Here is a 57,671-nt window from a genome sequence, read left to right as displayed (position 1 = left end):
AGGTGTTGTTTCTGCAAAAAATGATACGGTGCAAATTAAAGTTCGTGCAATTAGTGCAGATGGTAATTTTGTTGCCAATAAGATGGTGACACTTGGTCTTGCTTCTACGGTAACTGAAAATGGAGTAACGATTGGTGGTGATAAAGCCATTAGTCAAAAAACTAATGACAGTGGTTATGCAACATTTACGCTAAATGTGGATGCTTATAATCAGCAATCAATTGATAATCTTGTGAAATCAGGAATCACTATTGCTGTTGGTACAACATTAGCAGATGGTTCTTCTGTTAAACAGAATATGCAAATTATGGTTGAGGCTGCTCCATTACAAGCAGTTGATGTGAGCTACTTAAGTATTACTCCCGACTCAATGATTAATACCAATAAGGGGCAAACCACTGTCACTGTTCGTGCTGTTGATCGGAATGGTGGGGTGTTAGCGAATCAAGATATCACCTTAAATATTGATAAAGCCCAAGAATATGGTTTAACGATTACTACAGGTTCAAAAGCTAAAACGAATGCTCAAGGTGAAGCGACTTTCGTAATTCAATATGATGGTCGAGTAACAAATGCAACCATTTTGACTTTATTAAAAACTCAAGGTGTATTATTAACGGCGACATATCAACCGACTACTGGTGCAGCGATTACTCAAACCTCATATATTCGTTATTACGATCAAACCAGTGATGTCGATGTTAAACAGCTTGCGATATCTTTGGGCAAAGGTGTCGCTATTGCTTCAAATGATTCTTTTGAAGTTGCTGTTAAGGCTGTAGATGAAAATGGTCAGCCAATTAATGGTCGTAAAATTAATCTCGCCTTATCAGATATTGCTAAAGACAATGGAGTACAAATTGTCACTGCACCAGCAAAAGTCACAGAGAATGGTGAGGCGAAATTTACTATCCAACTAAAAGCCCCTAATACGGATGCAGTCAATGCATTAGTTGCTGCTGGATTGTTGATCACTGCAACAGCTCAGCAAAATAGCAGTGCAAGTATTTCTCAAACAGCAAAAGTGATGGTTGTTGCTTCAGCTCAAGGTACAGTTGATGTTGCTTATCTTGCGATTGAGCAACTTGATGCAATTAATGTCGCTAATAATGCCGAAAGAGTAATCACTGTTAGAGCTTATAACAGTAGTGGTATGCCGCTTGCGAATAAAGACATTACTTTGAATTTGCCACAAGTTGCTGGAATTCGTATTAAAGAAAACAAGATACTTACCACTAATGCTACTGGCGAAGTCAAGTTTACGGTCGTTTATAATCCTGCAAACCTTTCCGCGGCAGATAGGACTAAGCTTTTACAAGATGGTTTGGCAATTAATGCAACTTACGGTACTGTTTCACAAACAGTTAAGCTAGCTTATTTTGAAGCAGCTGCCAATATTCAATATATGGACTTGGTGGTTGATAATCCTGTATTGGTGGTCAATGCTGGTACGACTCAAAATATTAAAGTTACAGGCACATTAAAAGATGATGCTGGTCAGGCAATTGCAAACCGTGCAGTAACGCTCGCCATTAATCCAGAAGCATTGCAAAATGGGGTGAGCATTAATGGGGCAACAGGTGGCTCAATGGCTGTTGTGACCGATGCGAATGGTCAATATACAGTTGATTTAACTGTTAAACCGAAAGATAGCAATGCTGTGACTGCGTTGATTGCAGCAGGCTTGGGTATTGGTGCATCTGCAAAACAGGCTGATGGTAGTAGTATCGTACAAAGCACTAAAGTCAGTATTCTGTCGCAAGTGGCTTTAAACGATGTGAGCTATTTAACGACTGAAAGTACGAATACGATTTCGACAACAGGCGGTTCAACCAAGATTACAGTTAAAGCATTCAGTGCGAATGGAATAGCTTTAAGTGGTAAAGCAGTTAAACTGAACCTGAATAATGTGCCAGCAGGTTTGAAAATTCAGGCTGATGCAGCCACTAAAACCACAGGTGCAGATGGTACAGCACAGTTTATCGTGACTTATATTGCGCCAACAAGTTTAACGGCTGATCAGATCAAAGGTTTATTGGCAGGTGTTCAAGCAGCTGCTACTTATACATCTAATGCAGGTACAAATATTACTCAAAGTACCATGTTACAGTTTGCTGTTGATCAGATGAATATCCAGCGTATGGATTTGGTGATTGATAAAGCCGTATTGATGGTGAATAGCACAACTGTACAAACGGTTAAAACAACCGTGACTTTAAAAGATCGCGATGGTCAGGCAATCAAGAATCGCCAAGTCACATTGGCGTTGAATGCCGAAGCTCTCCAAAATGGCGTGAGCTTTGTGGGTGCTGTTGGTGGTTTAGTTGTAGTTTCAACTGACGCCAATGGTCAGGCAATTTTGACTTTAAATGTTAATCCAACCACACAAACCGCAGTGGATGCTTTGGTTGCTTCTGGTATTGGGATTGGTGCATCTGCAATTCAAGCCGATGGTAGTGGTACAATCACACAAAATACCAAAGTCAATATTTTGTCTGAAGCCTCTCAAGCTGAAGTTGCCTATTTAACTAGCGATAGTAGCAGCACCATTGCAACGACTGGCGGTACATCAACCATTACGGTAAAAGCTTTTAACACTGATGGTAAAGCTTTAAGTGGTAAAGCAGTTAAGTTGAACCTGAATAATGTGCCAGCAGGTTTAAATGTACAGGTTGATGCAGCCACAAAAACCACAGGTGCAGATGGTACAGCACAGTTTATCGTGACTTATATTGCGCCAACAAGTTTAACGACTGATCAGATCAAAGGTTTATTGGCAGGTGTTCAAGCAGCTGCTACTTATACATCTGATGCAGGTATAAATATTACACAGAGCACCATGTTGCAGTTCTATGTTGATCAGGCAAATATTCAACGTATGGACTTGGTAGTTGATAAAGCTGCTTTAGTGGTGAATACCACAGCGGCACAAACCGTTAAAACCACAGTCACCTTGAAAGATCTCGATGGTCAGGCCATCAAAAACCGTCAAGTGACCTTGGCATTGAATGCCGAAGCTGTCCAAAATGGTGTAAGCTTTGCAGGTGCAACAGGTGGTTTAGTTGTAGTTTCAACAGATGCCAATGGTCAGGCAATTTTGACTTTAAATGTTAATCCAACCACACAAACCGCAGTGGATGCTTTGGTTGCTTCTGGTATTGGGATTGGTGCATCTGCAATTCAGGCCGATGGTAGTGGTACAATCACACAAAATACCAAAGTCAATATTTTGTCTGAAGCCTCTCAAGCTGAAGTTGCCTATTTAACCAGCGATAGTAGCAGCACCATTGCAACGACTGGCGGTACATCAACCATTACGGTAAAAGCTTTTAACACTGATGGTAAAGCTTTAAGTGGTAAAGCAGTTAAATTGAACCTGAGTAATGTTCCAGCAGGTTTAAATGTACAGGTTGATGCAGCCACAAAAACCACAGGTGCAGATGGTACAGCACAGTTTACCGTCACTTATACAGCACCAACAGTTTTAACCCCTGAACAGATCAAGGGATTATTAAGTGGCATTCAAACTGTTGCCACCTATACCAATAGCGCAGGTAAAAATACTACTCAGAGTACCATGTTACAGTTCTATGCTGATCAAGTGAACATTCAGCGTATGGACTTTGTGGTTGAGAAAGGTCTGGCTTTAGTTGTGAATACCACGACACCACAAACCTTGCTTACAACAGTCACCTTAAAAGACAAAGATGGTAATTTGATTAAAAACCGTCAAGTGACTGTATCACTGGATGATTTAGGTGCTGATAATAATATTTTATTTACAAGTGTGAATTTTCAAGGTGTGATTGGTGGTTCGACAGTTGTTTCGACTGATGCTAATGGTCAGGCAGTGGTTGTACTCGAAGTCCATCCAAGTACTCAAAAAGCGGTGGATGCACTTGTTGCCTCAGGGATTAGTATTCGTGCTTCAGCAGTACAGGGAGATGGTAGTGGTACAGTGACACAAAGCCTAAAAATCAATGTGTTATCTGAGGTATCTCAAAATGAAGTGGCTTATTTAACCTCTGAAAGTGATAACACGATCGCAACAACAGGTGGTTCATCGATTGTTACTGTGAAAGCCTTTAGTGCAGATAATAAAGCACTAAGCGGTAAAGATGTAAAATTAAACCTGAATAATGTGCCAGCAGGTGTCAAGATTCAGGTTGATCAGACCAGTCAAACCACAGATGCGACAGGTACGGCTAAATTTAAGGTGACTTATACCGCGGCAACCAGTTTAACCCCTGAACAGATCAAGGCGTTATTAGCTGGTATTCAGGCAAGTGCGACCTATACTACTACTGCAAATAAAGCAATTACACAAAATACAGTAATTCAGTTCTATGCTGATCAAGTCAACATTCAGCGTATGGACTTGGTAGTTGATAAATCGTCATTAGTCGTGAATACGGCAACTGCTCAAACAGTCAAAACTGTAGTGACCTTAAAGGATCGCGATGGTCAGGTAATTAAAAACCGTCAGGTGACTCTGGCATTGAATAATGAGGCAATACAGAATGGTGTAAGCTTCGCTGCTGCTGCTGGTGGTTTAATTGCTGTTTCAACAGATGCCAATGGTCAGGCGATTGTTGATTTAAATGTCAAACCGACAACTCAAGAAGCAGTGAATGCCTTGGTTACATCCGGTGTGGGCATTGGTGCATCTGCAATTCAGGCAGATGGCAGTGGTATCATTACCCAAAATGTTAAAGTAAATATTTTATCCGAAGCATCTCAAAATGAAGTAGCGTCGCTAATTACTGAAAGTAACAATGCGATTGGTACCGCAGGTGGTACATCAACCATTACGGTTAAGGCATTAAACAGTGATGGTAAGGCACTAAGTGGTAAAGCAGTTAAGTTAAGTCTGAATAACGTGCCAGTTGGTTTGGATGTTAAAGTTGATACTGCAACTCAAACAACTGCTCTGGATGGTACAGCACAGTTTATCGTGACTTATACTGCACCAACCAATTTAACCCCTGAACAAATCAAGGCATTATTGGCTGGTATTCAGGTAAATGCTGTTTATACCACAAGTAGCAATAAAAATATTACACAGAGCACCATGTTGCAGTTCTATGTTGATCAAGCAAATATTCAACGTATGGACGTGGTGGTTGATAAAGCTGCTTTAGTGGTGAATACCACAGCGGCACAAACTGTTAAAACCACGGTTACATTAAAAGACCAAAATGGTCAAGCCATCAAAAACCGTCAAGTGACCTTGGTCTTGAATGCCGAAGCTGTCCAAAATGGTGTGAGCTTTGCAGGTGCTATCGGTGGTTTAGTTGTAGTTTCAACAGATGCCAACGGTCAGGCGATTATTGATTTAAATGTCAATCCAACAACTGAAAATGCGGTTAATACTTTAATGGTATCGGGAATTGGCATCACTGCTTCTGCGGTACAGGGTGATGGCAGCGGTTCTGTGACACAAAATACCAAAGTAAGCATTAGCTCAGAAGCTGTTGGTTATATGACGGTGAATAGTTCTGGACTGATTGCGACAACTGGTGGTACTTCAACCATTACGGTAAAAGCTTTTAACACTGATGGTAAAGCTTTAAGTGGTAAAGCAGTTAAATTGAACCTGAGTAATGTTCCAGCAGGTTTAAATGTACAGGTTGATGCAGCCACAAAAACCACAGGTGCAGATGGTACAGCACAGTTTACCGTCACTTATACAGCACCAACAGTTTTAACCCCTGAACAGATCAAGGGATTATTAAGTGGCATTCAAACTGTTGCCACCTATACCAATAGCGCAGGTAAAAATACTACTCAGAGTACCATGTTACAGTTCTATGCTGATCAAGTGAACATTCAGCGTATGGACTTTGTGGTTGAGAAAGGTCTGGCTTTAGTTGTGAATACCACGACACCACAAACCTTGCTTACAACAGTCACCTTAAAAGACAAAGATGGTAATTTGATTAAAAACCGTCAAGTGACTGTATCACTGGATGATTTAGGTGCTGATAATAATATTTTATTTACAAGTGTGAATTTTCAAGGTGTGATTGGTGGTTCGACAGTTGTTTCGACTGATGCTAATGGTCAGGCAGTGGTTGTACTCGAAGTCCATCCAAGTACTCAAAAAGCGGTGGATGCACTTGTTGCCTCAGGGATTAGTATTCGTGCTTCAGCAGTACAGGGAGATGGTAGTGGTACAGTGACACAAAGCCTAAAAATCAATGTGTTATCTGAGGTATCTCAAAATGAAGTGGCTTATTTAACCTCTGAAAGTGATAACACGATCGCAACAACAGGTGGTTCATCGATTGTTACTGTGAAAGCCTTTAGTGCAGATAATAAAGCACTAAGCGGTAAAGATGTAAAATTAAACCTGAATAATGTGCCAGCAGGTGTCAAGATTCAGGTTGATCAGACCAGTCAAACCACAGATGCGACAGGTACGGCTAAATTTAAGGTGACTTATACCGCGGCAACCAGTTTAACCCCTGAACAGATCAAGGCGTTATTAGCTGGTATTCAGGCAAGTGCGACCTATACTACTACTGCAAATAAAGCAATTACACAAAATACAGTAATTCAGTTCTATGCTGATCAAGTCAACATTCAGCGTATGGACTTGGTAGTTGATAAATCGTCATTAGTCGTGAATACGGCAACTGCTCAAACAGTCAAAACTGTAGTGACCTTAAAGGATCGCGATGGTCAGGCCATCAAAAACCGCCAAGTGACCTTGGCCTTAAATGCCGAAGCACTCCAAAATGGCGTGAGCTTTTTGAATGATGTCGGCGGACTAATTGCCATTTCAACAGATGCCAATGGTCAGGCGATTGTTGATTTAAATGTCAAACCGACAACTCAAGAAGCAGTGAATGCCTTGGTTACATCCGGTGTGGGCATTGGTGCATCTGCAATTCAGGCAGATGGCAGTGGTATCATTACCCAAAATGTTAAAGTAAATATTTTATCCGAAGCATCTCAAAATGAAGTAGCGTCGCTAATTACTGAAAGTAACAATGCGATTGGTACCGCAGGTGGCACATCAACCATTACGGTTAAGGCATTAAACAGTGATGGTAAGGCACTAAGTGGTAAAGCAGTTAAGTTAAGTCTGAATAACGTGCCAGTTGGTTTGGATGTTAAAGTTGATACAACAACGAAAACAACAGATGCGTATGGCACAGCCCAGTTTACCGTGACTTATACTGCACCAACCAATTTAACCCCTGAACAAATCAAGGCATTATTGGCTGGTATTCAGGTAAATGCTGTTTATACCACAAGTAGCAATAAAAATATTACACAGAGCACCATGTTGCAGTTCTATGTTGATCAGGCAAATATTCAACGTATGGACGTGGTGGTTGATAAATCAGCTTTAATCGTGAATACCACAGCGGCACAAACTGTTAAAACCACGGTTACATTAAAAGACCAAAATGGTCAAGCCATCAAAAACCGTCAAGTGACCTTGGTCTTGAATGCCGAAGCTGTCCAAAATGGTGTGAGCTTTGCAGGTGCTATCGGTGGTTTAGTTGTAGTTTCAACAGATGCCAACGGTCAGGCGATTATTGATTTAAATGTCAATCCAACAACTGAAAATGCGGTTAATACTTTAATGGTATCGGGAATTGGTATCACTGCTTCTGCGGTACAGGGTGATGGCAGCGGTTCTGTGACACAAAATACCAAAGTAAGCATTAGCTCAGAAGCAGTTGGTTATATGACGGTGAATAGTTCTGGACTGATTGCGACAACTGGTGGTACTTCAACTATTACTGTTAAGGCCTTTAATAGTACAGGCAGTGCTTTAAGTGGTAAAACGATTCAGTTAGGGCTTAATAATGTCCCAACAGGTTTGGATATTAAACTTGATACGGCTAGTCAGGCAACGAATGGCAATGGTGAAGCAACATTTACGGTGACTTATACTGCGCCAAAAGTTTTAACGCCAAAAGAGATTCAGGGCTTATTGGCAGGGGTTCAGGTTGTTGCAACATATACCAATTATATGGGTATTAATACAACGCAAAACACGACGCAACAATTTGCGATTGATCAAGTCAATATTCAGCGTATGGACTTGGTGGTTGAAAAACCTAGCTTGGTAATGGATACCAGCACACCTCAAACAGTTTTGACCACAGTCACCTTAAAAGACAAAAATGGTAATTTGATTAAAGGTCGCCAAGTAACTTTAGCGATTGATAACTGGGGTGTTGATAATAACATCATTAAAAATAGCGTTAATTTTAAAGATGTTATTGGTGGATCAACTGTTGTTGAAACAGATGCAAATGGTCAGGCTGTTGTTGTCTTAGAAGTTAAAACTACGACAAAAGAAGCTGTTGATGCTTTGGCTACATCAGGTATTGGTATTAGTGCGTCAGCTACGCAGGGTGATGGTTCTGGTGCAGTTATACAAACAACCCAAATCAATGTAAGCTCTGCTGCTACATTATCAGAACTCAGTTATTTAACACTGGATAATGTAAATGGTGCAATTAAGACAACAGGTGGCACAACAACTCTTATAGTAAAAGCCTTTAATAACAAGGGCAAGGCGCTTGCAGGTAAGTTAATTAAACTTGCTTTAAATAATGTTCCAGCAGGTTTGACGATTAACGTCACCCCAACAAATCAAACAACAGGAGCTGATGGTTCAGTAAACTTTACTGTAACTTATACTGCTCCAGCAAACTTAAGTGCTGAACAAATTAAAGGTTTATTGGCAGGTGTGCAGGCAACGGCAACTTATACTTCTGATGCAGGTACAAATGTGACACAAAATACGGTGTTACAGTTTGTAGCAGATGAAGCAGAGATTGCGAAAGATGCACAACATATTGAGTTACTCACATCAAAAGGGCTTGTTTTTGCGGATAATGATACCTTTACCTTTACCACGAAAGTATTTGATAAAGATGGTAACCCACTCAAGGATAAATTAGTCGGCTTTGGTTTAAATGCTGCAGCGACTGCAAATGGTGTAACCTTTGTGGGCGGTGCAAGTAAAAAGACAGATGTAAATGGCAACGCAACCTTTACAGTAAATGTAAAAGCTGGCAATGATCAAATGATTGAAAATTTGGTTGCTAATGGGATCACACTTGCTGCATCTGTTGTACAAGCTGATGGTTCTGTACTGAGCCAAACCATTCAGGTGATGGTGAAAGCTCCAGTTGCAAAAGATGTTGTAGCATTAACCACAACATTGTCAGAGCCAGTAATTTCAGTTTTAGGTGGTACAGGCATAGTAGCTGTTAAGGCTGAAGATGCGAATGGCAATCCTTTGGCAAATAAAGAAATTAATTTTGGTTTGGCAGGGGGGTTAAGCTCTCGAGTCAAAGTAGATAAAACCACGGCAACAACCAATGCTAATGGTATTGCCTACTTTACAGTTACTGTTGAGAATGGTGATAGCATTGATCAACTGTTAGTTGAAAAAGGTATTACTTATGCTGTATCAACCAAGAATGTGAATAGTACTACTCAGCCTGTTGTTACTCAAGTTGGTAAAGTCAATATTTCTGTTCCGACAGAAGCAATGAATTTAACAATGGATAGAACCAAAGCTGATTTATTGGCAAGTGGCGATACTTCTGAAGTATTTGCCAAATTGATTGATAATACTGCAACAGGAATTAAGAGTTATCCTGTAACATTTACTGTGATTGATTCTGCATTAAATGGTGTGACGATCAATGGGCAAGAAACGGCTGTTATTACAACTGACACAAGTGGTAATGCAAAAGTGAGTTTGAAACTCACTAAAGTTACAGGTAAACAATATACGGACTTATTGGCAAATGGTGTCACTGTTCGTGCTTCAATTACTTTACCAAATGGGGTTGTCCGTACCCAAACAGTTCATTTTAAAGTGAATGAAGCCAGCAGTAATTACCATCTTGTATTTAGTAGTGTCAGTAAGTCAGCCATGGATGTGAATGGTGATCGTTCAATTGTGACGGTGACGTTGTTGGATCGAGCTAATCAACCTGTACGCAATCAGGAAGTCATACTTGCCGCAAATAATGCAGGTGGATTAACTATTGGTAATTCTGGTTCTAGTGGTTCAGTCAATACAAGTGGTGGGCCAGTAACAGTCAAAACGGATTCAAATGGTAATGCATTTTTCTCTGTTGCTATTGATGGTGCAACGGTTGATAAGCAGTTATTATTGGCAAGTGGTATTGAGTTAACAGCAACGAATACGGATGAAATTGGTGGAAAAGCCACTCAGATTTATCGTATTGCAACAGTTGATAATTTAGGTACACCATCTACTCGATATTCTTTACGTATTGCAGCAAAACCAACCATGAATGTACGTGATGACACAGCAGATGTTACTGTGACTTTACTTGATACGAATGGTGCTGGTGTTTCTGGAAAATATATTACGCTAGGTCTTACTGATTTTGCTCGCAATGGTGCTGTTATTGTTGGTGCTTCAGGTTTAACCACTGATGCGAATGGTCAGGCTGTGTTTAAAATCAAGGTAGATGAAAATGCACGCCGAAATTATACAGCTACCGAATTCGTTAATGATGATTTGCGTTTGACAGCACGCTTTAATGAAACAGGCTATGCCGATGTCACACAAATCTCAATGATTGATATCGTACAGGCTGCAGTACAAGCACCTGTTGCTTCAATTGTAATTGGTGTCAATCCAATAGAAGTCGCATCTTCAAGTGATGGAGTTTATTACACCAAGAATATGTCTGTGAGTGTGGTTGATTTTGATGGTAAGCCATTGGCAAATCAAACAGTGACACTGGATGTGACTCCACTGACTTATATCAAAGGTCGCAACTTATGGGCACTTGCTCCAAAACCAGGGTCTGATCCAGCAGAAAAATGGGTGTTTGGTAATCAAGAGTATTATAATTTGTCAGCTCCTAATATTTACCTGGATTCTAATGGTAAACCAATGAATAACAATGGTACACCAAGTGATTTAACGGATGATTATATGGCAAGTACTACAACCAACAGTGTACATGCTTGTGTGGCAAGCCCAGCAGGTACGGCTGTGGGAGCGAATAATACGCCTGTGAAAGTGGTGACGTTTGTGAGCCAGTCTGGTGCTGAGCAAAATACATTTACCACTGATGCCAATGGTAAGTTTGACTTTGCCATGCGTTACCCAAAAATCTATGCACAGTGGTTAACAGTGCAGGTAGGAGCATCAGCAACTGTTGCATCATTACCAAATCGTACGACTTATAGTTTAGGTTTAGCATCTTTATCGAGTGATTATTCAACTGATGGTACTTATTCTCCGAATCAGGTTAGCCCTTACGGAACATCATTCACTTGTCCATAATGCCTGAATGAAAAAAATGGAAGCTTTCGAGCTTCCATTTTTATTTGAAGATTTTTTATTAATCCTCCAACAAATCCATCTGCTTCGCTAATTGGTATAGGTTATTGGAGCGATTACCTGTACGACAAAACATTAAAATAGGTTTTGGCAATTCGTTATAGTGATTAGCAAATGTACGAACATCTAACTCTGTGATTTGACCTGCAACCACTGGTTGGTAAACATAATCTAGACCAGCATTACGAGCTGATTCTTCAATCTGTGCACTTGTAGGTTGTTCAGAACCACCTTCCATGTCTGGACGATTATTAATAATAGATTTGAAGCCTTTTTCGACAACTTGATCTATATGCTCAGGGCCGATTTGACCTGCAAAACCAACATTTTCTGACATCTTGTCACTCCAAAAATAAACAAAACATTTTATGCTCTATCATAGCATTAAGCTTGATCTTGAGTTTAAATGTCTGTAGCAAATAAATGATGATAAGTAATAAGATAAAGCATTGGAGCGCGCATGCACACCTATACAGTTGAGCCGTTGTATGTTCCTAGTGGCGAAGAAACCATAGCAGCAGATTTCTACCTACCGAAGACCAATATTAAACCTGCTGTAATTCTTATGGCACATGGATTTGCTGGATTACGCCAATTTAAGTTAGTTCAGTATGCACAACGTTTCGCTAAAGCTGGCTATGCTGTCATTTTATTTGATTATCGCTATTGGGGGGGGAGCACAGGAAAACCGCGTGAATTGGTTTCACTTGGTGCTCAACTAGATGATTGGAAAACCATTGTTCAATATGCTTCGAATTGCAAATTGATTGATAGTCGACGTATTATTTTATGGGGAACTTCTCTAAGCGGTGGATATGCGCTTAGTTTAGCCACTGACCTTAAAAATATTCAGGCCGTGATGGTACAAGTGCCTTATGTTGATGGTGCTGAAACAGCAAAATTATACCCATTACAGCGTTATCCAGAGGCTTTGAAGCGTTCTAGTCAGGATTACATGGGGTCTAAGATGGGCTTAGTACCTAAGACTTTGCCGGTTGTGGATCAGCATAAACTATGCTTTTTACCGACCTCCGATAGTTATTATGGTTATCATTCGATTGTAAATCCTGACTATTATTGGAGTGGTGAAGTTCCTGCACGTGTATTTTTTAATTTAATGCGCTATCGTCCAATTCAATTTGTACGCAAAATTAATATCCCTGTTTTGTTTATTGCTGCGAAACATGATTCTTTGATTCCAATTGAATCTAGTCGTGAAGCCGCTACAAATATTGCACCATTTGTAAGCTATCATGAGTGGGAAATGAAACATTTTGATATTTATCACGGTTCTTGGTTTGAAAAAGCAGTCACAACCCAATTAGAATTTTTACATCAACATATCGGAGTGATGTAAATGATCATTGTCTGTGCATCCTGTGGTGCAAAAAATCGTGTACCTGAAGAAAAATTAGCAGTTCATCCAAACTGTGGGCAATGCCATCAACCATTATTAACGTTAGCGCCAATTGAATTAAATGAGCAAAATTTTAGCCATTTCATTAGTCATTCAGATTTACCTGTACTCATCGATCTTTGGGCAGAATGGTGTAATCCTTGTAAAATGATGGCACCTCATTTTGCTGAGGTTGCCAAACATAATCCTCACGTCGTGTTTGCTAAAATTGATACTGAAGCAAACCCGCGTTTAAGTGCTGCATTTAATGTCCGCAGTATTCCGACTTTGGTCTTAATGAATAAGACGACTGAATTGGCCAGAATAAGTGGTGCATTACGTACACCAGAGCTACAGCAATGGTTAAATCAGCAATTACAGCAACATCAAGGACATTAACATGACTGAACGTTCAAATCATCCAGAAGGGGTTTTATCCTTACAGAATATTGCTATGCCAGCAGATACAAACTGGAGTGGTGATGTATTTGGAGGATGGATTGTATCTCAGATGGATCTCGCAGGAGCGATTCATGTTGAGCGTTTGAGCAAGGGACGATGTGCAACAATTGCAATTAATGAAATGACCTTCCTTGTGCCTGTTAAGGTTGGAAATGTGATTAGTTGCTATACTAAAATTTTGAAAGTCGGCAATACTTCCGTACAGGTGCAAATCGAGGTATGGAATAGTCACGACAATTCGCGTGATCCGATTCGAGTTACTCAAGGTGTTTTTACATTTGTTGCTGTTGACGTGAATGGTAATAAACGACAAATCTCAGAACAAATTAAGCAAGATTTTTTAGCAAGCTGATAAAACAATAAAGCCCAAATTTTATTGGGCTTTATCTTCAATCTAAGACTATTTTTTACGTTTTGGTAGCCAAGCCCAAAGCATCTGACATTGAATTGGTTCGTTACCAGAATCGTCAATGACGGTCACAGGAATTAATAACTCGCCTTTATCATTATCCGCAATAAACTTTTGTTGATCTGCTGATAATTTTGCAGTTGCTGTTAAACCGCCTTGAGCAACTTTTAAATAGTCAACATGCAATGATTTAATTAACAAGATACGATCATCTGGGATATGTAAGCCCGTTAAAAAGCCCGTTGCAGTTTCTGCTAATAACGCCATTGCTGCTGCGTGAACCCCTTTAATATGATTTTGCATATTACGTTGGTTTTCAATACGCACAGTGACATGGTTTTTATCAACTTCTAAATAACGAATATTTGCTGTTCCAACCATAGGAACAACACGACCAAAAGCTTTACTCCATAGCGTACTACGGATACTTTTTGGAAATTTAGACGTGGTTTTAACCAGCGTATAAAGACGGTTATCTTTTGCCATAATGAACCTAATGCTTAGTCTTTGAAATTATTAAATTGAAGTGGTAGACCAAATTGTTGTTCACGTAAAAAGTTCATGACTTGTTGCAATGTATCGCGCTTTTTATCTGTGACACGGATTTTGTCTCCTTGGATAGAAGATTGCGCTTTGATACCACTTTCTTTAATGGCTTTATTAATTTTTTTTGCGGTATCTGAGTCAAGTCCATCTTTCAGCTTGATCACTTGGACTACATTTTTACCAGAAGCAGTGGCTTTTTGTGGATCTAAAGCTTGTACATCAATCTTACGTTTATAGAAGTGATTTTCAAGCATGGTATAGACTTGTTCACATTGGAAGTCACTTTCAGTTGAGATTTTGATTTCTTTATTTTTTTCATTTAACTCAATTGAAACGTCTTGTCCACGGAAGTCAAAACGTGTTGCAATCTCTTTTTCTGTATTTTGTACAGCATGATTGACTTCAAATAACTCTAATTCAGAAACAATATCAAAAGAAGGCATGGTTAGACCTTTACAAAGGGAAAGAATATTTGAGATGCTAAGGGTGTTTTCTTCATTTGCCAAGTGTTGTTTACATCAAAGGAGTGCACAATGATCCGTAAACAAGAAATTACAACATTTGAGTTCCCAGAAGGCGCAGTCATTTGGGATGTCCGAGATGCTAAAGCTTATGCAGAGGCACACGTCAAAGGGGCGTTGAATCGTCCAATTGCTGAAATTAATGCGGATAGTTTGACTCAGGTTGCAGCGGATCAGCCGATTTATATTTTATGTGGAGGTGGTAGTAAAGCACCACGCGCAGCAGAGCTTTTAGAAGGTTTTGATGATTCTCGTGAATATGTTGTATTGATGGGCGGTACACGTGCAGCACGTGATGCTGGCTTAGCTTTAGAACAAGGCGCATAGATCAGTTAAATTTGCCAAAATACTTAGGTATTTTGGCAAATTTAAAGAATGAACAACTAAAATAATAATTTACCCAGAATAATAAGGTTTTTTAGCTTTTAATTTCTTTTGAAATCTTTGTGGATTTAATTTATCCAATAAACTTTGAGGAACTGGGCAAAGTTCACCTAAAATTAATGCTGCTAAGATTTCACTACATAATGGCGCAAATAAGAAACCTTTTGATCCTAAACCAGCAAAAGTATAGATTTGATCAAGATTTTGTATTTTCCCAACTAAGGGGAAATAATCTAAACTTTGTGCGCGGACGGATGCTCTTCCTTGCCAAGTCTCCAGCTTTGGAAGTTGTTCTGCATATTGAGGGAAGACACTGTGGATAAGTTCGTAGTTATGCACATGATCTTCAGTTAGCACTTCTGCATCATCCCGATTGGGATAAAAAGATGCACCCAGAATTAACTGTGAAGCATCCAGTTGCATGCAATAGCCACCATAACTATAAGCTTGATCCAGTGCTAAAGGCCGCTGGCTATTCTCAACCCAGCTGACTTGTCCTCGAATTGGCTTTAAGACTGGATAGTTTTCGATGAGTTCAGCACTTTGTTTAGCACAACAGACAATCGCATGATCCGTTATGGCAATTTTTTGTTGGTCTTGCCAGAGTGTAACTTGGCTATCAGTCGACTCTAATCGAGAAATTTTTGCTTTTTCTATGCGAATATTAGCATGTTGTAAAATCTCATCACGTAATTGATGTGGTGAAACTGCGCCAGCTTGATGTAAGGTCAGACTTGGAAGCTCTGTTTCAGAAAGGCATTCAAGTGTTGTATTTGTAGTTAAAACGTTTTCAGGATATTGCTCAACCAGTCCTAGCAGTTCATCTGCATTTTTTAATGCAATTTGCTCTACTTGAATCGGTCTAAATGCCTTAAAACGAGGATAAAAATTCAACGCATGTTGCCAACTCAAGGTCATTAAGTGTTCATGCGCCTGTTCAATTGGGCATAGTTTTGGATTGAGCAATGCCAAGGGATTGCCAGATGCTCCTGAAAGCGGCTCATTTTGCTCGTAGATCGTAACTTGATGTCCTCGTTGAGCAAATGCCCATGCTGAGCTTAAACCTGCGATTCCTGCGCCAATAATCGCAATATGTCGCTGTACAGATGCTGAGCTTGTTATTTCAGATTCATTTTGAATCGTTATGTCTTGCTTCGAATCGGCGGTGTCTTTTTCTTCTTGTGAAGCATTTAGCCAAATCGCTTTGAGCATTTCTCGTTTATGGCCAAAACCTCGTGGACGGCTGATTTGAATACCGTGTTGTTTAAGCCCACGTTTTAATATGCCTGCGACACTAAAGGATGCGAAAGTTGTTCCAAAATCAGATAAACGCACCATATGATCTAAGACATTTGCTTGCCACATATCTGGGTTACAAGATGGAGCAAAACCGTCCAAAAACCATGCATTCACTGCTTGGATTTTAGGGATCGTTGGAAAAATATCCTGAGCATCCCCTAGCCATAAATCAATACTAAAACGTTCTTCAGGAAAACTTAAGCGATGACAACCTGCGATTGGCAAGGGATATTGCTGAATCAATTTTTCTGCTAAAGGTTTGAGCTCTGTCCAAACATTGAGTGCACGGATTAAATCGGCTTTATTTAATGGAAATTTTTCAACGCTGACAACATGTAAATGGCTGTGATTATCTAAGCGAACTTGTTGCCAGAGTTGCCACAGGGTCAAAATATTGAGTCCTGTACCAAAACCAGTTTCACCTACACAGAAATATTGATAATCGTGTAGTTGAGAGAGGCGTTCGGTTAAATCATTGCCATTTAAAAATACATGTCGGGTTTCAAGCAAACCATTGTCTTTAGAAAAGTAGACATCACCGAATTGTTTAGAAATAGGAATTTCGATGCCATCGACTATTTCCCAATCTAATTCAGCAGTTTGTAATTTTGATGAATGAGACATAAATAAAAATTATATTGTTACCACTGGCGACGACGTTTGGTGTAGACATAGCTCGCAATAAAGAAACCTAGAATGACACCAACTGCAATGGTCATAGCACCATACAAGAACATTTGAGCACTGCGCTCACTTTGTAAAACTTGAATCTGAACAGTAAGATTGTCATTTTTGAGTTGTAATTCTTGATTTTGCGAGAGCGCTTCAAGATTGGCATTTTCAAGTTGTTTTAAGCGATTGGCTTGATCTTGAACCAATGCTTTGACTTTTGCTTCTTGTTGCTGTTTAGCCTTTGCAATTTGTTCAGCAGTTAAGGGCTTAGCAGTTGCCGTAGTAACAGGGGTGGAAGCTGTTGTTGAGTTTGGTTTAGCTTGAACAGTTGTTGTCGGTGCAATAGCTGGTGTTGGTTCAACAGCCCAGACTGATGAACTCATTAAGCATAAGGCGAAAAAGCTTTTGGCTGCAAAGTGCATGATTTACCCTTTTGGAAAAGCTTTGTTGAAAGGCTTTACCTCAATATTTGAGTAAATTCCTTCTTTTAAAAAAGGCTCTTCCTGAATCCAGCTATCTAGCGCTTCACGCGTGTCAAATTCAACAATAATCGTACTGCCTAAAAAACCTGCTTGTGGATTATTTGGATCTTTAGGATGAGCGCCAGCAGCAATTAAACGTCCTTCATCATCTAGCTTTTGCAATCGTTCAATATGTTGTGGACGAGTTGCTAAACGTTTTTCTAAGGTACCTTCATGATCAGTGCAGGTTAGGACAAAATAAGGCATGGCAGTCGCTCAATGATTCAAAATTCAGTCGGTGGTTTTAAAATGCTTTCTTAAGAAAAATAGTATAGCAGCAAGGTAACTGATAGAAACGATAATATCGCCGAAAGCCGTGAATTCGCCCCAATATTTGCCTTGCATATAGACGAATCCAAAGAAAAAATGTAAAGCGGCAAGCAAAAAGAATTGTCCACACCACGCTAAGTTCAATCTCATCCAGCCTTGATGACTTAACTCGAGTAATGAACCAAGAAGCTTTTTAATAATCGGGGTACGTTCTTTATTGAATAATGGGGTAACTAAAAAACCTATTCCAATACCGATATTGATGATGATTGCTTTCATTTTAATGTAGGTCACATCACTGAATACGAGTGTGATTCCACCAAAAATCACCGACATGACAACAATAAACCATTGCATTTTTTCCAGTTTAAATTTCTGGAAAAAGAACAAACAACCGTAAACAACAAGCGTTGAAATTAAAAGCGCACAGGTTGCCACAAGAATATGATTTTGATCGGTATTTCCTGCGCTACCAACCAACTGTAATAAAGGGTGATGACTATCTTTGGGATCAGTGGTTTTATAAAAATAAAAGAAGATAATAATCGGCAGATAGTCGAGCAACGCTTTCATGTTACAGTACGATGATGAAATAGGTCAGATAGCATAATACAAACCATGTTCGGTGTCGATTTACATACACATACCCACATTTCAGATGGTACGTACTCTCCAGAACAACTGGTAGAGGCGGCTGTTGACTTAAAAATAAAGATGCTTGCCGTGACAGATCATGACACGATGGATGCTTTAAGTCGTGCCAAGAAACATGCTAAAGAATATGATATTAAAATCATTTCTGGTGTGGAGATATCAAGCCAATGGTCAAGACCAAATATTAAAAAGAGTTATGGTGTTCATATTGTTGCTTTGAATATGCAAGATGAGACGCCTATAAAAGCAATGCTTGAAAATCAGAAAAAAGTCCGTGCTGAACGTGCGAAAGTGATTTGTAGCTTATTAGAGAAATGTATTGATTTTGATATTTACCCAGATGTGATTGCCAAAGTTGATGGACATCCAGACCGAGTGACCCGTACCCATATTGCCAAAACATTGGTAGAGAAAAATATTGTCAGTCGCCCACAACAAGCATTTGACCGTTTTCTTAAAGAAGGAAAAAAGGCATTTGTGAAATTTGAAGGTTTAGGGCTTAAAGAAACGATTGACGTGATCCATGCCAGCCAAGGCTTCGCAGTTTTAGCGCATCCAACCCGATATGATTTATCAGCGACCAATATTCGTTATTTAATTGAATTATTTGCTGAATCGGGTGGAGATGCTGTTGAACTTCCTCCGAGTGTAGAACCGGCATCAACACGTCAAATGGTGGATCGAATGATTCAGCAGTTTGATTTGGCTGTTTCGATCGGCAGTGATTTTCATGGCGACAATATGCCGTGGGTTAAACTGGGGAATACACCTAGAGTTAAAGAAGGACAAAAAGGTGTTTGGGAAAACTTTAGGTAAAATTTCAAAAATATTTGAAGTTATTTCAAGATAGAGGTTGGTATGGCATGTATTTGGCCGAGTGGAGATGACAAAGTCATCTTAAGTGTAGACTTTAATTTGATTGATTTTGCTGAGGTAAATAAGCTGTCATTGCATGAGTTTGATGATGATGGCTTAGGGAGAACAATAGCAACTCATATATATGAAAAAGAAAACTTTCCTGTAGTTTTTATGAAGCATCTTCAAGCTCAAAAAGCGTATGTCGATATTCATATTGATAGTTCATGTATAGATATTAAAGAATGGGAAAACATTTTAATCGAGAAATATTTTAAGAATGACTTTATCTATTTTAGATGGTCTGATTATAACACTTAAGAAATAATCTTTTACTCGATAAATGTTTCCTCTTTATAATTTACAATAAATTATGATCATGCGCTTGAATCGGTGGAGGGGTTGGGCGACCTAATGTTCCCAGTAACTCAATTTCAATTGAGCGTACCATCGCATCTAAAGGCAAGTCATTGCTTTGTGTTCCAAATGGCTCTTCAATTTCTGTACTTAAAGCATCTAACCCCAAAAATGTATAAGCCAAAATTCCGACTAAAAGTGGGGTCACTAGACCTAATAAAGATCCCAAACTAAACGGCAGCATAAAGCAGAAAAAATATACAGTGCGATTCAGTAAAACAGAGTAGGCAAATGGAATCGGGGTATTCGCAATACGATCACAGCCCGTTTGCATTTCACTTAAAGCCGCGACATGGCGGTTCATTTGAGTATAAATAATATCTGATATTTCACCTTCTTTCATGGCTTGTAATAGTTCCCATTGAATCAGGCTAAGTGTGTATTGTGGTGCATTATGTTGTTGATAGAGTTGAGTGAGTGCTTGCTGGCTTAGACCACTGGTTTCTGTAAGTTCAGTGGGATTTGCTGTTTGGTGACGTAAGCGGTCGCGTAACACATTCGCAAATACAATTACATTTTGAATAATACGTTCGCGGCGAGCCTGAGTTAATACACGACAGTCACGGTCAAAATGACGAGAAGTTGCAATTAAAACACCCCAAAGCTTACGTGCTTCCCACCAGCGATCATAACAAGCTGTATTCTTAAAACCCAAAAAAATCGAAAGGACAACCCCAATCAGTGTAAAACCTACCAAAGGAATTTCTGGAAATCGATACAGATCTACATACTCAACACCACCAATAATGGCAGAGATAAGCATGACAAATCCTAGCGAGGGTAAAATTTTAGGCAAAATCGTCCCGCGCCATGAGAATAAAACTTTAAAAATACTCGGTTGATCACGGACAATCATGTTATTTGAATCATTAATTTTATGTGTTGATGTTCGGGTTAGATTTGGGCTTTGTCAAGATGAGATTACTTGATTTTAGTGGGGTTGAGGAGTTGTTGTTCAGAAAATGAAAAATGATCTTCTGCTGAAATAATAAAATGATCAATCAGATTAATTTCCAATAGTTTACAAGCTTGTTTGAGTTGCTGAGTCAGATAAATATCTTCTGGTGAAGGTTGAGCAATACCATAAGGATGATTATGTGCAACCACGATTTGGCAAGCCTGTTGTTGTAAGGCATAACGTAAGGTTTGATTCAGCGAAACGCTACATGAATGATGTGAACCATAGAATAGTTTTTTGAAATGGAGCTTTCTGAGTTCAGCATCTAAACAAAGTACAGCAAAAACTTCCTGCTTTTCACCTTGCAGTTCGTAGCGCAAATAATCCAATACCAGTGTTGATGTATCTAGACATAAACGTTGTTGATGAAAATAGTTGTGTAGATAACGCCGTCCAAGTTCTTTAACTGCCATGAGTTGGGCATATTTGGTAGAAGCAATTCCATTAAATTGGGATAAGTCTTCAAGTGATGCATCAAAAATCGGATTCAAGCCACCAAAATGTTGAATCAGGATTCGAGAAAGTTCCACCGCCGAATGTTGTTTTGAGCCTGAGCGTAGAAAAATAGCCAATAGTTCTGCATCAGATAGGCTTTGTGCACCTTGTAGTAATAAGCGTTCACGTGGGCGTTCTTGTTCAGGCCATGCTTTGATAGATTGTCTTATTGATTGATTCATTTTTATTCACACAATTTTTTTATGATGATGATTTTTCCAAGTACATCACTTGGGTATGACCGTATTTAATGCTATTGTGAGCGCCACTGCAACAGTAAGGTATCCTGTTTGTGAGCTTTGATCTCAGTGTTATTCCACATAAAAACATTATATTAGCGGTTACTGGCGGTATTGCTGCCTATAAAAGTGCGATTTTAGTCCGCCGTTTAAAAGATTTTGGTTTCGATGTTCGTGTCGTAATGACGCACGGCGCACAAGCATTTATTACACCGCTCACTTTCCAAGCACTTTCAGGAAACCCTGTACATACCGAATTGCTTAATCCTGAAGCAGAAGCAGGCATGGGACATATCGAATTGGCACGTTGGGCTGATCTGATTCTCGTTGCACCTGCAAGTTGTGACAGCATTGCAAAATTTGCCAATGGTTTGGCTGATGATCTATTAAGCACCCTATATTTAGCAACGAAAGCCCCTGTGTGGATTGCACCTGCTATGAATCAACAAATGTGGGCAGCGAAAGCGACTCAGCGTAATTTGCAAACTTTGGTTGAAGATGGCCTGCATGTGATTATGCCTGATGCAGGCGAACAAGCATGTGGTGATGTCGGCTTAGGACGTATGCCTGAACCTGAAGATTTAGCACGTCAAGTTGCTGCTTATTTTCATAAAGCACAACGTGCGATTGCTGAAAAATTTGGCTTATTGGCTGGCAAACGTGTCACTATTACAGCTGGTCCGACACGAGAAGCAATTGATCCTGTTCGTTATATTTCCAATCACAGTACGGGTAAAATGGGTTTTTCACTAGCAGCCGCTTGTTACGCAGCTGGTGCAAAAGTCACTTTAGTTGCAGGTCCAGTGAGTTTAGATACACCAAATGGTGTACAACGGATTAATGTCAGTTCAGCTATGCAAATGCTTGATGTTAGTATGAGTCAGCTTAAAGAAGGTTGTGATATTTTTATTGCGACGGCGGCAGTTGCTGATTATCGCGTGGCTCAAGTTGCAGAACATAAAATTAAAAAAGCAGGTGATGAACTTGCAGTCGCTTTGGTGAAGAACCCAGATATCGTGGCGACGATTGCAGAGCAACAACAACGTCCATTTATGGTTGGGTTTGCAGCTGAAACCCAAAATGTTGAGCAATATGCAGCAGGAAAATTGGTTGCTAAAAAACTCGATATGATTGCGTGTAATGATGTATCACGCCCTGATATTGGTTTTGCTTCTGATGAAAATGCAATGACAGTATTTTTTGCTCAGTCATACCATATGGAAAAGCGTGAGTTAGAGAAAGCGTCAAAGCAAGAGATTTCGCAACAGTTGGTAGAAGCAATACATGATGCTTTACTACAGAAGTCGTAAATAAAACAGTTTTACTTTTATTAAAATGCAACGAAATCGTTGCATTTTTTATGTATGCTAAAACAGCGCCGCAATATATGCGGCCAAATCAGAGTTCAATAAGTTTTGCTTCTGATCAGCCATCTATAGCCACAGTTTTCGATAGGATATCTTGATGATTAAAAAAACTTTAGCCACCGTGATTATGTTTTCTTCTCTTGCCCTTAGCAGCACCGTTATGGCTGCGGGTTTACATGATGATATGGAAGCTTTAGGTAAAAACTATAAAGCGTTTAACCAAGCTAAAAATCCACAAGCAGCGACAACTGCTTTAAATAATATGCGTAATGCAGCAACGCATTCAAAACAATATAAATTAGCGGTAAATACAACGGACAAAGTACCGACCTCAACAGCTTTATTTGATCAAATTATTGTTGAGATTGATAAGGCTAAAGTACTTGTTCAAGCAGGTAAATTAGATGAAGCAAAAAAACAGGGCAAAAAAATTGCCGAGTTACGTGATCAGGGACATAAATACTATACACATTAATCTCATCGAGATGATTGGTGAGTCATCCCTTGTAATCAGCTAAAGTATTTTATGTTCTATCTTTTAAAAGCTGTGCTTGAATGAGCGCAGTTTTTTATTTGTACAGAGAGAAGGATAAACAAAAACTTAAACTTAGCATGATTCAGATTTTCACTGCATTTTAAAATTGATACAGTGAAAATGTGAATGATGAGAGGTGGTCTATGTCCTCACAACAACATTATCAAAAAGTTGCTCAAGCAATTGCTTATATTCAACAAAATTTTCAGCAGCAGCCACAACTTGAAGAGGTGGCAGCTCATATTCATTTGAGCCCAGCACATTTTCAGCGTCTATTTACGGAATGGGTGGGGACGAGCCCTAAGAAATTTTTACAATATACCAGCATTGAATATGCAAAACAGATTCTGAAGCAGCAACAGGGCAGTATCTTTGATGCGACTTTTGCCACAGGTTTATCGAGTACCAGTCGATTACATGATCTTTTCCTTCAGATTGAAGGAATGACGCCTGCTGAATATAAAAATGGTGGTGAAGCTTTAACAATTTCTTATCAATTTGCAGAAACATTATTCGGTGAGGTTTTAGTTGCTTCAACATCTAAGGGGATTTGTGCTTTAACATTTGTAAAAAACCCAACACAGGCTTTACAGCATTTAAAAGCACAATTTCCTAAAGCAATGTTTATTGCTCAATCAGATTCACTTCAACAAAGTGCTTTAGCCCTGTTTCAGACAGATCACGGTCAATTGGCCAAGATTAAATTACATTTAAAAGGGACCGCGTTTCAGTTGAAGGTTTGGCAATCTTTACTCAAAATTCCAATGGGTCAACTCACGACTTATGGAGAGCTTGCAAAATCGATTGATCATCCTAAAGCCGCACGTGCAGTGGGTACCGCAATTGGTAGTAATCCGATTGCTTTTCTGATTCCATGCCATCGTGTGATTCAATCGACAGGTGCATTCGGCGGATATGAATGGGGACAGTTGAGAAAAACGGCAATTATTGCTTGGGAGGGTGTACATACCCATGCAACTATTTGATATTGATGCGGATCCAAGTCATAACTATTTACCCTATCAAGGCACTGTTCAATATTATGGAAAAGTGATTCCAAATTTGAGAGCAGACGATTATTTTGACAAGCTCATGCAAAATATTGCATGGGAAAATGATCAAGCAATCATTTTTGGGCGAAAAATCATTACCAAAAGAAAAGTGGCTTGGTATGGTGATCAGGCATTTGAATATACTTATTCAAATATCAATAAATATGCATTGCCTTGGACAAAAGAATTACTCGAATTAAAAGTACTTGTCGAAAGTTTAACAGGTGAACTATTCAACTCATGTCTGCTCAATCTTTATCACACAGGTGAAGAAGGCATGGCTTGGCATAGTGATGATGAAACAGATCTTAAAAGAGATGGTGCAATAGCTTCACTCAGTTTTGGTGCAGAAAGAAAATTTGCATTTAAACATAAACATAGCAAGGAAAAAATCGAGTTGTACTTAGAGCATGGCAGTTTGTTGGTCATGAAAGATACGACTCAAAGCTACTGGCTACATCGTTTACCACCAACCAAGAAAGTGACCACACCTAGAGTTAATTTGACCTTTAGAACAATTATCGATTGATTATTTGACAATAAAAAAGGACTGAAAATCAGTCCTTTTTTAATACTATGATCAGCGTAATTATGCTTGACCTTGTGCATCAGCATCCGCTTGTAAACGTTGCATGTTTGCTTCGAACTCAGCATCAAAGTTAATTGGTGTAAGTAACAATTGTGGGAAGCTACCCTTAGTGACTAAGTCATTTACAGACTCACGTAAGAATGGAAATAGAATATTTGGGCAATATGCACCTAAGATGTAAGGAAGGCGATCTTCTTCTACACCATCAATAAGGAAAATACCTGATTGAGTTACATCAACAATGAATGCGGTCTCACCTTCATTGGTGGCTTGAACCACAACTTTTAAAGACACTTCATAGTGTGTTGGATCAATTTTTTCTGCTGAAGAAGATAAATTGATATTGAGTTCTGGCTGCCATTGTTTAGTAAATACTTGCGCACCAGGAACCTCAAAAGAAATGTCTTTTGTATAAATACGTTCTAACGCGAGTTGTGGTTGAACTTGTTCTTCGCTCATTGTTTTTCCTTAAATCTTGGAGTGTGTTGTTAAGCTAATAATTGGTCGAGTTTACCTTCACGCTCTAAGGCATAAAGTTGATCAAAACCACCGATAAATTGATCTTTAATAAAAATTTGAGGCACAGTACGATGATTGGTACGTTGCATTAACTCAATACGAACTTCAGGGGCTTCGTTGGAAAGATTAATTTCTTTATAAGCAACGCCTTTACGCTCAAGTAATTGTTTTGCACGTACACAGTATGGGCAAGACAGCGTTGAATAAATTGTGACGTTTGGAGTTGTCATCTTATTGCTCCTTAAGCTTTGGTTTTACTTTTAACTAAGGGTAAGCCTTGAGCTTTCCAGTTGCTGATACCACCATCTAGACGATAGCTATCTGCATGCGCAACTTTTTGTAATGCTGCACCCGCAACTTGACCTAAGTTACATATAAATACCAATGGACGATCACTTGCTTTTAATTCATCTACATGACTTGTGATTTGGCTATATGGAATGTTACGGCTACCACTGATGTGGCCATCACGGAAATCCTTAGCATCCCGTAGATCGATCAGCATGGCATTTTTTGCCTTGACCAAAATACCGAGTGATTGTGGTGAAATTTTACGACCATTGCGCTGACCCTCTAAAATGAAGAACAGCACGATGAGCACGCCGAGCGTACCAAACAAAAAGGGGTGGTTCCCCATAAACTCTAACCAGCGTTCCACAAGTCACCTAAAGTTAAAATCAAAATTGACCCTGAGTATAACTTATCTCTATGGTGATCAAAAATGTTAGTTCAAGGGTAAAAACCCAAGAAAACTAACTTTTTTGCTGGGCTTCTTGAATTTCATCCATCAGGCGTAGATAGCTGTCCAAACGTCTTGGTAAAATTTCGCCCGCATCAACTGCCTGTTTTAAGGCACAATTTTTCTCATGGCTATGGGTGCAGTTACGGAACTGGCAATGGCCCAGATGGGTTTCAATCTCGGGAAAACCTGCTCGCACCTTTTCCAGGCTCAAATGCCACAGACCAAACTCGCGGATTCCTGGGGAGTCAATCAGTGCACCGTTTGTTCCAAATTTAATCAAACGGGTTGAGGTGGTGGTGTGTTGTCCCAGTGCCGAGTTTTCGGAAATGACATTGGTCTTCTGTGCCGCATCTGGAACAATGGTATTAATCAGTGAGCTTTTACCCACCCCAGACTGCCCAACGAACGCAACGGTTTCATTGTCGATTCGTGCGGAAAGTGCGGATAAATCACCTTGTGCATGACAAATGAGCGTTTCATAACCTAAAGCTTCATATTCACTGAGCATGGTCATAATTGGGTCATTTTCAGTGAGCAGGTCTGATTTGTTCAGTACCAGCAAGGCGGGAATGTTGGCATCGGCACAGGCGACCAGATAACGGTCAATCAATGTTGGAGCAGGTTCAGGCAGGGGCGCGAACACAATCAAAATCAGGCTGATATTGGCGGCGACAGGCTTGACCTTGTGATAGCGGTCTGGACGGGTCAATAACGACTGTCGCGGATAAATCGCGGTGATAATCCCCAAACCTGTATTGGGGTCGGCCTGCCATTTCACACGGTCACCTGTCACCAGCAACTCTAGGTTGGTACGGGTATGACAGCGCCAAATACTGTCCAGTTCAATCGGTTTCCAGAATGGTTCAGGTTCGCCCTCAGCCACCTGTGGTTTTTCAGGATGCTGTTCAGGTACGGACAAAGCTTGTACTTCGAGTTGACGGCCATAATGCTGAACAACCAGCCCATCTAAATCTTGCGATGTATCAATGTCGTCTTGACGGGATTTGTGTTGTTTCTCAATACGACGCTGTTGTTGTTCAGTTAAACGACGCTTACGAATTAAAGCCATTCATGTCCCAAAAAATCCACACTTTGAAGACCGCAAAAATAGCATGAAGCCACTATAGAATTACAGCCAAGATGTAATTAATTTGCTACTATTGATGTTTTTAAGCCCTTTAGAATCGCTATTTATGAGCAGCACCCCAGATACACGATTAATTTGGATTGACCTTGAAATGACAGGTCTTGATACTGATAACGACAAGATTATTGAAATTGCAACAATTATTACAGATGACAACCTTAATATTTTAGCTGAAGGGCCTGTTTTAGCTGTTCATCAATCAGATCTCATTTTGAATGCAATGGATGAATGGAATACTAAGCAACATGGTCAATCTGGTTTAATCGAGCGTGTACGTCGCAGCAAGTTGAATGCACAAGATGTAGAGCAGCAAACACTTGAGTTCTTAAAGAAATGGGTCAATCCAAAATCTTCACCGATGTGTGGTAATTCGATTTGCCAAGATCGCCGTTTCTTGCATCGTTTAATGCCAGAGTTAGAACAATTCTTCCATTACCGTAATTTAGATGTGTCTTCTGTGAAAGAGTTAGCGAAACGCTGGAGACCTGAAATTATGAGTGGTTTAAAGAAAAATGCCTCACATTTGGCGATGGACGATATTCGTGATTCGATTGCTGAATTAAAATATTACCGTGAATACTTTTTTATTATGAATCATTAAAAGTCATTGATTCTCAAAAGTAGTTAGCTGAGATATTGGCTAATAAAATGGTAACCCCAAAATAATGAGCATTAAACTGATTGTTTTGGGGTGAATTTTTGATGTATGCATTGATTGATAAGTGATTTTAGTTTGAAGCCTAGCAATTATGTGCAGTATTTTCATTTTTATAAATTAAGTAATTATCCAATAAACTAAAAAGTATACAGGCAAAAACAAGACTTATTCCAGCGATGCACGTCATTGTCCAACCACCATGATTCCATGAAAAAATCCCAAGTGCAGAGCCACAAGCACCGCCTGTAAAATACGCCGTCATATAGATGGCATTAATTCTAGATTTTGCATCAGGTCTTAAACGGAAAATAATACTTTGATTACTGGTATGGACAAGCGCTAAAGCCAATTGGATAACGGCAAATCCAAGAATGTAGCTGAATAGAAAAGTTTGTCCAAAATAGAAACAAATCCAACTGAGGATGAACAAGCCACAACCGATCCAAGTTAATTGTTTGGTATAACCTTGGTCAGCGTAACGACCTATATATTGAGTTGATAATGCGCCGAAAATACCGACAAGGCTAACCATTCCAATCACAAGGTCAGGAAGATGATGTGCTGCTGTGAGCAATAAAGCAATCGTTGAGTACAAAATACTGACTGCCGCAAATGCAAAAGCACCTGTCAATGCACGTAATAGCAAACGTTTTTCTTGTTTTAATAATTCAGCCATAGAGACAAAAATTTGTCTGTAATCCATTTTGATTCGCATAACATATGGAAGTCGACTTTTGAGTGCATAAGCCAAAATCAACATTAAAATACCACTCACGACATAAATGACTTTCCAATGAAACAAATTTGAAAACAGCCCTGCAAGACTTGTGGAAAGTAAAATACCAACCAATAAACCACTCATGAGAAAGCCAACAACTTCACCTGTTTTTTCTGGTTCAACAGTCATGGTTGCGAGTGGAATTAACACTTGAGCAGCGACAGAAAATAGTCCAACTAGAATTGTACCAATCCAAAGCATTGGTAGATTCACAGAGAAAGCACAAATAAATAGGCCTACCGCACATAATGCCATTAAGAGCGGAATAAATTTGGTCTTATTAACGACATCGCCCATTGGAACAATAAAGAGCAAACCGAGCGCATAAGAAACTTGAGCAAAAGTTACAGTCAGAGCTGCTTGCCCCTCTGTCACTGCAAAAAATTGCTGAATGGAGTGAATTAAGGGTTGGCTATAATAGTTTGCACCTGCGCATAAACCACATGCTGCTGCCATAAACCAGAGTAAGGCTTTATTTTGACTCATATTTTGGGTGTTTGACATAATATTCTCTTCTCTGGTTCTTAGGCAGTATACGCAGTCGCTTCGATTTCAATTTGCATTTCTGGTAATGCTAAGCCTGTGACTGGAATAATTGTACAAACAGGGAATTCATAAGTTTTCCAAAGATCCACTATTGTTTTAATCACCAGCTGATGTTTCTGAGTGTCATGATCAACAATCAGAACACGTAACACGGCAATATCTGAAAGTGTTGCTTGAATTGAGGCTAAAGCCTATTGAATATTATAAAAGACTTGTTGTACCTGTTGGTCAAAAAAAGGTGAAAGTTCACCATTTTTATTTTCTCCACCTTGCCTCGCGAGATGAATAATTCGCATATTCGGTTTCACAACAGCAATATGACTATATCCATTGCTTTTAGGATGATAGAGCGTTTCAGGATTAATTATTTGAAAGGCTTGAGTATTTATTTTATTCATTACGGTACATCTTTATAAAATATGATATCTGTTAGTATCAAAGTTCAAGTTAACTAGAGATCAAGGAAATTTTGAAACAATATTCCCCAGAAACATGGCTTAGCATCAGAAAACTTGCAAAAGGTAGCTGCGTAAGTGTTGCAACGATTGGTTTTTATGAAGAAAAAAATTTGATTTGGAGTACTAGAACGGAGGGGGATCAGCGTAGGTATCAGCGTGCGATGCTTAGGTGAATTGCAATTATAAAAGCAGCTCAACAGGTTGGGATCAGTTTAAAACAAATAAAACAAACGCTGAGTATCTTACCAAAGCAACAAGTGGCTACGAAAAAGATTGGCAAATTATATCACAAGAGTGGCAAGGGCAATTGGATCAGCAAATCATGATGTTGTTGCAGTTAGGCCAACAATTGGATCAATGTATCGGTTGTGGTTGTTTGTCTTTGGAGCAATATCTTTTGCGAAATCCTGAAGATTGTCTGGCAGAGGAGGCAATGGGTGCACATTTTCAAGAAATTTTATTTTTAATGAATCAAAAAAATGAGTCAGAATTTTAAAAGATGATTTTATTGCACTAATTTTGTGCATTTTTTGAGGTTTTACTAGATAAAATCATACAAATATCACTTGAAAAAATGCCATTTAAAATTTTTACATTTATTTTTGATAATTATCTTGATTGATCTCTATTCACATCTTTGAATCATTTTGAATGATTTGCTTAGTCTTTACTAATCGATGATTTTATCTGTAAAAATTGGATCGAAGTCGCTCTAAAAACGCTATAAATGTTCTAAGAAGCCAATTCCACCGATTAATTGCATGATTATGATGCAGATTCGGATGATTTATAAATCACAATACGTTCAATATCTAAACCAGATAAGTAATTTGTATTGATTATGAGTCATTAATGCAACAAAGCCTTGATTTGTTATTTGTACCTTACTTTTTTATCAGTAGTTGATGACTGAAAAAGATAGTGAGCTGGTGAGTTTGTTTAAATAATCAGATTTACCTATATAGTATATAAAGATAAAGTGTTTTTACTTATAAGTAGGCAAACATGCTGATTATATAAGTTGTAAGCATTAATCTGAATCATCAGTTCAAAATATAGGTATTTATTAAATAAATATTGGGTGGAATTTTAAAAAAGTTCCATTAGAATCCAAAATTCAACAAAGAATACTCCTGGGGGAAACATTGCTACTCGCGATGTTTACTTAAGAAAAACTAGCTTGAGGAACGCTCATGCAGATCGGAATCCCAACCGAAACTGTTGCAGGTGAAAGTCGTGTAGCGGCAACACCAGAAACAGTTAAGAAGTTGATTAACGCAGGTCATAGCATTGTCATTCAACGTGGCGCTGGTGTTAAAGCAGCCTATATTGACAGTGCTTATGAACAAGTTGGCGCAACTATTACGGACGATGCTTATACAGGCAGCCAAATTATTTTGAAGGTACGTGCCCCTAAAGGTGACGAAATTCAAAAACTTGCGGCAAATACAACTGTAATAGCTATGTTTGACCCTTACCGCAATCCAGAATTAGACCAGTTTGCTACTCAGCAAGTGTCTGCTTTTGCTTTAGAGTTACTTCCTCGTACGCTTTCACGTGCACAAAATATGGATGTACTTTCTTCTCAAGCAAACTTAGCGGGTTATAAATCTGTATTGTTAGCTGCGGCTGAATATCAACGTATGTTCCCAATGTTAATGACTGCTGCGGGTACCGTAAAACCTGCGCGTGTTGTGATCATGGGTGTTGGTGTTGCTGGTCTTCAAGCGATTGCGACTGCAAAACGTTTAGGTGCAGTTGTAGAAGCAACTGACTTACGTCCAACGGCTAAAGAACAAGTTGAGTCTTTAGGTGGTAAATGGTTAGACGTACCAATGTCAGACGAAGAAAAACAACGTGCTGCTGAAGCTGCGAAAAGCGGTTATGGTTGGCAGCCGGGTGAGCAATACATCAAAGATCAAGCTGCGATTGTAGATAAAGCTGTATCAAATGCTGACATCGTAATCACGACTGCATTGATTCCGGGTCGTAATGCTCCGCGTCTGATCAAGGCTGAAACTGTTGCCAAGATGAAACCGGGTTCTGTCATTTTAGATATGGCAGTTGAAACGGGTGGTAACGTTGAAGGTTCTAAAGAAGGCGAAACTGTTGTTACTGAAAATGGTGTGAAAATTTTGGGTATTCCAAACATTCCAGGCACAGTTGCAACTGAAGCATCTGCATTGTATGCACGTAACGTTTTTAACTTCCTTGAAACATTATTCGACAAAGACAAAAACTTTGCGATTAATCAAGAAGATGAAATCCAAAAAGCGTTACTCGTGACTCATGGCGGTCAAGTACTGCTCAAGCGCGGTTAAGGAGAGTTCTCATGGTTGAAACGATTACAATTTTCGTCCTTGCCATCTTCGTAGGTTACTACGTAGTTTGGGGAGTAACACCTGCGTTACATACACCACTTATGGCGGTAACGAACGCATTGTCTTCAATCATTATCGTTGGGGCAATGATCCAAACCGTGGGTATGCCTGTGATTGGTGTTGATGCCAATGTAGCTTTCCAAAGCGTAAATGTTGTAAGCATCTTGGGTGCGATTGCTGTGTTCTTGGCAAGTATCAACATTTTTGGTGGCTTCGCTGTAACTGCTCGTATGCTTGAAATGTTCAAGCCGAAGCAAAAGAAAAAAGAGGGCTAATAGATGGAATTTATTCGAGACTATGCGGATTGGTTCTACCTGATTGGTGCCGTCCTTTTTATCTTAACTTTGCGTGGTTTGTCAGGTCCTAAAACTGCCATTCAAGGTAACCGTTACGGCATGATCGCAATGGCGATTGCTGTAGTAACAACATTCTTTGTTGCAGAACATCCAGTTGTTTGGATGATCGTTGGTGCGATGGTATTGGGTGCTGTTGTTGGTATCGCTCGTGCGCGAACTGTTCCGATGACACAAATGCCTGAAACAGTGGCTTTAATGCACTCATTAGTTGGTTTGGCTGCGGTATTAATTGCGATTGCAGCGATTTTACACAACAACCAATTAACAGCATTGTTTGCTGAAAATGAAGCTGCTTTGACTGCTGCTGGCGTACAGCATGCTCATATGAGCAAAGTTCATTTATTTGAATTGTTTGTAGGTTGCTTCGTTGGTGCGATTACATTTACAGCATCAGTATTTGCTTACGGTAAATTAGCTGCTAAAAAATGGGCAAAAACGATTTCTGGTGCATGGGTTAAACCTGTTCAAGCGCTTATCTTTGCTGCAATGCTTGCGGCAGGCATTATGTTCTTCTTGACGAATAACATGACTGCATTCTGGGCAATGACAGCACTTGCACTTGCATTTGGCTGGGTATGGATTGCGCCAGTTGGTGGCGGTGATATGCCAGTTGTGGTATCGCTTCTTAACTCATTCTCTGGTTGGGCTGCAGCTGGTATTGGTTTCACACTAGAAAACAATATGTTAATCGTTGCGGGTTCACTTGTAGGTTCTTCTGGTGCGATTCTTTCTTACATCATGTGTAAGGCGATGAACCGTTCAATCATCAACGTATTGTTTGGTGGTGCAATGGGTGGTGCAGCAGTTGCTACAGCGGACAAAGGCGAACAAGTTCAACGTAACTATCGTTCTGGTTCAGCAGATGACGCAGGCTTCCTGATGTCAAATGCTGACAGCGTTGTGATTGTACCAGGTTATGGTATGGCGCAAGGTCGTGCACAAAATGCAGTTAAAGAATTATGTGAAATCTTAAAAGAACAGGGCGTAAAAGTTCGCTTTGCGATTCACCCAGTTGCGGGTCGTATGCCTGGTCACATGAACGTATTACTTGCTGAAGCTGATGTTGCATATGAAGACATCTTAGAGATGGATGAGATTAACTCAGACTTCCCTGCAACAGACGTAGTACTTGTAATTGGTGCGAATGACGTAGTTAACCCTGCGGCGAAAGATGATCCGACATCACCAATCTATGGTATGCCGATCCTTGAAGCGCATAAAGCTCGTACTATCATGGTGATCAAGCGTTCTATGGCAACAGGTTATGCTGGCTTAGACAACGACTTGTTCTACAATGAAAAAACTATGATGATCTTCGGTGATGCGAAGAAAGTTGTGGAAGATATGACGAAAGCAATCAATGGTGGTGGTCACTAATCTGACCTCATTAAGATTGTAAAAGCCACCCAAGGGTGGCTTTTTTATTTTCGATTTAATTAAAGATATTTTTCTACAAGATCCATAGACTGAGCATAAAGATCACGGGCAAGCTGCTGATTTTTAGCATGTGGTGATTTCCAGTCTGGCATGTGTGCACTGACATATTCTCCATTACGCTTTGCCCACTCATCTCCAGTCGCCATTTGTGTAATCAACTTTGCAGGAACAGAAGTGGGTACTAAACCTAGTTTCATGACTTCATAGATTGGTTTAGGGAGTTCTCTATAGATATCTGATGCAACACCGCCTGGATGTAAAGCATTATTGGTAATTGTGCTGTTTGCCATTCTTTCTGCTAGTGCATTACTGAACAATAGATTTGCAAGTTTAGACTGGCCATAATAAAACAGTGGATTATAAAAACCCTCAGCACGAAATTTATTTGGTTTGATTGAACCCGCCCAATGTGCAATCGAAGCAAGATGTACGATTCGGGCTTTAGGTGCTTTTTCTAATACTGGGAGTAGTTTTTGCGTCAAAAGAAAGTGACCGAGATAATTCACCCCAAATTGTTGTTCAAATCCATCAGCAGTGAGTTGCTTGGTTTTGGCAAAAAGGCCAGCATTGTTGATTAAAACATCTAGATTGCCATATTGATCAGCGATTTGATCTGCCGCTTTTCGGGTTTGTTCAAGACTATTTAAATCAAGTGAAACTAAGTCTACTTGTGCTTGATCAAGTTTACGTAATTTTTCTTGTGCAGCTTGTGCTTTTTGAGGATTGCGGCAGGCAAGAATGACATGTTGTCCTTGTTTGACCAATTGCTCCGCTGTAGCAAAGCCAATTCCTGTATTTGCACCTGTAATCAAGACCTTCATGTGTTACTCCTGTGATACTTTTTATTAACTGAGTTCTAAGGTGGTGTTATAGTGCGTTAAATTTGACAATTTGTCATGTCAATTTTTTAAAATTACCAATAGCCCATCTTTGTACTTTGAGTAAAAAACTTTAATCATCAATATGAATTTTAAATCGCTTTTTTATGATAGATAAATATAAACCAATAAATTTTTTGAATAAATAAAGTTTGTTTTGGCATTCTCTTTGCATTTAATTTCTTGTTCTTTTTAGGGGAATTATATGAAAAATGTCGTATTGATTTTGCCATTTCTGTTGTTTCTCTCTTCCGCTACTTTTGCCGAAACTACACCTAATATTCAAGAAATTCGCCTTTCCTTGGATAGCGTGTGGGTGGTTGTTGGTGGAATTTTAGTTTTCTTTATGCAAGCAGGATTTGCTTTAATTGAAAGTGGATCTGTTCGTAGTAAGAATACCGTTAATGTTCTTATGAAAAATTATATGGATACCTGTATAGGCGGCATCATTTTTTGGCTATTTGGTTTTGGTTTGATGTTCGGTTTAAATCAAACAGGCTGGATAGGGTGGGGATATTTTATGCCGAGTCAATTAGATGACTGGCATTGGAATTTATTGTTTTTCCAAATGATGTTTGCAGCAACAGCAACCACGATTGCAAGTGGTGCGATGGCGGAGCGAATACATTTTGTGGCCTATGTGGTAAGTGCCATCTTTGTCAGTGGCGTGATTTATCCGATATTTGGAAGTTGGGCTTGGGGAGGATTGTTTGGTGGAGATGGTTGGTTAAAAGCTCTGGGTTTCATTGATTTTGCAGGTTCAACAGTCGTGCATTCAATTGGTGGTTGGGTGGCACTGGCAGGCATTATCGTGTTAGGACCACGTTTAGGTCGATTTGGTCGCAAAGGGCAAAGCCATTTTTTAGCAGGACATAACTTACCTCTTGTTGCATTAGGGGGCTTTATTTTGTGGTTTGCTTGGTTTGGTTTTAATGCCGCTTCAACCGTTGCAGCCAGTGTTAGTATTGGGCGTATTGCACTGAATACACATCTTGCTGCGTGTGCAGCAGCTTCAACTTACATGATTCTTGCACTGCTTCAATCAAAAGCAGTCTTGATGCGTCATACGATTAATGCTTCATTAGCGGGCCTAGTCGCAATTACGGCAGGATGTGCCACAATGTCACCGCCGTTTGCCATTATCACAGGGGCAATCGCTGGATTTTTAATTACCTTTGTTCCACAATTTATAGAAAAGATGCAGTTAGATGATGTGGTGGATGCTGTGACTGTTCATGGTGTTTGTGGTGCATGGGGGACATTAGCCGCAGGTATTTTCTTTGAAAAAGCACTATTTAATTTAGATATTATTCTTGTTCAGGCCTTAGGTGTGGGGGCTGCATTGATTTGGGGATTTGGTGCATCTTTTATTATGTTTAAATTACTCGATAAGCTCTTGGGTGGTTTGCGAGTTTCACAACAACATGAACAACGTGGTTTGGACTACACTGAACATGCGGAGTTATCTTATCCTGAGTTTCAAAGAGATGTGACTTTTGAGACTGAAAACATCACTCATCGGCATTAAGGGGTGATTGCTATGGTGGAACTGACAATTGAACAAAAGAAGCAGGCAGTCACAAAAGGATTATCCCAATTTTTGCCAGATAACGTGTTGCAACGTGTTTTACACTATTGGGAAAGTGAATATGGTCATCAGCCTTCTTTTGTATTAAACCGTTTTTTAAGTGAAATTTGTACAACACATGAGTTGCAGTTGCTCCGCAAAGACATGTTGCGTCAGGTCTTACATGAAATATCGATTGTTGAAAAGCAGCAACATCTTGAGGTTAAAGAGGATCTAGATGTGGTGATTGCGGAAGAAGAGCAGCCTGTAGATTTATTTCAAGCTTTTTATGATTTTATTATCACAATTTTAAAGTCAGTTCATCGGAATGATTATTTAGAGTTCGTAGATGAATTGGGGGTAAAAATGAAAAAGCATCGCTTATTGGCTGCTTATCGATTTATTGATGGTTCAGAAAAAAATTGTCTTAAGCAAATACCTCAAACACTCTATGCTGAACTGATTACAATTTTTTATGCCATTTATTGTGATTTTTATGGACCAAATAAAGCTGATCAGCTTTATGCGCAGATTAAGAATACAGTGAAGCAACAATATCCTGAAATTGATTTAAAACAGTTATTATGAATATAAAAAAAGCGACCAATTTGGGTCGCTTTTTTGAGAGCTTTAAGCTACTGATTCTGGTGCACGCCATAAACTTTCTAAGTCATAGAATTTACGGGCGGTAGGTAGCATAACGTGTACAACAACGAACCCTAGATCAATTAGGATCCATTCAGCATCTCGTTCACCCTCAACACCAATCGGGCGAAAACCTGCTTTACGTGCTTCATCAGCAACATTGTCAGCAAGTGCTTTGACATGACGAGTAGATGTTCCGCTTGCAATTACAATTGCATCGGCAACATTGCTAATAGAACTTACATCAAGTTCTAGAATATCTTTGGCTTTTACATCAGTAAGGGCTTCATGTACAACTTTTAAACAAGCATGTACATCTTTGTTTGCTGTTTTGATTTTTAGGTCGTGAGAATTAGAAGCGCTGGGCGATGGTTCTAAATTCATAGAGGGTATATTTTCCTGACAATTGCTCATCGTCAAATATACCGTTTTTCTCTATAAAATTCAAATTTCAGCAGTAACAGTTTATGTATTCACGTCATTGGAAAAGTACTTTTCTTTCCATGCAAAAGATTGATCTGATTGAGTTTTTGGTCGGTATTCTGCACCAATATAACCTTGATAGTCACTTTGACGTAACCAGTCAAAAATTTGCTTATAGGGAATATTTCCTGTGTCAGGTTCATGTCGATTTGGATAATCGGCGAATTGGATATGTCCAATTTGATGTAAATTTTCCTGTAATCCAGCCAAAATCTCTTCGCCCATCATTGCCATATGATAACAATCGTATTGCATCTTTAAAGCAGGATGGTTGACGACTTCCAGCATTTCTTGGGCTTGAGCGATATTCTGAACTAGAAAGCGTGGCATATCTGTGCCATTAATCATTTCAAAAACAGGTTCAATACCTTGTTCAGTGAGCATGTGGCAAGCAAGTTTCAAATTGCTTGCTAAGGCATTTAAACAAGGTAAGAGATCAGCATCTTGCGGCTGTTTACCCGCTAAAATATTGACTCGAGGAACATTCAATGCCTTTGCATAACGAATTGCAAGCATAAGGGCATGATGAAATTCAATTTCTTTTCCAGGAATACCTGCTAGGCCATTACCGCCCTGCATTAAATCGCCAGCAGGCACATTCATGAGGCAAAGGGAAAGATTGTATTGTTCAAGCTGAGTTTGAATATCAAAAATTTCTAATTCATATGGGAACTGAATTTCGATATGTTGGAAGCCATGTGCATGGGCTAAAGCAAAACGCTCAATCAAAGGGACTTCCGTAAAAATCATCGACAAATTGACTGCAAGATGGCTCATATTCAATCTCCTTCAATCAATTATTATTGCTCTATATATTGAATAATAGTCGCTAAATCATTATCAGCAAAGCCGTTTTCTTGGTGAGCTTGTAACTGTAGTAGGGCTTTTTGTGCAACAGGTATATTTAGGTTAAAACTATGTGCAAGTTTTAATGCATTGTTAAGGTCTTTAGATAAGGTCTGCACTTTCCATTGCACAGGCTCGAAAGTATGGGTTGCCATACGAGGAGCTAAAATTTGAAATGGTTTAGAATCTGCAAAACCGCCCGCGAGGGCAGGGGCAAGTAAGCTGGTATCTACGCCCGCATGATCTGCGAGGGCTACAGCCTCAGCAATCAGGGTGCTGTTTGCCGCAACGATGAGCTGATTACAAATTTTGGTGGCTTGTCCAGTCCCTGTTTCACCCATACGGGTAACACGTTGGGATAAGACTTTATAAATAGGCTCGAGTGCTTGGATGGTGTGTTCATCGCCACCAGCAAAAATGACCAATCTACCTTGTTCTGCACCGATAGTCCCACCTGAAACAGGCGAGTCAATCCAAGTCACTTGTTGCTGTTGGGCAGATTGTGCCAATTGTTGTGTCGCGGTTACCGACAAGCTAGAAAAATCAACAATCACTTGCTCTGCTTTTAAATAGGGCTGGATTTGATCGAAAACGCTTTGAACAGCTTGATCATCCGCTAAACATATTAGAATAATAGGGTATTGCGCAATCTTGTCTAATTCTAACTGAGTTGCACCTTGTTGAATAAGTGCTTCACATGCATGTTGGCTTCGATTCCATACCGCTACAGTATAACCAGCTTGAAGAAGTCGAGAGGCCATACGTGTACCCATTAAACCAATACCTAAGAACGCGATAGGTGTTTGTTGATTCGCATGCATGTGAATTTATCCTCGTGCTTATTTATATTGGCGCGGCAAGAATTGAATTTCTGGATTCTTATCTTTTTTACGTGCAAGGCTACTGTTTTTACCTAAAAGTAATTTAAGCTGCCACAGTTTTTCTAAACGTAAAGCCTTTTCAGGTTGATGTTCCATTGCATCCAATACTCGTTTCGCTGCCATAATTGCATCTGGCGAGCGCTGTAAGATTTCTTGGGCGATCACGTTTGCTTTGGCTAATGGATCATGATCTAAATGTGTTACTAGACCAATTTCTTTAGCGTATTCTGCGTCAAAGATACGCGCAGTCAGCGTTAGTTCTTTGGCTAGATCAACGCCGATCAGCCCTTTTAATGAGCGTGTTAAACCCATGTCAGGTACTAGGCCCCAACGGCTTTCCATAATCGACATTTTAGTAGTGGGAGTCGCAATACGAATATCCGCTGCGAGTGCAAGCTGCATTCCTGCACCAAAGCAAAAACCTTCGATCGCTGCAATAACTGGAATAGGCAAATTTTGCCAAATTAAAAAAGCTTTTTGAAATAAGCTTTGTCCTGGTTTGATCAGTTCCCATGCTGCAAATGCTGTATTCTTTGGATTATTTAGATCTGATAAGTCGATACCAGCACTAAATACCTGTGCTTCACCCGTGAGGATGACACAACGAATTGAACGATCTTTCTCAATTTTTTTAGCTGTTGCAACCAATTCTTTTAATAATGCAAAACTCATTGCATTGCGTTTATCTGGTCGATTTAAGGAAACAGTTGCAATCCCATTGTTCTTTTCAACGCGTAAAAGTGCCATTTACCATACTCTTATTGTGTTTGATTGGGGCAGCATAGCATGAGTCTTTAACCTGAAACATGACACCGCAGTCACATTAAATGTCATGAGCGTGTAAGATGAGATTTGCGGCTTGTCGCACCTGTTCAATGGCTGTATTTAATTCATTAAAGCGATAATTTGTTTCCCGAATAAAGCCGTCATCTGCTTTACGTCGTTCTTTACGTAGGGTTGAAACGAATTGTTCAAACTCGCCCGAAACCTGTTGTAAATTCGGTGTTCCCACGTATCGAGTAGCACCATATAGACGGTGTAAGACATGTTCCAGTTGAGGGAAGTCTTCCATTTCAATCAATTGTTGCATTTCAGCAAGTTCAGTATCGAAACTGTCTACCAACATATTCAATAGATCTTGTGCTAGATCTTCTTTGTTCGCTGCTAATTGAACACTTTGTTGCCAATTCAAAATTTGAGGATCAATCGTTTCAATCGAACGTTTTTGTTCCGTATTTGCTGGTTGGGAAGAGAAATTGTTTTTCGTCCAGTGCGTTAAGATTTGAATGATTTGTTCCATTTGAATCGGTTTGGTTACGTAATCATTCATACCCACTTTGAGTAATTTTTGCTTTTCGTCTGCTAGAGCATGTGCCGTGAGTGCAATAATCGGAAGTTGCATGCCTGTATCTAAAGTTGACTCTAAGGAACGAATTGCTCGTGTTGTATCAATTCCAGACATCACTGGCATTTGGATGTCCATAAAGACTAAGTCAAATGGCGGTAATTTTTGTTGTATACGTGCTTGAATGATATCAATCGCTTTCTGCCCACTGAGCGCTTTTGTAGTGGTCACGTTCAATTCACCAAGTAATGCTTCCAATACAATCAAGTTAGGTAAATGATCGTCCACAGCAAGTATATGTAATCCTTGACCATTAAAGTTTTCTGGTTCTGGCTCAAAGATAGGTTGATTTCCCAATAACTGAACCAGTTCACGACGACTCAACGGTTGGTAGAGCGGCCGCGCACGATATTCATTCAGCATGTTTGGCTCAAGGCTCATTTGGTAACCGTAAACGGCTAAATTTCCTTGGTAACGCTGACGAATTTCTTTGAGTAGTGCTTCTGTATCACCACTATGGTCAACGATGAGCCATGTATTTTCTTGCTGATTTAAATGATTCAGACGACTAAATAAATCCAAAATTGATTGTGTTTCGATATGTGAGACACGGTAGTTTTCTAAATATGAACGAAGCACACTCGCTGTGGCAGGATGGGCAAGGTAAGAGACTACTTTTAAATGATCGAAATGTGGATGCTCAACAAATTCATCTTGTTCATCTACTTTAAATGAAGCCGTAAACCAAAAAGTTGAACCTTTTTCTGTCGGTGCACGTTCTTGGTTGTCTTCAAAGCCAATTTGACCATGCATCAAATGAACAAGTTGTTTGGAAATCGCTAAGCCTAATCCTGTACCTCCAAATTGACGAGTAACGGAAGCATCACCTTGAGAAAATGATTCAAATAATTTTTTACGGTCGGTACCACTGAGACCAATACCACTATCTTGAACGCTGAAATGTAATAGGCATTGTCCAATATCATCATCTTCCATACGTACACGAACAATGATTTCACCATCTGGAGTGAACTTAATGGCATTGGAAATGAGGTTGGTCAGAATTTGTTTAAAACGTAAGGCATCGCCAATCACATGCTGTGGAATATTCTCAGCGTAGTAAAATGCCATATTGATATGTTTTTGCGCTGCAAGCGGAGAAAGCATATCCATCACATCAAAAATAGCTTCTTCCAAATCAAATGGTGCAGTTTCGAGTTCTAATTTACCTGCGTCAATTTTAGAGAAATCAAGTACATCATTAATCAGTGCCAATAGGTGAGCAGATGATTTACGAATAGTCTGTAGGTATAGGTTTTGTTCATTACTGAGGTTCTGCTGACGAAGCAATAAATGAATAAAGCCATCAATACTGTTGAGAGGTGTTCTTAGCTCATGGCTGATATTGGCTAAAAAGACTGATTTAGATTGATTCGATGAAATCGCTTGGTCACGTGCTTGACGATAGGTAATGTTCTGAACTTCGAGTGTGTCTAAGGTACGACGTAAATCCTCTTCGGTTTGTTCAGTATGCTCTTTCAACTCCAAGAAACTAAAATGTAAACGTTTGACTACATTGGCAATATCACGCTGGAGCAGGCGTAACTCACCAGTACTGTTTACTACAATATGTTGATCTAATGTATCTGCATTTAAGCGTTGCATTTGCATTCGTATTTCATACAGTGGAGCTAACCAACGTCTTGAAAATACGTTTAAGCAAAGTAATAAAAGTAATAGGGTAATTAGTCCAGTCACAACCAAGGCTAATAGAATTTTATAACGAGCTAACTCAAGTGGCTGATTGTCTAATTCAATCATGAGCCAAATTGATTCGTTATGACCACCAGCCAATTTTGCACCATAGATGCTGTTGTGTTTATGTGCGATTGGACCAAAAAAATTACTGTTATTTGGAAAAGTTGGCCAAAAACGATTATTTTGATAACCAATACTGAGATAGGTTTGCCCTTGATTATCAATAATGACAGCGCGTTGTAAGTTTTTCTCATCAAACATTTTTTGCATAATGTTTTGAGCGCGATCATATTGATCGGGGTGTTGTTGTACCAGTTGCAGTAATTTTTCTGCGGTTTGATGATAACGAGCTAAGATCGCTGAAGCATCGGAATGCTGTTGTTGTTTGGCTGCACTGGTGGTTTCAGATAAAACCCATAAAATTCCAACACATGTCAGTACGGCGATCGGCACTAAAATAAGTGCAATCAATTGTCCATAAGCATGATTGAGCCGTAAGCGTTTTGACAGGATTTTATTGAAATTTGACATAGTGCGGTCAGATTTATCATTCTGTGCAACATTTTAGCATGCTTTGTGGCAAACAGAGGTACGGGCTAGCCAATAAAAAGCATAGTGAAAAGGTGCAGTATTTCTTATTTTTTCATACAATAGTCGCCACCTTAATATCGGTGTCGATCATGACGAATACGCAAACTGATTTTTTAGCAGATGAATTTTTACTAGATTATTATGTCGGTAAAAGCCCTTTAGTGCGTTTGCAACGTTTAGCAAGTCATACTCAAGCTACCGTATTAGCGAAATTAGAAGGTAATAATCCTGCTGGCTCAGTCAAAGATCGCCCTGCTTATAACATGATTGTTCAAGCAGAGAAACGTGGACAAATTCAACCTGGTGATACTTTAATTGAAGCCACTAGCGGTAACACTGGCATTGCTTTAGCCATGGTTGCAGCCATGCGTGGTTATAAAATGAAGCTGATCATGCCAAATAACATGAGCCAAGAACGTAAAGATGCAATGTTGGCTTATGGTGCTGAGTTAATCGAAGTGACTAAACAGCAAGGTATGGAAGGCGCACGCGATTTAGCTTTACAAATGCAGGCTGATGGCAAGGGGTTTGTGCTGAACCAGTTTGGCAACCCAGATAATGTTGAGGCGCATTACCTCACCACAGGCCCTGAAATCTGGAAGCAGACGGGTGGAAAAATCACTCATTTTGTCAGCTCGATGGGTACTACAGGCACCATCATGGGGGTGTCAAAATATCTAAAAGAACAAAATCCAGACATTCAGATTGTGGGTTTACAACCTGAAGATGGAGCGAGCATTGCGGGAATTCGCCGTTGGCCTGAAGAATATCTTCCAACTATTTTTGATCGTCGTCGTGTGGATCGAATTATTGATATTCCACAGATTGAAGCAGAAAAAACCATGCGTAAGTTAGCACGTACTGAAGGTATTAGTGCAGGTACTTCTTCTGGTGGTGCAGTTTGGGCATCGATTAAGATCGCTGAAGAACACCCAGATGCTGTGATTGTCTGCATTATCTGTGACCGAGGTGATCGTTATTTGTCAACAGGGCTGTTTTCAGTTCAAGATTAAAATCTTCCCCTAATCCCTCTCTGTTAAAAAGAGGGAGAACACCTCCCTTTATAAAAGGTGGGTTGGGAGGGATTTGAAGAGATTTCAAGATGAATTTACGTTTTCCAATTTTAGTTTTTGATATTGAGACACTCACCGATTTAAAGGCGGGTGCTCATCTTTATCATCTTGATTTACCTGAAGCCGATGTTGAACAAGCATTAACGAAGATTCGCCGTCAAGAATCTGGTATGGATTTTCAACGCCTACCTTTGCATGAAATTGTGTGTATTTCTGGTTTGTGGATTGATGAAAAAGGGATTCGACTTTTTTCATTTAGTCAGGAGCAAAATACAGAAGCTGAAATGTTGACTAAATTTTTATCTATTTTTGACAAGAAGCAACCGACACTAATCAGTTGGAATGGCTCGCAATTTGATCTGCCTGTGATTTTATTCCGAGCCATGTATCATGGGCTTTCTGCGCCCAGCCTGTTTGATCAGGGTGAAATTGATAACCAAAAGCGCTTTAACAACTACCAGAACCGTTACCACCACCGTCATGTTGACCTGATGGATGTAATGGCGATGTTTAATGGACGCAATTTCCAAAAACTTGATGATGTTGCTTGTCTTTTAGGATTCCCTGGAAAACGTGGTGAGACTGGTTATCATGTGCCAGAGTATGTGAGTACTGAACAATGGTTAAAACTGACCAGTTATTGTGAAGGTGATGTTTTAAATACATGGTTGATCTATTTACGTTGGTTGTTGCTCAAAGGGCAGCTTAATCAACATGATCATCAGCATTGGCTTCAAACCACGATCGATTATTTACAAACTCAAACGCAACAAACAGAATTCTTACAGGTATGGCAACAAACATCGCAATATACTGTATTTACCGCAAATACGTTTGCGCCAAAAAATTAGGTTGATCTTTTGAAACATAAAGCGAAACAGCGCCCAGCTCAATATCCAACATATACCTTTCAAATCGAAGCTTTTTCTCATGAGGGGCGAGGGATTGCGCATTATGGAACGCATCCTGATCATCCAAAAGAAAAGCATGGCAAGAAGGTTTTTATTCGTTATGCGCTCGTGGGTGAAACAGTACAAGCCAAGATTAGCAATCAAACTTCTCGTTTAGAAGAAGCGGATATGGTTAAGCTAGAAAGTGATGCGGCTGTGGGACGAGTCGATCCAATTTGTCAGCATTTTGGGGTGTGTGGTGGCTGTAGCTTGCAACATATTCATCCAGATGAACAGATTTTATTAAAACAGAATGTATTAAAGTCACATTTACAACATTTTGCTGGTTTACAACCAGAGCAATGGTTAGATCCAATCCGCTCTGAAAAAATAGATTATCGTCGTCGTGCTCGAGTCGGCGTTCGCTATATTGCTAAACAAAATCGTTTGGTGATGGGCTTTCGTGAGCATCACAGTAATCATTTAACACCGATTCAGCAGTGTCATGTTCTTGATCAGCATTTGTCCGAAAGTTTAGTAGAGTTGAGAAAACTACTCGAAAGTCTAACAGGCAAAGCCCACATTGGTCATATAGAATTAGCAATGGGTGATACCGAGACAGCATTATTGATTCGCCACTTGGATGAATTAAATGTGTCGGATGTCAACCAATTACGTCAATTTGCGTTACTAAAGGATTGGCAGTTGTATTTACAACCTAAAGGCGCAGATAGTTTACATCGTGTTGATGATGCTCAAGCACCGATGCGTTTGCACTATAGTCTGGATGAGTTTGCGGTTAAATTTGCATTTTCACCTTTAGACTTTACTCAGGTGAATAGCGGTGTAAATGCAAAGATGATTCACTTGGCATGTGAATTGCTAGATTTACAGAAAGGGGAGAGAGTGCTCGACCTGTTTTGTGGACTGGGTAATTTTTCCTTACCTTTAGCACGTTGTGTTGGTGAGACAGGTCAGGTCATTGGTGTTGAAGCAAGTGATGAGATGGTACAACGGGCAACTGAAAATGCGAAAGCAAATCAATTGTCTCAGGCATTGTTCTTTTCACAAGATTTAACAAAAGACTTTTCGCATCATTCTTGGGCAAAACAGGGATTTGATGCATTATTAATTGATCCTCCTCGATCAGGTGCGTTTGAGGTTATGCAATATGTACCTAATTTTGGAGCAAAAAGAATCGTTTATGTTTCATGTAATCCATCAACGCTGGCAAGGGATGCGGGTGTACTGGCACAATATGGTTATCAACTTAAAAAAGCGGCAGTCATGGACATGTTTACCCATACTGAGCATGTTGAATCAATTGCCTTATTTGAAAAAAATGAGCAATTTGAAAAGACCCAAGAGATAAACGATTAGAGAATGAGTTACATATCCAGAGGAGAATGGTATGGTCACAGTACGTGAGCAGTTACCTGGGCGACTCCATGAGTTGTCAGAGGAAACGACTGTAGAACATGCCGCTGAAGCGCAAAGTGGTCTGGTCTCTTGGCTAGATCGAGTGCGTGATATTTTGGATGGGGCGGAGCTAAAGCAACTTCAAAAAGTTGCAGAGCTGACCTTGGCAAAAGAATTAGAAACCACGGTTCATCATCGTAGCAATACCTTTAGTACAGGTATTGGCATGGCTGATATTTTGGCGCATTTACATGTTGATGAAGACACATTGTCAGCGGCAGTGTTGTATCGAAGTGTGCGCGAAGGTTTAATTACTTTAGAGGATATTCAACAACAATTCGGCGAACAGGTGCTTGGTCTTGTACAAGGCACGCTTGCGATGGGTAAGCTCTCTGAATTGATTGAAAAAAATAAACGTTTAGAAGATCATTTTAATAACAATCAGCGTGAGCATTTAAACGGCATTTATAAAATGCTGATTTCAGTGACAGAAGATGTACGCGTCGTTTTGATCAAATTGGCTGAACGTACTTATGCTTTACGTGAATTAGCCACTGCAAGTAAAGAACGTCAAGAACGCGTTGCACGCGAGATTTTAACAATCTATTCACCACTTGCACATCGATTAGGTATTGCACAGCTAAAATGGGAATTAGAAGATCTCGCTTTCCGTTATTTGGCGCCTGAGCGTTATAAAGAAATTGCATCGTTGCTGAATGAAAAACGTTTAGAGCGAGAGCAATATATTCAGTTTGTGATTGATAAGCTAAAGACTGAACTGGGTATGCATCATATTCAGGCGGAAATCACTGGACGAGTGAAGCACATTTATTCGATTTATCGAAAAATGAAAAGTAAAAATCTGAGTTTTGATCAGCTTTATGATATTCGTGCAGTGCGTGTATTGGTCAAAAGTGTACCAGACTGTTATCACGCTTTAGGTATTGTGCATCAGCTGTGGCGTCATATCCCGAACCAATTTGATGACTATGTCACCAATCCAAAAGCCAATGGTTATCGCTCATTACACACGGCAGTGATTGCTGAAAATAAATCTTTAGAAGTACAAATTCGTACTTTTGAAATGCACAACGAAGCCGAACTGGGCGTTTGTTCGCATTTTAATTATAAAGAAGGTGCAAAAAATACCGATCATTCATTTAATCATCGTCTACATTCTTTACGTGCGGTATTGGAACATTATCAAGAACGTACCGAAACCACACCACATGGTGAAGATGAAGAGTCAAATGGTATAGATCAAATTCAAGATTTTGAAAATTTTGAAAAAATCTATGTGTTTAGTCGTGATGGTGATATTAAAGAATTGCCACGAGGTTCGACGGTTTTAGATTTTGCTTACCATGTACATACTGAGGTAGGTAATAAGTGTTATGCAGCACGTGTCAATCAACGTTATGTGCCATTAACTTATACGCTGAAAACGGGTGAACAGGTTGAGATTTTAACCAAAAAAGATCGTGAACCGAACCGTGATTGGTTGGTGAACTCTTTAGGTTATATCAAAACTGCTCGTGCGCGTGACAAGTTGCGCCATTGGTTTAGACAGCAAGATCGTAGTAAGAATGTTGAGGTGGGGCGTGAATTACTTAATAAAGAGTTAGCACGCTTAGCAATTCACCCGAAAAGCATCGATCTTAAAGACTATTCATCTCACTTTAATCTGAAATCTGGCGATGATATTTTAGTTGCTTTGGTCAGTGGTGATATCAGCCTCCATGCCTTGATGAATCAAGTCAATCGTCAGATGCACTTGGATCAAGATGAGCCTGAACTGGTTTTAAAACCTGCCTTAAATCCACGTGCCAGCCATACCTTATCTGCGCATGGGATTTTGATTGACGGTTTGGATAATGTGGAATTGCATGTTGCCCAGTGCTGCCAGCCTGTGCATGGTGAGTCGATTGGCGGTTATATCACCTTGAACCGTGGGGTCAGTATACACAAGATTGCCTGTCCTGATTATATCCGTATGACCACACAGGAGCCTGAGCGTGCGGTTGAGGCGGACTGGGAAATGCAGCCAACCCGTGGCCAGAGTGTGCAGATCGTGGTCGAGGCCTATGACCGTCGTGGTTTACTTAAAGACCTCACGCAAGTGATTTTCTCAGATCAAATTAATATTCGTCAGGTCAATACCATTTCTGAGGCGGATGGCATTGCCAACATGAAATTGCTGATTGAAGTGAAAGGTTTGGCGCAATTGTCGCGTTTGTTGGCGCGTTTGGAGCAGCAGCCAGGCATTATCAGTGCAAGACGTTTGGTTCAGGGTAGTTGATTGACATTATATTTATAAAAAAGAACACTTTAAATGAATTTAAAGTGTTCTTTTTTTGCATCAACAAAAAATCATAAATTGAATATACACAGATTATTCGATCACCAACGAATCGGTTTTTCACTCGAACCTGGTGTGAGTTCAGCATCCGAGAGTGGTTCTGAACTCTCTACTTGTGTCGAATTTTGTCGAGAGTAACTGATCGGCATTAAAGACAAGCCATTTAATACATCATTACTTATTTGTTGTGCGAGTAAGTCTGATGAGGTTGTAGATTGTGAATTATGAATAAGCTCTCCTAGAGATTGGCGTTGCTGTTGATTTACAGTTCCTGCAGCAGCAACTTTTCCTGTATTCACTTCAATCACTCGCCAATTTAGACGGATTGCTTGTTGCCCAGCTGGAACAGCGCCATAAAATGAACGTCCTTGAGTCGTTTTTGCTTCATTGATACGTCCAACTAAAATATAGTCAGCACCCACTTTTTGTCCAAGTCTTGCCATTTCTGCTGGTGCACCATCCCAACGAAGAAAGGCATTTTCACTTGCCATTTCCTCAATATAGTCACGACTCACCAAACTTAACTGACGTGAGTTTGCCAGTTGAGTGCCGACCAAATCAGCAACTTCTGTCACAAAGTCATCAGCATCACTGCCATCTGTGAGTTGAGTTTTTGAATAGTTATATTGAAATGGCATAACCGCAATACGGCGTAAGTGTTGATCCGCTACACTTGATTGAAACTTGCTGACATAAGCACGCACTTTGGCGCGGTAGTTCTTGCCCGAACCCGAAACACTTAACACCTGAAAACGATTAATCGCATTAGTGCCCTGCGTTTCAACACTGAACACAGGTGAGGTTTTTCCTTGGTAGCTCCAATGGTTGTTGCTGACCACCATGTTCACTTCTTCCGCTAAGTCAGTGCGTGAACTAACACTGGTGCCATTTACAGACTGGGCTGCAATCAGCAAGGCTTCTGCAATAGCCTGTTGTTGGGTTGGGCCGCTACCTGTGGCTTCTTTCATGACTTCTTGTAGGGCGGCGTTAGCTGAGTGAATTGTTGTTAAGCAGAACAGGGCTGCACAAAGTAAGGATTTCATCATTTTCTATCATTCTATATGACCCGATGTTCAGCAGGTGCTGAGCATCGGGTTTATTGTTGTTGTGAATGGTTTATAGACCAAAAGTAGCACGTTTAGCCGATTTACGAATTTCTTTTTCGCCTGTCCATTCAACAATACCTGTTTTCAGGTTTTGTAATTTGAAAGTGAACTTGTAGTACACATCACTCTTACCACCTGAATTTTTGACGATGCTGGATAAGTTACCATTCAGCATGTATTCAGCGGCAATTTGAGAGCCTGTTTTCACTGCTGTACGTTTGTCTACCATGCCACTTTGCTGTTGATAAGCCAACTGGTCTGCCATTGCACCGACAGAAGTCATGTCAACGAAACGGAATTTTCCAGAATTAATTAGTTTATTCTGGATGGTGTCAGTGATGGATTCAGTATCAATATGCTCTTGGGTCTTGTTTTTGATACGGTCAACAAACAGTACTGGACGGCGAGCCTGAGTCATTTCAATCACTGGTGGAAACGCCAGCATGTCATCAACCATCTTGGCTGCGATTTGTTGAAGGTCGGTTGAACCAAAATCTTTGGTTAAGGTTTCAGTTGCCTGTGCATCGCCATAAGATACAGCCTGGGAGGCACAGCCACTGAACAATGCCATGCTGCCAATTGTGGTTGCTAAAGCCAAAGTACGGAATTTCATGTTTTACCCCTTATAAATAAGCTGTTGATTAGTCTTTCTTCATGTAAATAAGTACATCAACACCACTTGGATTAGGTGCGACAGACTGAACGGTTTTTACTTCACGCCCTTGTAATGTGATTGGTTTCCAAGTTGCACCTTCTGGATTGATTTCTGCTCCATTGGCATCAAACCAAACAACTTTGTATTCAAAAGATTGTTCGTAGAACCAACCATTTTTTAAGGCGAGTGATGCTTTTTTAATATCTCCAAGACTGACCATATTGATTCGATTGACACCAATGCGGGTTGCGAGAATAGGATTACCTGTCATGGTTCTGACATTGCTTGCACCAGTATTTGGGTCTGTTTGTGTACGCATCGCATTTGGTGCTGTACATGCAGTTAAGCCAAGGCTAAAGCTACACAGAATTATGGGTAAAAGGCGTTGTTTCATTATGTTTTACTCAAGTTATTATTTAGCGATACTGAAGCTATCAGCGACAATTTGTTGGTTGGTTTCGATACCATGAATGAAGGTCGTCTGATTAGCTTTCACTTCAATATTGATCGATTGATTTGCATAGTTGTTTTTAAGTTGGATGGTATGACTACCAACAGGGAGTAAAAGGCGAGTGACTTGTGCATTGCTTGGGAGGGTATTCCATGCACGAACATCTGCTTTTTCTGTGGCAGTGTTATAGATATTGCCTGCAAGTTGTCCAAATACGCCTAAACGATTGCCCAGTTCTTTTTGTACAGCGTATTTCGCTGTAGAACGTGCAATTTGAGTTGTGAGATTAGCGGCAATCTTTTCTTTTAGTGTTTTGACAGCCAACGCACCAATATCAGTAAGTAATGCTGTATTTGCAACGGTTTTCCCATTTACAGCCACATCAACCTGACTTGGTGCAACATAGGTTGAAGGGTCATAGCTTGCAAATGAGATATTCACTAACCCATTTGGTGTTGGAATTGCTAAGGTCGAAGAAATTTTTTGAGGAACTAATCCTTGCTCCAGAAAAATAACAACTGGATATTGACCATTTGCTTTCTTTGCGGCGTTATCGAGTCGTTTTACATCATTTTTAATAAAATCATTTGGCTGTAGTTCATATGCTTTTTTATAATCAACTAAAGCATCATTTTTTTCACCCAAGGCTTCCCATAATGTTGCCGCCATATAAAATGCATACGCATTTTGATAGGTATTTTTTACTTTACCCGCAATTGTATTTAGTCCAGCTAAAGCTTCATCGTATTCAGCTGGAGCAGAATTAACATTTTGACCTTTAGCTGCTGCTTTTTCTGCTTCTTTGCTATGAGCTAATTCAATTTCGCGTTGAATACGTTGCGCTACACGCATTTCAACAGCCGCGCCCTCAGTATTATTTAAAGCTAGATAGTTTATCGATTGGTAAACATGTGCTAATACCTGTTCATATTCAGGAATCTTATAAGGTGCTACACTATCATTACTCACGAGGGAAAGTGCCTTAAAACCTAATTTAGAGGCGCTAATTGTTGCTTTATTATTTTGAGCATCTAATAGTTCAAATGCTTTTTCAAAAGTTTGCTTACTGGCTTCATATTGTTTGTTTGCTTGTTCTAAACGCGCCTTTTCTAATAGATACAACGCTGCATCATTACTTTTAGCTTTTTTTTCAAATAATTCTTGCGTTGGTGCCGATATCGGTTGAGTCAATGATGAACGAAAATTCTGAGCCGTATCCGTATAGTTATCAAATAAACCAGCATGTGCTTGAGTTGTTAAACCAGAAATCGATAAACTTATGCAACTGATGAATAAGAGTGAAAGCTTTGGTTTTAATAATAAAGATGACATATAAACCCCTGTAAAAATACAAAATGTATCAAAAATTATGCAAATATACAAAAAGTTATAAATAATTAACAGAGATTTAAGGAGGTATTTAATAAATATTTTTATTTTATAAAGTAAAAGATTTTTTTATTAGTATAAGTTTTTGAAAAATAATATTTATTTTGATTCATTCAAATATTATTTGAATGAATCTTTTAATTTATCTTTTTGATAGAAAAATATTAGTCAGCCGATTTAAAAACTGTGGACTAATGCTTGAGAGTTGATACATCAACTTTGTTTTAATGCCGACAGGGGTATGCGTTGGAATCAGGGCATGATCTTTTTGTTGTGCTAGATGTAATACTTGTTTTGCTACATCAGCGGGGGTTAAATCAACGCCAATATTTTGAATACTACCCGCATCCATATTCTTCACCATATTGGTTTGTACAAATAAAGGCATTACATCGAGTACACGAATATTATATTTTTGCCACTCTACATCTAAGGCTTCTGTTAAACCACGAACAGCAAACTTACTTGCTGAATATGAGGCTAAATCAGCTTGTCCATAAATTGCTGAAGCTGAAGAAAGATTAATTACACGGGCAAAACTCGCTTTTTCTAGATGGGGTAACCCAGTATGGCAACCATTCAGAACTCCTTTGATATTGATATCCACAGTGCGATGATGGGATTGAATTGATGTCTCTTCAAATGCGCCAGAGTATAAGATTCCAGCGTTGTTAATTAAAATATTCAGTTCGCCTGCCCAATTTTTAAAATCTTGTAATGCTATTTTCCACTGACGAAAGTTACTGACATCTAAATACCCCGCTTTAGCATTTTCACCAAGTTCGTTGGCTAAACGAAGCGCTTGCTCATCATTAATATCATAAATACCAACTTTGTAACCATGACGATGAAAGATGCGTGCAATCTCAGCACCAATTCCTTGTGCTGCCCCGCTAATAAATACGCTATGTTGCATTGCTTTCCCTTGCTTTATCATACTTCTTTAATCGGCGTATATTACGCATAAGCAGGTTCAAGCTGCAACAATTTGGTGTATTTGGAGGAATTCATGGAAAAGTTATTAGAAATCATGCACGAATTAAGACAAAAGTGTCCATGGGATCAACAACAAACACCAAATAGTTTGACGCGTTATGCGATCGAAGAAGCTTATGAGGTAGAAGCTGCGATTCGAGAGGGCGATCTAAATGAAATTCGTAATGAGTTAGGCGATTTGTTATTGCAGGTCGTGTTCCAATCTCAGATGTATAGTGAACAAGGCGCATTTAACTTTCATGATGTGGTAGATGTAATTAGTGAAAAATTAATTCGTCGTCATCCACATGTATTTCAAGCTGAAAAATATCAAAATTTAGATCCAGAACAAGTCAGTGAACTATGGAAACAAATTAAGCAACAAGAAAAACAAGGTAAGGCTCAATCTCGACTAGATGAAGTGAAACATGCGCCAGCATTGGTACAGGCACATGAGATTCAAAAAAAAGCAGCGCAGCTAGGTTTTGATTTTGAAACAGTTGAGGATGCTTATGGAAAGTTAAATGAGGAATTAGAGGAATTACAACAGGCAATAAAAACTCAAAAAACTGATGAAATACAAGAAGAATTTGGAGATTGCCTATTTTCTTTAATTAACATAGGACGTAAACTTGGCGTGTCGAGTGAGACTGCATTATTGGCAACGATTCATAAATTTAGAAGCCGATTTGCATATATTGAACAACAAGCACAAAGACAAAATAAAGACTTGCAAGAAATGAGTTTGGCAGAAATGGATGAACTCTGGGAGCAAGCAAAACGACACTTAAAACTTCAGGGGAAATCCAATGAATTTGCCGCAACCACGCAGCAAACATAACTTTGTTCTATTTATTTTTATATTTTTAAGCTGCTTTGTTTATGTGAGTGCGCAGCCATTTGATCAATCCTATGAAAAATGGAAAGCTCAACAACAAGCACGTGATCAGCAATTAGCGAAGCAGCCTAACAATAATTATTATTTATCAAGACCTACGCAACAGAAAAGCTACCAGCAAGTTTCATCCTCTACCAATATTCAGGGCGATAAGATTAGTTTGAACCAAGCAAATTTACAGCAGTTACAGACTTTAAATGGCGTTGGTGAGAAAAAGGCACAGGCTATTGTGGAATATCGCCAAAAGAATGGTGGTTTTAAAACGGTAGATGAGTTGGTCAATGTCAAAGGAATTGGTCCAAAATTGCTTGAAAAAAATAAAGCACGTTTAGCATTATAGGATAAAAATAAAGATGATATTGCAATTAAAACATACTGATCTGTTGAAACTTCAACAGAATAAATTGCCCTTTGAGTGTGTTAGAGCTATGATTAGCGACAAATTGTTATTTACGTCCTGACGTAGGAGACAGTGTCTTTTGCAAACTTTGCGTGCGTCAAAATGTGGTTTGTCCACAGCCCAACTCCCTTCTTCAATATTAGATGTAATCGATAGCCTAACGAAAGCGGGCTATGAGGCATATATTGTGGGCGGCGGTGTTCGCGATATGATGTTAGGTCTTAATCCTAAGGATTTTGATGCTGTCACCAATGCAACACCAGCACAAGTGAAAGAAGTTTTTGGTCGACGTTGCCGAATTATTGGTCGACGTTTCGAATTAGCACATGTTTATTCTGGTCGCGAACTGATTGAAGTCGCAACTTTCCGCGCTCCTCCCAAAAAAGCAGTCACCAGTGCTTCTGGTATGATCTTGCGAGATAATAATTGGGGAACAATTGAGCAGGATTTTGCGCGTCGAGATTTCTCAATTAATACTTTGTATTATCAACCGCGCCAAGCGATCGTGCTAGATTTTTGTCATGCAGTTGATGATATTAAAACGCGTACTTTGCGTTTTCTAGGTGAGCCTGCCCAGCGATTTGAAGAAGATCCCGTTCGGATGTTACGTGCTTTACGTTTTGCTGCGAAACTTAACTTCCAAATTGATCAATCGATTATTGATGTTTTTGATGTTGAAATGACGCAACTGTTGCGTGACGTTTCACCTCATCGATTATACGATGAGTCTCAAAAATTATTTACGATGGGACATCTTGCACGCGTTTTGCCGATGCTGATTGAGTTTGGTGTTTGGAAGCAATTATTTGCTGAAATTCCTCCAAATCTAACAGCTTTCATCGAACGTGCAGCTAAAAATACTGATCAACGAATTCAAATTGGTAAGACCATTAATCCCGCATTTTTTTATGCAGTATTGTTATGGAAGCCTTTCTTAGAGCGTTGTGATTTTTATTTAAATAAAGGTGTTGTTCCTGCTGAAGCACGTGCCCAAGCTGGTTTGGATGTATTGAAACGTCAAGCCACACGTACCATTATTCCTCGTTTTGCTGAAACTTTTATTCGTGAAGTATGGGAAATGCAAACCCGTTTGCTCAATCCAAAACCACAGCAAATTGAAGCTTTAGCTGGACATGCACGTTTTCGTGCAGGCTTTGACTTCTTGTTGTTACGTGAGAAATCAGGTGATAGCAGCACCGAAGGCATGGGTATTTGGTGGGAAGCTTACCAAGAAATGTCAATCGATCAGAAAGAAGTCGCAATTCGTCAATACAACCGTCAACGTAGTAAAACACGCCGTAAGACAGTTGAAGTTGATGAGCCAAAGACCACTGAGATTGAGCCTTTGGTCAATGTCCCTGAGCCTAGAAGCCGCCGTGCCAAGAAAGAACGTGTTAGAGCAAATGAATCAACTAGCCGTTTTATTGAAAAAGCGACTGCCGTTTCAGGACAAATCAATGCAGATCATCCGATCCTTAAGCGTAAGCGTGTACAACGTGATCTCAGCCAAGTGGTTTTTGGACCGACGCAATGACTATTCGTACCTATATCGGTTTAGGCAGTAACTTAGGCGATTCACAACAGATTCTTAGCGAAGCTGTTGTGAAGTTGGCTAGTTTAGGTTCGGTAAAAGTTTCAAGGCTTTATCAAAGTCCGCCGATGGGTCCTCAGGACCAGCCAAATTATCTAAATGCCGTTGTTCAATTGGACACGACACTTGAAGCACTTGCCTTATTAGACCAATTACAACAATTTGAGCAAGAAGCAGGTCGTATTCGTTTAAGGCGATGGGGAGAGCGCACGCTTGATTTGGATCTATTGATTTATGGTCAAGAGCAGATTCAAAATGAACGTTTGATCGTACCACATATTGGTATTTTAGAACGTGATTTTGTGATCCTTCCCTTATTAGATTTAGATGCTCATTTACACTTAAATGGGCACTCATTAAAAGATTTAGAACTAGTGCAGCAAGCAAACTTAACTGTAATCGCCGATCAATCTTGGGCAACTGCGTAAGATTGTTTCGTTCTGGAAATGCCTGCAGAGGATATCATCATGATTAGTCTAAGTGACTTAAGAAAATTTAAAGCTGATGGACGTAAGTTCTCATGTCTTACTTGTTACGATGCAAGTATGGCTAAAGCGATGGAATTGGCTGAAATTGATACAATTTTAATTGGTGATTCTCTAGGAATGGCGATTCAAGGAAGAGATTCCACACTTCCTGTGACAGTTGAAGATATGGCTTATCATACAGCAGCTGTACGTCGTGGTAATTCGCATGCTTTAATTATGACTGATCTACCATTCATGAGTTATGCAACGCTTGAAGATGGTCTAAAAAATGCCAAAGCCGTGATGCAAGTAGGCGCGCAGATGGTCAAGATTGAAGGTGGTGCTTGGTTAAGTGAATTAGTCCAAGTTTTGACACGTAATGGTATTCCTGTCTGTGTGCATTTGGGTTTAACGCCACAATCAGTACACGTATTCGGTGGCTATAAACTGCAAGCACGAACGCGTGAAGCAGCTGATCAATTAATTGCGGATTGCCAAGCGGTGGTTGATGCAGGTGCTGCGGTATTATTATTAGAGTGTGTTCCAGCTCAGTTAGGCAAGGAAATTGCTGAACTATTTCCTAATACGCCAGTGATTGGTATTGGTGCAGGCAATGAAACTGATGGACAAGTCTTGGTGGTACAAGACATGCTTGGTTTAACTTTTGGTCGCGTTGCGCGTTTTGTGCGTAATTTTATGAAAGAACAAGCGGGGGAAACAGCAATTATAGATGCGTTTAAATCGTATCATGCTGCTGTTCAAAATCAATCATTTCCAGCGAAAGAACACACTTTTCAAGTTGAGCTCTAACTCATGAAAACAGAAACAACAATACAAGGCTTAACCGCATCATTAGCACCGGCAAGAACAGCAAAAAAACTTATTGGTTTTGTGCCAACTATGGGGAATTTGCATGAAGGTCATTTGACTTTGGTGCGCGCTGCAAAAAAAATCTGTGATGTCGTGGTGGTGA

At 39.6% G+C, this 57,671-nt stretch carries 52 protein-coding genes and 2 pseudogenes (2 of these 54 cut by a window edge); 28 read left to right on the top strand and 26 right to left on the bottom strand.

Annotated features, from left to right (window positions below; genetic code table 11):
* Positions 1 to 11,311 carry the 3' portion of a hypothetical protein gene (locus tag ABLB98_RS11850; RefSeq protein ID WP_369028799.1) on the top strand. Its footprint begins 1,586 nt before the window's first position, so the window shows 11,311 of its 12,897 coding nt (coding positions 1,587–12,897); its start codon lies off the left edge, out of view; it ends in the stop codon at positions 11,309 to 11,311.
* 58 nt (positions 11,312 to 11,369) lie between these two features.
* Here the strand turns inward: ABLB98_RS11850 and ABLB98_RS11845 are convergent, their stop codons facing one another.
* The gene (locus ABLB98_RS11845) at positions 11,370 to 11,705 is read right to left on the bottom strand and encodes a TIGR01244 family sulfur transferase (RefSeq protein WP_348883098.1); all 336 of its coding nucleotides are present in this window, start codon (positions 11,703 to 11,705) and stop codon (positions 11,370 to 11,372) included.
* Positions 11,706 to 11,828: 123 nt separating this feature from the next.
* Between ABLB98_RS11845 and ABLB98_RS11840 the strand changes: the two genes are divergently transcribed.
* From ABLB98_RS11840 to ABLB98_RS11830, 3 genes are read left to right on the top strand one after another with little or no spacing between them, the layout of a single operon-like run.
* Positions 11,829 to 12,725 carry an alpha/beta hydrolase gene (locus tag ABLB98_RS11840; protein WP_004664939.1) on the top strand — a complete coding sequence of 299 codons (897 nt, stop codon included), beginning with the start codon at positions 11,829 to 11,831 and terminating at the stop codon, positions 12,723 to 12,725.
* Positions 12,726 to 13,163 carry a thioredoxin TrxC gene (gene trxC, locus ABLB98_RS11835; protein ID WP_087547717.1) on the top strand — a complete coding sequence of 146 codons (438 nt, stop codon included), beginning with the start codon at positions 12,726 to 12,728 and terminating at the stop codon, positions 13,161 to 13,163.
* Between the two features lies 1 nt (position 13,164).
* A complete protein-coding gene (locus tag ABLB98_RS11830; RefSeq protein WP_005164249.1) occupies positions 13,165 to 13,578 on the top strand; it encodes an acyl-CoA thioesterase in 414 nt (137 codons plus the stop codon).
* A gap of 48 nt (positions 13,579 to 13,626) precedes the next feature.
* On the opposite strand, the gene ABLB98_RS11825 is transcribed toward ABLB98_RS11830, so the two are convergent.
* A complete protein-coding gene (locus ABLB98_RS11825) occupies positions 13,627 to 14,121 on the bottom strand; it encodes a DUF4442 domain-containing protein (RefSeq protein ID WP_348883097.1) in 495 nt (164 codons plus the stop codon).
* Positions 14,122 to 14,135: 14 nt separating this feature from the next.
* Positions 14,136 to 14,624: a YajQ family cyclic di-GMP-binding protein gene (locus tag ABLB98_RS11820; RefSeq protein ID WP_004655922.1), complete on the bottom strand. Its 489-nt coding sequence runs from the start codon at positions 14,622 to 14,624 to the stop codon at positions 14,136 to 14,138.
* 90 nt (positions 14,625 to 14,714) lie between these two features.
* Here ABLB98_RS11820 and ABLB98_RS11815 point away from each other — a divergent pair, with 90 nt between their 5' ends.
* Positions 14,715 to 15,029: a rhodanese-like domain-containing protein gene (locus tag ABLB98_RS11815; protein WP_087547715.1), complete on the top strand. Its 315-nt coding sequence runs from the start codon at positions 14,715 to 14,717 to the stop codon at positions 15,027 to 15,029.
* 69 nt (positions 15,030 to 15,098) lie between these two features.
* Here the strand turns inward: ABLB98_RS11815 and mnmC are convergent, their stop codons facing one another.
* The 4 genes from mnmC to ABLB98_RS11795 are packed head-to-tail and all read right to left on the bottom strand — an operon-like array spanning position 15,099 to position 18,421.
* The gene (mnmC, locus tag ABLB98_RS11810; RefSeq protein ID WP_249570990.1) at positions 15,099 to 17,009 is read right to left on the bottom strand and encodes an FAD-dependent 5-carboxymethylaminomethyl-2-thiouridine(34) oxidoreductase MnmC; all 1,911 of its coding nucleotides are present in this window, start codon (positions 17,007 to 17,009) and stop codon (positions 15,099 to 15,101) included.
* 17 nt (positions 17,010 to 17,026) lie between these two features.
* Positions 17,027 to 17,479: a hypothetical protein gene (locus tag ABLB98_RS11805; protein ID WP_087547713.1), complete on the bottom strand. Its 453-nt coding sequence runs from the start codon at positions 17,477 to 17,479 to the stop codon at positions 17,027 to 17,029.
* A 3-nt stretch (positions 17,480 to 17,482) separates the two neighbouring features.
* Positions 17,483 to 17,785, bottom strand: coding sequence for a YciI family protein (locus tag ABLB98_RS11800; RefSeq protein ID WP_005164260.1), 303 nt, complete (start codon positions 17,783 to 17,785; stop codon positions 17,483 to 17,485).
* 24 nt (positions 17,786 to 17,809) lie between these two features.
* The gene (locus ABLB98_RS11795) at positions 17,810 to 18,421 is read right to left on the bottom strand and encodes a septation protein IspZ (RefSeq protein WP_004664925.1); all 612 of its coding nucleotides are present in this window, start codon (positions 18,419 to 18,421) and stop codon (positions 17,810 to 17,812) included.
* 45 nt (positions 18,422 to 18,466) lie between these two features.
* Here ABLB98_RS11795 and ABLB98_RS11790 point away from each other — a divergent pair, with 45 nt between their 5' ends.
* Together ABLB98_RS11790 and ABLB98_RS11785 are read left to right on the top strand one after the other, a co-directional pair.
* The gene (locus ABLB98_RS11790) at positions 18,467 to 19,318 is read left to right on the top strand and encodes a PHP domain-containing protein (protein ID WP_249570992.1); all 852 of its coding nucleotides are present in this window, start codon (positions 18,467 to 18,469) and stop codon (positions 19,316 to 19,318) included.
* A 42-nt stretch (positions 19,319 to 19,360) separates the two neighbouring features.
* Positions 19,361 to 19,678 (top strand): hypothetical protein, encoded by a 318-nt coding sequence (locus tag ABLB98_RS11785; RefSeq protein WP_005164271.1) that lies wholly within the window; start codon positions 19,361 to 19,363, stop codon positions 19,676 to 19,678.
* A gap of 40 nt (positions 19,679 to 19,718) precedes the next feature.
* Here ABLB98_RS11785 and ABLB98_RS11780 read toward each other — a convergent pair whose 3' ends face one another.
* Together ABLB98_RS11780 and radC are read right to left on the bottom strand one after the other, a co-directional pair.
* On the bottom strand, positions 19,719 to 20,630 hold the full coding sequence (locus ABLB98_RS11780; RefSeq protein WP_004664130.1) for a bestrophin family protein: 912 nt from the start codon (positions 20,628 to 20,630) through the stop codon (positions 19,719 to 19,721).
* Positions 20,631 to 20,695: 65 nt separating this feature from the next.
* Positions 20,696 to 21,409, bottom strand: a complete 714-nt coding sequence (gene radC / locus ABLB98_RS11775) for a DNA repair protein RadC (protein ID WP_087545575.1) — start codon at positions 21,407 to 21,409, stop codon at positions 20,696 to 20,698.
* Between the two features lie 110 nt (positions 21,410 to 21,519).
* On the opposite strand from radC, the gene coaBC reads away from it, so the two are divergent.
* From coaBC to ABLB98_RS11755, 4 genes are all read left to right on the top strand, one after another.
* Complete coding sequence (gene coaBC / locus ABLB98_RS11770; RefSeq protein ID WP_348883096.1) at positions 21,520 to 22,776, top strand: bifunctional phosphopantothenoylcysteine decarboxylase/phosphopantothenate--cysteine ligase CoaBC; 1,257 nt, start codon at positions 21,520 to 21,522, stop codon at positions 22,774 to 22,776.
* A 154-nt stretch (positions 22,777 to 22,930) separates the two neighbouring features.
* Positions 22,931 to 23,308: a cytochrome b562 gene (locus ABLB98_RS11765; protein ID WP_087545579.1), complete on the top strand. Its 378-nt coding sequence runs from the start codon at positions 22,931 to 22,933 to the stop codon at positions 23,306 to 23,308.
* Positions 23,309 to 23,511: 203 nt separating this feature from the next.
* Positions 23,512 to 24,354, top strand: a complete 843-nt coding sequence (locus ABLB98_RS11760; RefSeq protein WP_348883095.1) for a methylated-DNA--[protein]-cysteine S-methyltransferase — start codon at positions 23,512 to 23,514, stop codon at positions 24,352 to 24,354.
* Positions 24,341 to 24,949, top strand: a complete 609-nt coding sequence (locus tag ABLB98_RS11755; protein ID WP_348883094.1) for an alpha-ketoglutarate-dependent dioxygenase AlkB — start codon at positions 24,341 to 24,343, stop codon at positions 24,947 to 24,949. The genes ABLB98_RS11760 and ABLB98_RS11755 overlap by 14 nt, the downstream gene beginning before the upstream one ends.
* 60 nt (positions 24,950 to 25,009) lie before the next feature.
* Here the strand turns inward: ABLB98_RS11755 and secB are convergent, their stop codons facing one another.
* The 4 genes from secB to rsgA form a co-directional block, all read right to left on the bottom strand.
* Positions 25,010 to 25,468, bottom strand: coding sequence for a protein-export chaperone SecB (gene secB / locus ABLB98_RS11750; protein ID WP_005164288.1), 459 nt, complete (start codon positions 25,466 to 25,468; stop codon positions 25,010 to 25,012).
* A 29-nt stretch (positions 25,469 to 25,497) separates the two neighbouring features.
* Entirely contained in the window at positions 25,498 to 25,758 is a 261-nt protein-coding gene (gene grxC, locus ABLB98_RS11745; protein ID WP_087545584.1) for a glutaredoxin 3, read from the bottom strand.
* Positions 25,759 to 25,769: 11 nt separating this feature from the next.
* On the bottom strand, positions 25,770 to 26,186 hold the full coding sequence (locus ABLB98_RS11740; protein WP_286803290.1) for a rhodanese-like domain-containing protein: 417 nt from the start codon (positions 26,184 to 26,186) through the stop codon (positions 25,770 to 25,772).
* Positions 26,187 to 26,280: 94 nt separating this feature from the next.
* Positions 26,281 to 27,339 (bottom strand): ribosome small subunit-dependent GTPase A, encoded by a 1,059-nt coding sequence (rsgA, locus tag ABLB98_RS11735; protein WP_348883093.1) that lies wholly within the window; start codon positions 27,337 to 27,339, stop codon positions 26,281 to 26,283.
* 124 nt (positions 27,340 to 27,463) lie between these two features.
* On the opposite strand from rsgA, the gene orn reads away from it, so the two are divergent.
* Positions 27,464 to 28,018: an oligoribonuclease gene (gene orn / locus ABLB98_RS11730; protein ID WP_034601948.1), complete on the top strand. Its 555-nt coding sequence runs from the start codon at positions 27,464 to 27,466 to the stop codon at positions 28,016 to 28,018.
* Between the two features lie 139 nt (positions 28,019 to 28,157).
* Here orn and ABLB98_RS11725 read toward each other — a convergent pair whose 3' ends face one another.
* Both ABLB98_RS11725 and ABLB98_RS11720 read right to left on the bottom strand, forming a co-directional pair.
* Positions 28,158 to 29,357, bottom strand: coding sequence for an MFS transporter (locus tag ABLB98_RS11725; protein WP_348883091.1), 1,200 nt, complete (start codon positions 29,355 to 29,357; stop codon positions 28,158 to 28,160).
* Between the two features lie 20 nt (positions 29,358 to 29,377).
* Positions 29,378 to 29,797: pseudogene (locus ABLB98_RS11720) on the bottom strand (RidA family protein).
* Positions 29,798 to 29,868: 71 nt separating this feature from the next.
* Between ABLB98_RS11720 and soxR the strand changes: the two are divergent.
* The 4 genes and pseudogenes from soxR (at position 29,869) to ABLB98_RS11700 (ending at position 33,971) form a co-directional block, all read left to right on the top strand.
* Positions 29,869 to 30,353 (top strand): annotated as a pseudogene (gene soxR / locus ABLB98_RS11715) (redox-sensitive transcriptional activator SoxR).
* Between the two features lie 697 nt (positions 30,354 to 31,050).
* Positions 31,051 to 32,178: a Re/Si-specific NAD(P)(+) transhydrogenase subunit alpha gene (locus ABLB98_RS11710; protein WP_087536582.1), complete on the top strand. Its 1,128-nt coding sequence runs from the start codon at positions 31,051 to 31,053 to the stop codon at positions 32,176 to 32,178.
* An 11-nt stretch (positions 32,179 to 32,189) separates the two neighbouring features.
* A complete protein-coding gene (locus tag ABLB98_RS11705; RefSeq protein ID WP_004678363.1) occupies positions 32,190 to 32,513 on the top strand; it encodes a proton-translocating transhydrogenase family protein in 324 nt (107 codons plus the stop codon).
* A gap of 3 nt (positions 32,514 to 32,516) precedes the next feature.
* Entirely contained in the window at positions 32,517 to 33,971 is a 1,455-nt protein-coding gene (locus tag ABLB98_RS11700; protein ID WP_348883090.1) for an NAD(P)(+) transhydrogenase (Re/Si-specific) subunit beta, read from the top strand.
* 59 nt (positions 33,972 to 34,030) lie between these two features.
* On the opposite strand, the gene ABLB98_RS11695 is transcribed toward ABLB98_RS11700, so the two are convergent.
* Positions 34,031 to 34,852, bottom strand: a complete 822-nt coding sequence (locus ABLB98_RS11695; RefSeq protein ID WP_348883089.1) for an SDR family NAD(P)-dependent oxidoreductase — start codon at positions 34,850 to 34,852, stop codon at positions 34,031 to 34,033.
* Between the two features lie 262 nt (positions 34,853 to 35,114).
* Between ABLB98_RS11695 and ABLB98_RS11690 the strand changes: the two genes are divergently transcribed.
* Together ABLB98_RS11690 and ABLB98_RS11685 are read left to right on the top strand one after the other, a co-directional pair.
* Positions 35,115 to 36,437 carry an ammonium transporter gene (locus tag ABLB98_RS11690; RefSeq protein ID WP_046738498.1) on the top strand — a complete coding sequence of 441 codons (1,323 nt, stop codon included), beginning with the start codon at positions 35,115 to 35,117 and terminating at the stop codon, positions 36,435 to 36,437.
* A 12-nt stretch (positions 36,438 to 36,449) separates the two neighbouring features.
* A complete protein-coding gene (locus ABLB98_RS11685; RefSeq protein ID WP_348883088.1) occupies positions 36,450 to 37,064 on the top strand; it encodes a hypothetical protein in 615 nt (204 codons plus the stop codon).
* A 42-nt stretch (positions 37,065 to 37,106) separates the two neighbouring features.
* On the opposite strand, the gene rsfS is transcribed toward ABLB98_RS11685, so the two are convergent.
* From rsfS to ABLB98_RS11660, 5 genes are all read right to left on the bottom strand, one after another.
* Positions 37,107 to 37,505 carry a ribosome silencing factor gene (gene rsfS / locus ABLB98_RS11680; protein WP_004664160.1) on the bottom strand — a complete coding sequence of 133 codons (399 nt, stop codon included), beginning with the start codon at positions 37,503 to 37,505 and terminating at the stop codon, positions 37,107 to 37,109.
* Between the two features lie 81 nt (positions 37,506 to 37,586).
* A complete protein-coding gene (locus ABLB98_RS11675) occupies positions 37,587 to 38,381 on the bottom strand; it encodes a TIM barrel protein (protein WP_348883087.1) in 795 nt (264 codons plus the stop codon).
* A 23-nt stretch (positions 38,382 to 38,404) separates the two neighbouring features.
* Complete coding sequence (locus tag ABLB98_RS11670) at positions 38,405 to 39,271, bottom strand: NAD(P)-dependent oxidoreductase (RefSeq protein WP_348883086.1); 867 nt, start codon at positions 39,269 to 39,271, stop codon at positions 38,405 to 38,407.
* 18 nt (positions 39,272 to 39,289) lie between these two features.
* Complete coding sequence (locus ABLB98_RS11665) at positions 39,290 to 40,078, bottom strand: crotonase/enoyl-CoA hydratase family protein (RefSeq protein ID WP_087545598.1); 789 nt, start codon at positions 40,076 to 40,078, stop codon at positions 39,290 to 39,292.
* A gap of 76 nt (positions 40,079 to 40,154) precedes the next feature.
* Positions 40,155 to 42,965, bottom strand: coding sequence for an ATP-binding protein (locus ABLB98_RS11660; protein ID WP_348883085.1), 2,811 nt, complete (start codon positions 42,963 to 42,965; stop codon positions 40,155 to 40,157).
* A 149-nt stretch (positions 42,966 to 43,114) separates the two neighbouring features.
* On the opposite strand from ABLB98_RS11660, the gene cysM reads away from it, so the two are divergent.
* The 4 genes from cysM to ABLB98_RS11640 all read left to right on the top strand — a co-directional run bounded on the left by cysM (position 43,115) and on the right by ABLB98_RS11640 (position 48,706).
* Entirely contained in the window at positions 43,115 to 44,038 is a 924-nt protein-coding gene (gene cysM, locus ABLB98_RS11655; RefSeq protein ID WP_004678341.1) for a cysteine synthase CysM, read from the top strand.
* 89 nt (positions 44,039 to 44,127) lie between these two features.
* Positions 44,128 to 44,949 (top strand): 3'-5' exonuclease, encoded by an 822-nt coding sequence (locus tag ABLB98_RS11650; protein WP_348883083.1) that lies wholly within the window; start codon positions 44,128 to 44,130, stop codon positions 44,947 to 44,949.
* Positions 44,950 to 44,958: 9 nt separating this feature from the next.
* Positions 44,959 to 46,368 carry a 23S rRNA (uracil(1939)-C(5))-methyltransferase RlmD gene (gene rlmD, locus ABLB98_RS11645; RefSeq protein WP_348883082.1) on the top strand — a complete coding sequence of 470 codons (1,410 nt, stop codon included), beginning with the start codon at positions 44,959 to 44,961 and terminating at the stop codon, positions 46,366 to 46,368.
* Positions 46,369 to 46,399: 31 nt separating this feature from the next.
* Complete coding sequence (locus tag ABLB98_RS11640; RefSeq protein ID WP_348883081.1) at positions 46,400 to 48,706, top strand: bifunctional (p)ppGpp synthetase/guanosine-3',5'-bis(diphosphate) 3'-pyrophosphohydrolase; 2,307 nt, start codon at positions 46,400 to 46,402, stop codon at positions 48,704 to 48,706.
* Positions 48,707 to 48,807: 101 nt separating this feature from the next.
* Here ABLB98_RS11640 and ABLB98_RS11635 read toward each other — a convergent pair whose 3' ends face one another.
* The 5 genes from ABLB98_RS11635 to ABLB98_RS11615 all read right to left on the bottom strand — a co-directional run bounded on the left by ABLB98_RS11635 (position 48,808) and on the right by ABLB98_RS11615 (position 53,283).
* Positions 48,808 to 49,809, bottom strand: coding sequence for a CsgG/HfaB family protein (locus ABLB98_RS11635; RefSeq protein WP_026315733.1), 1,002 nt, complete (start codon positions 49,807 to 49,809; stop codon positions 48,808 to 48,810).
* A 73-nt stretch (positions 49,810 to 49,882) separates the two neighbouring features.
* On the bottom strand, positions 49,883 to 50,485 hold the full coding sequence (lpoB, locus tag ABLB98_RS11630; RefSeq protein WP_005164332.1) for a penicillin-binding protein activator LpoB: 603 nt from the start codon (positions 50,483 to 50,485) through the stop codon (positions 49,883 to 49,885).
* A 28-nt stretch (positions 50,486 to 50,513) separates the two neighbouring features.
* Positions 50,514 to 50,921 (bottom strand): DUF1425 domain-containing protein, encoded by a 408-nt coding sequence (locus ABLB98_RS11625; protein WP_348883080.1) that lies wholly within the window; start codon positions 50,919 to 50,921, stop codon positions 50,514 to 50,516.
* Between the two features lie 18 nt (positions 50,922 to 50,939).
* Positions 50,940 to 52,310 carry a hypothetical protein gene (locus tag ABLB98_RS11620; RefSeq protein ID WP_348883079.1) on the bottom strand — a complete coding sequence of 457 codons (1,371 nt, stop codon included), beginning with the start codon at positions 52,308 to 52,310 and terminating at the stop codon, positions 50,940 to 50,942.
* 199 nt (positions 52,311 to 52,509) lie between these two features.
* A complete protein-coding gene (locus ABLB98_RS11615) occupies positions 52,510 to 53,283 on the bottom strand; it encodes an SDR family oxidoreductase (RefSeq protein ID WP_348883078.1) in 774 nt (257 codons plus the stop codon).
* Positions 53,284 to 53,376: 93 nt separating this feature from the next.
* On the opposite strand from ABLB98_RS11615, the gene mazG reads away from it, so the two are divergent.
* From mazG to panC, 6 genes are all read left to right on the top strand, one after another.
* On the top strand, positions 53,377 to 54,183 hold the full coding sequence (gene mazG, locus ABLB98_RS11610) for a nucleoside triphosphate pyrophosphohydrolase (protein WP_348883077.1): 807 nt from the start codon (positions 53,377 to 53,379) through the stop codon (positions 54,181 to 54,183).
* On the top strand, positions 54,152 to 54,580 hold the full coding sequence (locus ABLB98_RS11605) for a ComEA family DNA-binding protein (protein ID WP_249571010.1): 429 nt from the start codon (positions 54,152 to 54,154) through the stop codon (positions 54,578 to 54,580). The genes mazG and ABLB98_RS11605 overlap by 32 nt, the downstream gene beginning before the upstream one ends.
* Before the next feature lie 139 nt (positions 54,581 to 54,719).
* Positions 54,720 to 56,174, top strand: coding sequence for a polynucleotide adenylyltransferase PcnB (pcnB, locus tag ABLB98_RS11600; RefSeq protein WP_348883076.1), 1,455 nt, complete (start codon positions 54,720 to 54,722; stop codon positions 56,172 to 56,174).
* Positions 56,171 to 56,659: a 2-amino-4-hydroxy-6-hydroxymethyldihydropteridine diphosphokinase gene (gene folK / locus ABLB98_RS11595; protein ID WP_160127273.1), complete on the top strand. Its 489-nt coding sequence runs from the start codon at positions 56,171 to 56,173 to the stop codon at positions 56,657 to 56,659. The genes pcnB and folK overlap by 4 nt, the downstream gene beginning before the upstream one ends.
* 39 nt (positions 56,660 to 56,698) lie before the next feature.
* Positions 56,699 to 57,508: a 3-methyl-2-oxobutanoate hydroxymethyltransferase gene (gene panB, locus ABLB98_RS11590; protein ID WP_087547720.1), complete on the top strand. Its 810-nt coding sequence runs from the start codon at positions 56,699 to 56,701 to the stop codon at positions 57,506 to 57,508.
* 3 nt (positions 57,509 to 57,511) lie between these two features.
* Positions 57,512 to 57,671 carry the beginning of a pantoate--beta-alanine ligase gene (gene panC / locus ABLB98_RS11585; RefSeq protein ID WP_348883075.1) on the top strand. The gene runs 686 nt beyond the window's last position, so only the first 160 of its 846 coding nucleotides appear in the window; the start codon lies at positions 57,512 to 57,514; its stop codon lies beyond the right edge, outside the window.

The sequence above is a fragment of the Acinetobacter yuyunsongii genome (assembly GCF_041021915.1).
Taxonomy (GTDB): Bacteria; Pseudomonadota; Gammaproteobacteria; order Pseudomonadales; family Moraxellaceae; genus Acinetobacter.
Note: the sequence above shows the minus strand (reverse complement) of the source record. Positions and strands in the feature narration are given on the sequence as shown.

What these genes read in the sequence shown, in the direction of transcription:
- ABLB98_RS11845 (WP_348883098.1), bottom strand. Translation starts at nt 11,705, where the DNA reads ATGTCAGAAAATGTTGGTTTTGCAGGTCAAATCGGCCCTGAGCATATA.
- ABLB98_RS11840 (WP_004664939.1), top strand. Translation starts at nt 11,829, where the DNA reads ATGCACACCTATACAGTTGAGCCGTTGTATGTTCCTAGTGGCGAAGAA.
- trxC (WP_087547717.1), top strand. Translation starts at nt 12,726, where the DNA reads ATGATCATTGTCTGTGCATCCTGTGGTGCAAAAAATCGTGTACCTGAA.
- ABLB98_RS11830 (WP_005164249.1), top strand. Translation starts at nt 13,165, where the DNA reads ATGACTGAACGTTCAAATCATCCAGAAGGGGTTTTATCCTTACAGAAT.
- ABLB98_RS11825 (WP_348883097.1), bottom strand. Translation starts at nt 14,121, where the DNA reads ATGGCAAAAGATAACCGTCTTTATACGCTGGTTAAAACCACGTCTAAA.
- ABLB98_RS11820 (WP_004655922.1), bottom strand. Translation starts at nt 14,624, where the DNA reads ATGCCTTCTTTTGATATTGTTTCTGAATTAGAGTTATTTGAAGTCAAT.
- ABLB98_RS11815 (WP_087547715.1), top strand. Translation starts at nt 14,715, where the DNA reads ATGATCCGTAAACAAGAAATTACAACATTTGAGTTCCCAGAAGGCGCA.
- mnmC (WP_249570990.1), bottom strand. Translation starts at nt 17,009, where the DNA reads ATGTCTCATTCATCAAAATTACAAACTGCTGAATTAGATTGGGAAATA.
- ABLB98_RS11805 (WP_087547713.1), bottom strand. Translation starts at nt 17,479, where the DNA reads ATGCACTTTGCAGCCAAAAGCTTTTTCGCCTTATGCTTAATGAGTTCA.
- ABLB98_RS11800 (WP_005164260.1), bottom strand. Translation starts at nt 17,785, where the DNA reads ATGCCTTATTTTGTCCTAACCTGCACTGATCATGAAGGTACCTTAGAA.
- ABLB98_RS11795 (WP_004664925.1), bottom strand. Translation starts at nt 18,421, where the DNA reads ATGAAAGCGTTGCTCGACTATCTGCCGATTATTATCTTCTTTTATTTT.
- ABLB98_RS11790 (WP_249570992.1), top strand. Translation starts at nt 18,467, where the DNA reads ATGTTCGGTGTCGATTTACATACACATACCCACATTTCAGATGGTACG.
- ABLB98_RS11785 (WP_005164271.1), top strand. Translation starts at nt 19,361, where the DNA reads ATGGCATGTATTTGGCCGAGTGGAGATGACAAAGTCATCTTAAGTGTA.
- ABLB98_RS11780 (WP_004664130.1), bottom strand. Translation starts at nt 20,630, where the DNA reads ATGATTGTCCGTGATCAACCGAGTATTTTTAAAGTTTTATTCTCATGG.
- radC (WP_087545575.1), bottom strand. Translation starts at nt 21,409, where the DNA reads ATGAATCAATCAATAAGACAATCTATCAAAGCATGGCCTGAACAAGAA.
- ABLB98_RS11765 (WP_087545579.1), top strand. Translation starts at nt 22,931, where the DNA reads ATGATTAAAAAAACTTTAGCCACCGTGATTATGTTTTCTTCTCTTGCC.
- ABLB98_RS11760 (WP_348883095.1), top strand. Translation starts at nt 23,512, where the DNA reads ATGTCCTCACAACAACATTATCAAAAAGTTGCTCAAGCAATTGCTTAT.
- ABLB98_RS11755 (WP_348883094.1), top strand. Translation starts at nt 24,341, where the DNA reads ATGCAACTATTTGATATTGATGCGGATCCAAGTCATAACTATTTACCC.
- secB (WP_005164288.1), bottom strand. Translation starts at nt 25,468, where the DNA reads ATGAGCGAAGAACAAGTTCAACCACAACTCGCGTTAGAACGTATTTAT.
- grxC (WP_087545584.1), bottom strand. Translation starts at nt 25,758, where the DNA reads ATGACAACTCCAAACGTCACAATTTATTCAACGCTGTCTTGCCCATAC.
- rsgA (WP_348883093.1), bottom strand. Translation starts at nt 27,339, where the DNA reads ATGGCTTTAATTCGTAAGCGTCGTTTAACTGAACAACAACAGCGTCGT.
- orn (WP_034601948.1), top strand. Translation starts at nt 27,464, where the DNA reads ATGAGCAGCACCCCAGATACACGATTAATTTGGATTGACCTTGAAATG.
- ABLB98_RS11725 (WP_348883091.1), bottom strand. Translation starts at nt 29,357, where the DNA reads ATGTCAAACACCCAAAATATGAGTCAAAATAAAGCCTTACTCTGGTTT.
- ABLB98_RS11710 (WP_087536582.1), top strand. Translation starts at nt 31,051, where the DNA reads ATGCAGATCGGAATCCCAACCGAAACTGTTGCAGGTGAAAGTCGTGTA.
- ABLB98_RS11705 (WP_004678363.1), top strand. Translation starts at nt 32,190, where the DNA reads ATGGTTGAAACGATTACAATTTTCGTCCTTGCCATCTTCGTAGGTTAC.
- ABLB98_RS11700 (WP_348883090.1), top strand. Translation starts at nt 32,517, where the DNA reads ATGGAATTTATTCGAGACTATGCGGATTGGTTCTACCTGATTGGTGCC.
- ABLB98_RS11695 (WP_348883089.1), bottom strand. Translation starts at nt 34,852, where the DNA reads ATGAAGGTCTTGATTACAGGTGCAAATACAGGAATTGGCTTTGCTACA.
- ABLB98_RS11690 (WP_046738498.1), top strand. Translation starts at nt 35,115, where the DNA reads ATGAAAAATGTCGTATTGATTTTGCCATTTCTGTTGTTTCTCTCTTCC.
- ABLB98_RS11685 (WP_348883088.1), top strand. Translation starts at nt 36,450, where the DNA reads ATGGTGGAACTGACAATTGAACAAAAGAAGCAGGCAGTCACAAAAGGA.
- rsfS (WP_004664160.1), bottom strand. Translation starts at nt 37,505, where the DNA reads ATGAATTTAGAACCATCGCCCAGCGCTTCTAATTCTCACGACCTAAAA.
- ABLB98_RS11675 (WP_348883087.1), bottom strand. Translation starts at nt 38,381, where the DNA reads ATGAGCCATCTTGCAGTCAATTTGTCGATGATTTTTACGGAAGTCCCT.
- ABLB98_RS11670 (WP_348883086.1), bottom strand. Translation starts at nt 39,271, where the DNA reads ATGCATGCGAATCAACAAACACCTATCGCGTTCTTAGGTATTGGTTTA.
- ABLB98_RS11665 (WP_087545598.1), bottom strand. Translation starts at nt 40,078, where the DNA reads ATGGCACTTTTACGCGTTGAAAAGAACAATGGGATTGCAACTGTTTCC.
- ABLB98_RS11660 (WP_348883085.1), bottom strand. Translation starts at nt 42,965, where the DNA reads ATGTCAAATTTCAATAAAATCCTGTCAAAACGCTTACGGCTCAATCAT.
- cysM (WP_004678341.1), top strand. Translation starts at nt 43,115, where the DNA reads ATGACGAATACGCAAACTGATTTTTTAGCAGATGAATTTTTACTAGAT.
- ABLB98_RS11650 (WP_348883083.1), top strand. Translation starts at nt 44,128, where the DNA reads ATGAATTTACGTTTTCCAATTTTAGTTTTTGATATTGAGACACTCACC.
- ABLB98_RS11640 (WP_348883081.1), top strand. Translation starts at nt 46,400, where the DNA reads ATGGTCACAGTACGTGAGCAGTTACCTGGGCGACTCCATGAGTTGTCA.
- ABLB98_RS11635 (WP_026315733.1), bottom strand. Translation starts at nt 49,809, where the DNA reads ATGAAATCCTTACTTTGTGCAGCCCTGTTCTGCTTAACAACAATTCAC.
- lpoB (WP_005164332.1), bottom strand. Translation starts at nt 50,485, where the DNA reads ATGAAATTCCGTACTTTGGCTTTAGCAACCACAATTGGCAGCATGGCA.
- ABLB98_RS11625 (WP_348883080.1), bottom strand. Translation starts at nt 50,921, where the DNA reads ATGAAACAACGCCTTTTACCCATAATTCTGTGTAGCTTTAGCCTTGGC.
- ABLB98_RS11620 (WP_348883079.1), bottom strand. Translation starts at nt 52,310, where the DNA reads ATGTCATCTTTATTATTAAAACCAAAGCTTTCACTCTTATTCATCAGT.
- ABLB98_RS11615 (WP_348883078.1), bottom strand. Translation starts at nt 53,283, where the DNA reads ATGCAACATAGCGTATTTATTAGCGGGGCAGCACAAGGAATTGGTGCT.
- mazG (WP_348883077.1), top strand. Translation starts at nt 53,377, where the DNA reads ATGGAAAAGTTATTAGAAATCATGCACGAATTAAGACAAAAGTGTCCA.
- ABLB98_RS11605 (WP_249571010.1), top strand. Translation starts at nt 54,152, where the DNA reads ATGAATTTGCCGCAACCACGCAGCAAACATAACTTTGTTCTATTTATT.
- folK (WP_160127273.1), top strand. Translation starts at nt 56,171, where the DNA reads ATGACTATTCGTACCTATATCGGTTTAGGCAGTAACTTAGGCGATTCA.
- panB (WP_087547720.1), top strand. Translation starts at nt 56,699, where the DNA reads ATGATTAGTCTAAGTGACTTAAGAAAATTTAAAGCTGATGGACGTAAG.